The organism is Anoxybacillus flavithermus (assembly GCF_002742685.1).
In the GTDB taxonomy this organism is placed as follows: Bacteria; Bacillota; Bacilli; order Bacillales; family Anoxybacillaceae; genus Anoxybacillus; species Anoxybacillus flavithermus_E.
In genome coordinates this window covers 1-55,863 of the sequence record NZ_PEDM01000007.1, presented here as the reverse complement: position 1 = coordinate 55,863, position 55,863 = coordinate 1, and the positions used below count along the sequence as shown (strand labels likewise).

Here is a 55,863-nt window from a genome sequence, read left to right as displayed (position 1 = left end):
TACGGGCCGCACATTAGCTAGCCTGTAACAACGAAAACACTCCCTGAAAAAGGGGATGGTCATCTTGAACAACGTCGTACTCACAAACGCGTAACTGACTCTACTCGTAAATGAGGTGTTCCCAAAAGACACGTAATCATGAAGCTCCCTCTTCAATGGGCAGGATGCGATGCGCATCCTGCTCTTTCCGTTTTTCGAAACGACAATCGTGTGGTAAAATAAAGACAAAATGGAAAGAAAGGTGGCGTCATCATGAGCGACTGTATTTTTTGCAAAATTATAAGCGGCGACATTCCTTGTGCAAAAGTATTTGAAAATGATCATGTCATTGCCTTTTTAGACATTAGTCAAGTGACGAAAGGGCATACGCTTGTCGTACCAAAAGTACATAAAGAAAATATTTATGAGTTAACACCTGAGCTTGCCCAACGTGTATTTGAAGTTGTTCCTACAATCGCCAATGCGATTCGTGAACAGTTTTCCCCAGAAGGCATCAATATTTTAAGCAATAACGGGGAAATTGCAGGCCAAACGGTTTTTCATTATCATATGCACATCATTCCACGATACGGTAAAGGTGACGGCTTCGGGGCGGTATGGAAATCAAATCAAAGCAACTATACGTTTGATGACTTGCAACATATTGCCACACAAATCAAACAAGCCCTGTAAAAAGAAGGTGTCCGCATGGGACACCTTCTTTCGTCATTATTACTCGCTCTTTAACGCATCTTTTAACGATTTATCTTTAATGTCTACATTTGCTTCTTTCATCAGTTTGTCAAGCTTCGATTGTACTTTCGATGTATCAAGTTTGCTCTTTTTCACTTCGAATTCAATTTCTTCTTTCATTTCATCAAATGACTTTTTCTTTTCTTTATCCGTTACTTTAATGATATGGTATCCAAATTGTGTTTTAACTGGATCACTAATTTCACCGACGTTTAGGGCATACGCTGCCTTTTCAAACTCTTCGACCATTTTCCCTGGTCCAAACCAGCCTAAATCGCCACCATTTTGTGCCGAACCTGTATCTTTCGAATATTCTTTTGCTAATTTCGCAAAGTCTTCACCTTTTTCTAGCTTTCCTTTAATTTCTTTTGCTGTCTTTTCATCGGCGACTAAAATATGACTTGCTTTCACTTTCGGCTTATATTCATTGTAATATTTTCTCAACTCTTCATCTGACACTTTAATATCTTCCATCGCTGCTTTTTGGCGCAACAAATCAAGTTTGACCATGTCTCGAATTGCTTCTTCTCCATTTTGTTGCACCGCTAAATCATATTGCATACCGTACATCTCTTTTAAATTTTCGATTTCCTTATTTAGCTCCTCATCCGTTACTTTAAACTTTTTGCTTAACACTTTCTCATGTACAAGATCGCGTAACACATCTTTGCCGTAACGTTCTTTCATTTCGTTGTACAATTCTTCTTTTGTAATGTTGCCTTCCTTCGTTTCGACGACAACATCCGATCCGTTATTACAAGCCGAAAGCGCAAGCATCGCTGCTGCCGACATGGCAACTGTCCATTTTTTCATGTTCTCACAACTCCTATCTATAAATGTACACAAAACATACTATACCATATTTTTTCCGAAAGCTAAAATAAAGCAAAACTGCGCCCATACCTTTTTGCCCCTTTTGACATACAATACATTGTCAAAGCGTCGCAACGCCTTCATATACGAAAGGAGGTGTCGTCTATGGGTGCAGGAGTAGGATATGCAAATGGATTTGCGTTAATCGTTGTGTTGTTTATTTTATTAATTATCGTCGGAGCTGCTTGGTTATACTAAAAGAAAAAAAGCTGACAGGGACGCTGTCAGCTTTTTTACGCAAACAACACTTCGATGTAGGAAGAAATAAGTAAAATCGTAATAAGGACATTAATTGTACGAAATACTTTTGGCTGTTTCTCTTCTGGAATTTCTTTTTGAATACAAAGAGTATTTGTTAGCTGATTAATCATGAAAAGGACAACTGTCGCAAGGGGTATGAAGTAAAGCGCCAAACCGTTCCCCTCCTGTTTTTATGTATTTACTCCCCTACTTTACAACGATTTTTTTGATAAATCAACAATCGACATTTCATTTATACAACTATTCCTGTAAAATAATACACATAATCACATTAAAGGAGTTTCGAAAGATGAGCATCGAACAACGCATTGAAAAACTCGAGTATTATTTCTCACTCATGTTGGACATGATCGCACCGGAAAAAAAGCCGTTTTACTCACTCGTCATCCGCTATGGCTTGACGAAAGAGGAAGTGGAAAGTATATTACACCTTTGCGAACAATTAAGCGAGCAATATAAACAACAAAAAGAGGAAGGTTTCGTCATCTTCACCTCGCTTTTTACACAGTTTGCGAGTGCGCTTCATCCGAACCTTCCACTTGCCGAGACGATTGACGCGTTAAAACAACAACAGCTATTCGTTCCGCTTATGGCAGAGTTTCAACGTTTATTACATACGCTCAACGAATGAAGCTACTTCTTCTTTTTGCTCATCTTTCTTTTTTAACTTCCCATTTTCTTCAACAAACTCTTGTTCAATGTTTTGAAAAGAACGTTCGAAAATTTCCATGAAATCATCCCCGTACACATTCCGGATCATACACATGATTTCTAACATTTCTGGAAATTTACCGTACAATTCATATAACGGTTGAATTCCTTGAAGAACAGACGTCCGTTTCGGATCATATGACTCCATTAATTTTAATAAAATCTCTTCTCCTTTTTCCGTCAGTTCAATGTACGTATTTCGCTTATCATCTTCTTTTTTCGAAAACGACAACAATCCACGTTCCTCTAATTTTTTTGAGAAATTAAATGCTGTCGATACATGCATAACGCCAAACTTTGCGATTTCAGAAATGGAAGCCCCTTTTAAATGGTAGGCAATCCATAAAATATGATGCTCGTTAATGTTTAAGTCAAACGGTTTAATCCATTGTTGCCAATCTTTTTCGATTGATTTCCACAATGCTTTACTTAATTGGGCAACTCTTTGACTAAATAACATTGCCTCTTTAACAGAATAATGTCGTTCCGTGCTTTTCATCTCTCCACCCACTTTTTCATATTTCCTTCTTTTTTCTTTTATTATGCCAGTAAAACAATAAATAATAAAGTATTAAATATTAGAATTTTTTAATAAATTTAAATATATACTTTTCGAATTAGGAGGAACAAACATGATCATCGCGACGGCGACGATTGGGTTAATTTTTTTATATTTGACGATTGCCACGTTTTCTATGTTGAATAAAGCGCGCATGTATCCACCAAAAAAAATGTTAAAGCAACGCATAAGCGTGTTTGGAAGTCTTGCTATTTTTTTTATCGCTGTAACTCTTTTGCTCATGCGTATGCAGTAAGAAAGATATAAGGAAAACCCGACCATAAACGATCGGGTTTTTTATTATTGTTGCGGAACGGTATATGTTCGTCTCATCAGCGACTGTACGATCGGATAAATGACGATCATCGCAATCGTATTGACAAACGCTGTCGGAATGACAACAGCGACGAACAGTCCGCCAAACGTTGCTCCCCCTGGCAAACCAACAACCGCTAGAGCAACGGCCAAGAACGTCGCACCTGAAATGAACGTACCTACAGCAGTAAGCAATGCCGCTTTCACTGGCGTCGCTTTCGCCTTTAGTAACGTAAACAATCCGAAAAAGAGTGTAGCTGTCACGACTTTATCAACGACGTTCGGGATAAATCCTCCTGGGAAACTCGTTGTCACTCCAGAAATGATGCCTGTAGCAATCGCTAACAAACTAACCGCTGTTTTGTTCGGAAAGAGCATAATGGCTAAAAACATCATCGTCAACATCATATCGGGCTTCATCCCGAAGAAAAACCCCGGAATGACCGCGTGCAACACCGCACCAATACCTACAAAAAGCGACAACAATACTAACGTTCTCGTATTCATTTCTCATCTCTCCTCATCTCATTCTTTTCTCTTCTCAGCTTGTAAACAAGTTTAACAATATTATAGCACTTTAAAGTGTCAAGGTAAAATAAAAATTTTCAAAAAATATTTTTTCGGAACGTTTCCATAAACTGTACAAGCGCTTCACACGCTTCCATATCAACTGCGTTGTAAATAGATGCTCGACAACCGCCAACTGAACGATGTCCTGCTAATCCAATGAATCCTTTTTCTTTTGCTTCCGCTAAAAACTTCTTTGTAACCTCCTCATTCGGCAACGTAAACGTTACATTCATATGCGAACGGCTTTCTTTTTTTGCATGCCCTTTGTAAAATCCTTCACTTTCATCAATACAACGGTACAACATCGCAGCTTTTTCCGCATTTTTCTTTTCGATCGTTTGAACACCGCCTTGTTCCTCTACCCATTCGAGCACGAGCGATAACATATAAATGGCAAACGTCGGTGGGGTGTTATATAACGAACGGCTTTCGCTATATGTGCGATAGTTTAACATTGTCGGCAAATGATCGTCTCCTTTTGCTAACAAATCTTTCCGCATGATGACAACCGTCACGCCTGAAGGACCTAAGTTTTTCTGTGCCCCTGCATAAATAAGAGCAAAACGACTTACATCAATGTCGCGACTTAAAATATCGCTCGACATATCCGCAATTAAATCAACAGATACGTTCGGAAATTCACGCCATTGTGTTCCTGCAATCGTGTTGTTTGATGTAATGTGTAAATACGCGGGACGCTCGGACAATTCGATATTCGTCGGAATATATGTATATTTTTCTTCTTTCGACGAAGCTGCAACGTGCGTTGTTCCTACTTTTTTCGCTTCTTTCATCGCTTTATCCGACCATGAGTCTGTTAACACGTAATTGCCGACTTCCCCTTCTTTCAACAAGTTCATCGGCACCATCGAAAATTGCAAACTTGCTCCTCCTTGTAAAAAAAGCACATCATGCGTATCAGGAATGTTCATTAGTTTGCGCAACAACGTTTCTGCGCGCTCATGTACCGCATCATACTCTTTGCTTCGATGGCTCAGTTCCATGACAGACATACCTGTTTGTTGAAAGTTGAGCAATTCTTTTTGCGCTCGCTCTAACACGGCTAGCGGCAAAGCAGATGGTCCTGCGTTAAAATTGTACGCTCGCTTCACGCTTTTCTCCCCCTCATATGTGTGATTAATAATATATATCCTAACACGAAACACGAAAAAATGAAGCGAAATTTTTATGAATTTTTAAAAAAAGAAAAGACCTTGTTTATTCCAAGGCCTTTTGGCGTTGCTCGCGCGCTTGCCGAATGCGCTCCATATACACTTCTCCTTCTTTTTCTAATAACTTTTCATCTATTTTCTTTTCTTCTCTTGCTGTGCGAATCGCCATATATCCGCTAATAACAATACCTGCAAGAAGCAATGTAATAAGCATGTGCATCCCCCTTTAAGCTTGTCTTACTTTACACATATGCAGACAAGCGAAAAAATAGACGTATAAAAGAAGGAAATGCTTATGAAGGAGCGAATATATGCGAAAGAAAGGGGTTGGGAAGATGAAAACATATACGCTTACTGTTTTTGAAAAGACAGGTGAAAAATTGCTTGATGAAACATTTACTGCCGCAAACGATGACGAAGCAAAACGAATCGGCGAGCAAAAATTAAAAGAAAAACAATTTGAACATAAAACGCATCGCTGTACAACATCGAGCGGCAAATTGATTTTATTCCATCGATAAAGCCCCGATCGTCTCGGGGCTAAAATAATTGTTCCATCATTTTTAATTTTTCGTTTGTGTAATGTTCGTAATTTTCGTTATACGCTTTCGGTTCTTTCGGGTTCGCAAAATGCGTAATTGCTTTTGTTTCTGGATGCACGAATTTGCTCGATGCTCCACATCCTAACCCGATAATTGACTGTTGCTCCTCCATGATCATAATGTTATAAATGCTTTCTTGCCCCGGCAAAGCGTAACCGACGTTTTCTAAATTGCCGAGAATATTTTTTTGACGATATAAATAATATGGCACATAACCTTTTTCCTTCGTCCATCGTTCCGCCCGCTTCATCATTTCATTAATTTCATCACGATCCGCTACTTTATACTTTTCTTTATTTTTCGTCATTTCCGACGCGCGCTTAAACGACAACGTATGCACCGTTAACGACTCCGGCATAAGTTTTTCTGTTTGTGCCAGCGTATAATCAAACTGCTTTACACCTTCTCCCGGCAAACCGATAATTAAATCCATATTAATATTGTTCATCCCTGCCTCGCGAGCAAGATGAAATTTTTCAATCGTCTCTTCAACCGTATGATGACGTCCAATCGCTCGCAACGTTTCTTGAATATATGATTGCGGGTTAATGCTTATACGGTCAATGTTCCATTTTTTCAACACCGCCAGCTTCTCCGGTGTAATCGTATCAGGCCTTCCGGCTTCAACTGTAATTTCACGTACACGTTCAACGTTTGGGAACACGCGATACATGTGCGCATATAGTGCATCCATTTCCTCTGCCGTAATGCTCGTTGGCGTGCCGCCACCGTAATAAATAGTCGTAATCGGAATGTTACGCTCTTTCAGAAACTTTCCAATTCGCTCCATTTCGTAATGCAATCCGAATAAAAACGAATCGACAGACCCTTGTTTCCCTTGAATCGCATAGGCTGGAAACGTACAATACGCACATTTCGTTGGACAAAACGGAATACCAATATAAATGCTCACTTCTTTCGATAAATCGTACAAATCCGGCACAACCGTCAACTGACGATCGACAATTTGTTGCATAAGCTCAATTTTCTCGTCCGTCACTAAATAATCTTCGCGCAATGTGCGATGCGCTTCTTCTTTCGTGAAACCGGAACGTAATTTTTGATGAAGTAACTTTACCGGACGAACGCCTGTTAAAATCCCCCACTGTTGCACAACGCCTGTGTATTGCTGTAATAGTGATAAATATATATACGAAACCGCATGTTTTACTTGCTTCATGCGTCCTTTTTCTTCTTCTGTCTTCCATGATCGTTCATAATAAGCTTCATACGTGCGACCATGTTCATGTTGCAACGTACCACTAACAACGAGCCGATCTCCTTGTTGTACAGCAATCGTCACACGCACATTCGCCTCTTCTGTCGGTACGAAAGAGATCGTTGGCTCCTCAAAAAATAAACCTGTAATCACCTCAAGGGAACGTTGAAAACGATCCATCGGCTCAAGTCCGCAAATATGAATATGCAATGAAATCACCTTTCGCCTCAAAGTATTAAACTCATTTAAGTGTACAGAAGAAGCGAAAAGCTCGTCAAGAAACGGAAATTATTTTTTCTCTATTGTACGAATTTGCCGTAAAAACTGCGGACGATGTTGTTTGCGAAAATGTTCTTTAATCATATACGCGACACCAAGCTGTTCGTTTGAACGTGTCACCCAGTCGGCAACAGCTTTTACCTCTTTTGGAGCATTCCCCATCGCAACGCCAAGACCAGCCGCTTCAATCGCTGGTATATCATCCAAATGGTCACCGATGACGACCATTTCTTTTAACGAAATGCCAAGTTCACTTCCAAGACGAATTAGCCCGTTTAGTTTTGAAACGTTTTTTGGCAGTAATTCAATTTTTCCATCACTAACGCTGAAAGAAACGTCTGGAAATGCATGTGTGATCGTTTCAACAATTTCATCACATTCGTCTTCATTCGAGTAAAACACATCGATTTTCATCACATCCATCGGATCGTCGCGCAACACATCACTTAACGAATCAACAAATTGTGCTGGATAAAAAAACGGATCCCCCAAAATCGTTTTCGCAATCATGTTGTTTTTTATTTTTTTTCGATTTCCGATCGAATACCGTTCGTGAAGCAAGCGAACGTTGCAGTTGAAATGCTCAAGCACGTGTACAATATCAAATGTTTTTTGAGCCGGAATAACCGCCTCATATAACTTTTCTTCTAATGACTTGGCAACGAGCCCACCTTGAAACGTTACTAAATACGAATCTAGCTTCAACGCCTTCGCTACTTTTTTCGCTGATAAAAAGTTTCTTGACGTCATCAAAGTCACATACACATCTTTTTTCTTCACAAAATCGATCGCTTCTTTCGTTTTTTTCTCCAACTTGCCATTCGATTTTAATAATGTTCCGTCAATATTTAGCGCAAGTAATTTATACATAAACGTCCCCCCTCGATGTCGTGGCTTCATTCATACGTATGACAAGGGTATAAAAAAAAGAACACCCATTTTTATGAGTGTCCGTCATATAGCTCGTCAATTGGCCGAATCATCGCAGTCATCGCTTGGGCGAATAACTCGTTTAAACGTTCTTCGGCATGAATGAGCCGTGCAATGTTTTCATTCATCTCTATAACGTGCAAATGTTGCTGGAGCAATTCTATATCTGCATCGCTTACCGGCAATCCGCTCATTTGCTTTTGTTGCATTTGTTTTTGCAACGTGCGAAACCTAGCAAATAATTGGTGCGCAGTCGGATCGCGTTGCACTTGTTCGTAAGCTCGGCGAAGCTCCGCAAACGGCTCACTTGTGCGAATCGCTTCCGAAAGTCCGTGAATGGCTTGAAGGACATCCATGCGACACACTCCTCTCATTTTTCCCTTTCTTTTTACACTATGAGCGAAGCGGCCGCTGTATGTCTACATTTGAACGAAAAACGTGATACAACCTTGAATGAGCCCGATCATCCCACCTAGCAAGGCGCCTAAATACGTAATCATTTTAAATTCACGGCGCGAAATCGTTAAAATCATTTCTTCTAGCCGTTCGACTGAAAACGATGCGACTTCTTCACGAACGATATCTTGCAAATGAAGTCGTTTCATCCATTGCTCGATGCGTTCGGAAGCAAATTGTAAAAGAAAAAGAACGAGCGTCGGTAATGAATGTCGCACATAAGGTGCAACGAGTGCACCAAGCGGTTTTTGGAGCGGCTCTTGTACAATGGATGCGGTGAGACGTTTCACCCATGCGACGATTTTTTCTTGATCGATTATTTGCTCCACCTCATTTATACGCATCTCCTTCACTTTTTCCCATTCGTTTATGAATAGTTGCACGAGCAACAGCTTTGCACCATCGCTTTGTAAAAATTTCACGATTTCCGGGCGAATTTTGTCCGCTAAGCTGACGTTGCCAAGAAACATTTGAATCATATTGCCAAACATGCCGCGGCTTTGTAAAAATTCATTAATCATACGTTCAATTTGACGTTCTCCTTGCTCACTCTCTACATACGTGCGCAAACGGAGCAATAAGCGATCGACAATCGAAGGAATAGCATGATCTATTTTTTGTAATACCTCAATTGGAATGATTTCATGAAGCGGACGTTGACGATATTGCGACATGAACGTTTTATATTTCGTTTCTATCCACATCTCTGCCGTTTGTTTCGGATCTGGCATACCGAATTGCTTCAGCCATTGTTCAACAGTTCGATCTGATTGTAGCCATTTTTCTACTTCTTCTTGCACGTAGTTCGTCATATCTTGAACGAACGATGGATCGTTTAATTTTCGACGCAATCCTTCCGCTGTTAATAAATGTTCTACAACCATACGTCCAAGTTGTTCCGCTAATTCCTCTCTCCGTTTCGGAATAAGTCCAGGTGTAAACGGCAGTCTTTTTCCTGCAATATATATCGGACGATACGGCCGAAAAAGCATTTTAATCGCAAGGGAATTTGTCATCCCTCCAATAAATGCTCCAACCACGATCATAAACAATAAATAAAGAAAAAGCCCCATAATGATCTCCCTTCTGCCAATAAGCTTTTCTAACCATTCATTATAGGGCTTGTCCGTTATGAGTGCAAACGTGTGATAACTGTTTGTGCAACTGTTTTAAACATTTGCATAACAATAGCCGAAACACTTCTCGCTCTGTCGCATGTTCAGATGCGAACCATGCTTCTTTATATATATTCATTTTCTCAAACTGCTCGCGCCATTTCTCTTTTGTTTCTTCCTGTTTTCTCTCCCATTCTTTTCCCATATGCAACACATATAAATAACGAATAAGCGCTTCTTCCTCTTCATCTAAATCGTAATTCGTCAATGCATGTAAAAGCTGAACAATCATCATTTTCACCTCTCGTCATGAATATATGTACGCACAACGTGAATGATGTATACTTTTTTTCCGTTCATACAAAATAATGAATAAGGGGGCATGTATGATGAAAGAACGCGATAATTATGAATGGGACATCGATCGTATGATCAATGAAGGCATGGCGGGAGGCTATGTATATTCATGCCATCGCGCCACAAATATTGAAGAAGCGCGTGATGTACAAACGGAACAACCACCACATGAAGTGAAATAAAGCGGCGAGCATTTTCTCGCCGCTTTTTGTATAATGATCGTGATGGGAGACGAAAGGAATGGACATACATGTTAGAAAAATTACAAGCATATTATCGAGATGCGCTTGTTGAATATGGACAAGTGAATGAACGAGATGCGTACGAGTGGTTTTCTACAGAACATGGTGAGCTTTTCGGTATCAAAAAAGAAATGCTCACACAAAAAGAACGTGCGCTATTAGCCACATTGTTTACACCGTATGAAGCAGTGACTACTTGGATGAACAAACAACAACAAGCATGGTATCGCTTTTTAATTCAAAACGATAAACAAGCATTTGAACAATTACCTTCCTCGACATATACGCGCTTCATTTACTTTTACATACAAAAAGGAACGGTGGACTCACACGATTTTATGGAAGCGATTCAATCGCTTTTTCCTTATGACGTGACGATCATTTCCGAAACAGAACAATGCTTTATCGTCATTGAACAACAAGAAGAAAACGTTGCTTCTACTTTGTCTGAGCTGATCGATACGTTATGTAGCGATTTTTACATTCAATTGCGGACATATATTGGGCAAAAGTGCCCACATACTGTTGAACTTGCGCACATGTTCCTTGCCGAAAAACGATATTTTCAAGTTGCCATAACGCATAAGCCCGAACAACGCGTCTACTGCATCGAAGACGTCTTTCCTCTTTTGCTGATCAACAATGAGGACATCACGTATGCGATGACGTTTTTGCAACCGATTAAGCAAGACCCCGATATAGTTAAAACGATGAAGACGTTTTTTGAATGCAATTTAAACGTTTCTCTTGCGGCAAAAAAGCTTCATATGCACCGCAACAGCTTACAATACCGCATTGATAAACTGATCGAAAAAACAGGGATTGATATAAAGCAGTTTAAAGGAGCACTAACTGTGTATTTAGCGATTTTACTTTATGAAAGGCACTAGGCACATTGCCCGAAAACGTTTTCTTTTTTTGTGCACGATGTCCATTTACCGTTCGTTGATTTTTATATATGCTTAAATCAAATGAAATCGATTACATGAGGAGGCATATACATGGCTGAGCTTCGTTTAGAACACGTGTATAAAATTTATGACAACAACGTAACCGCTGTAAAAGACTTTAACTTACACATTCAAGATAAAGAATTTATCGTATTCGTCGGTCCATCCGGTTGCGGAAAATCAACAACACTTCGCATGATCGCAGGTCTTGAAGAAATCTCAAAAGGTGATTTTTACATTGATGGGAAACGAATGAACGATGTAGCACCAAAAGATCGTGACATCGCGATGGTATTCCAAAACTACGCGCTTTATCCACATATGAGCGTATATGACAACATGGCATTTGGATTAAAATTACGCAAGTTCCCAAAAGATGAAATCGACCGTCGCGTTCGGGAAGCTGCGCGCATTCTCGGTCTTGAGCAATATTTAGATCGTAAGCCGAAAGCATTATCAGGCGGTCAGCGCCAACGCGTGGCATTAGGACGTGCGATTGTGCGCGATGCGAAAGTGTTTTTAATGGACGAGCCGCTTTCAAACTTAGATGCAAAATTGCGTGTACAAATGCGTGCGGAAATCGCAAAACTTCATCAACGTTTAGGCACAACAACCATTTATGTTACACACGATCAAACGGAAGCAATGACGATGGCGACACGCCTTGTCGTTATGAAAGATGGCGTCATCCAACAAGTTGGAACACCAAAAGAAGTATATGAAAAACCAGAAAATATTTTTGTCGGTGGATTTATCGGTTCACCAGCGATGAACTTCTTACGTGGCGTCCTACAAGATGGCGTATTCGTAATCGGCGATGTGAAAATTGCCGTGCCAGAAGGAAAAATGAAGGTGCTTCGCGACCAAGGTTATGTGGGCAAAGAAGTCATTTTAGGTATTCGTCCGGAAGACTTCCATGACGAGCCTGTATTTCTTGAAGCGTCACAAAACACAAAAGTAAGCGCTCATGTGGAAGTCGCAGAATTGCTCGGTGCAGAAATTATGGTATATTCGCAAATTAGCGGCCAAGAGTTTGTCGCACGCGTTGATGCACGCACAGACGTCAAAGCAGGACAAACAATCGACCTTGCGTTAGATATGAATAAAGCACATTTCTTCGACGTCAACACAGAATTACGTATTCGTTCAAATAGTGAAAAATAATAACAGAGCCCGTTCATTTGAGCGGGCTTTTACTCTTGAATAAAACGAACAACATCGTCATCACAATCATCACAATGAAACAAATGAACGCAGACGTGTTGTTTCCTCGTATGTGCATAACCATCAACCATTTTCATCATATCTGCATCCATATACGGACTATAATCGTCAAAATAATCTGTTAATTTTCCTTCATCTTTTAATTTTTCTCCACATTGCTCACAATAAAAAACGATTGCTCGCAAACCGTTGCATAACGGACAAATGTGCATATTCATCCCTCGCTTCGTGATTTTCCATTATCTTTCCCACTACACAAAAAATTACCACATAAAAAAAAGAATAATAAAATGTTTTTTCCCCAAAATAGTAGTACAAACAAGCAAACAACATTCGATGGGTTAAGCCAAGCTTGGCAGCGTGAAAATCATCACGCGTTGCTGGTGCAAATCCAGCTAACCCAACCATAAAAAAATGTAACGAGGAGATGATTGAATATGGCAAACACAAATCAATTATTAGTATACGGTGCACAACAAGCAATTGATCAAATGAAATACGAAATCGCTCAAGAATTTGGTGTAAACCTTGGACCAGATGCAACATCACGCGCAAACGGTTCAGTTGGTGGCGAAATTACAAAACGCCTTGTTGCAATGGCACAACAACAATTAGGCGGATCTTACACAACTAAATAACATGGCTAAAAACCCCCAAGCGATTCGCTTGGGGGTTTTACTAAATACGTTGTAAAAACTGACGCGTTCGTTCATGTGTTGGATTTGTAAAAATTTGCTCCGGATGACCACGCTCAATGATCATCCCTTCATCAAAAAAGATCACTTCATCAGCAACTTCACGAGCAAAGCGCATTTCATGCGTCACAACGACCATCGTCATTTTTTTATCATAAAAAACCATATTAACCTTATATGTTTTTACGATTATTCAGCGTAATGGAAGTTGACATCTTCGTCAACAAAAAAAGGAGCGAATCGCTCCCTTTTTACACATTTTCCACAATCGGTTCACGAATGCGAACGAGCACTTTGCGAATACGGCGGTTTTCCACTTGGCGAACAGTGACTGTTAATGATTCGTATTCAAACGATTCCCCAACGGTCGGAATGCGTTCAAACATTTCAAACACCCACCCTCCAAGCGTATGAGAAGAACTTTCTAATTCATCAATTCCTAAAATGTCACAAAACTCATCAAGCGGTAATTCGGCATTAAATTCATATTCGTAATCATTGATTTTTTGGAACGTTTTCACCGCTTCATCATGTTCATCCCATATTTCTCCGACAATTTGTTCTAAAATATCTTCTAACGTAATCAATCCCGATGTGCCGCCAAACTCATCGATAACGATCGCCATGTGTACTTTACTTTTTTGCAATTCAGGCAGCAACGTAGAGATGCGCATCGACTCAACGACAAATAGTGGCGTGCGCAACAATTGGCGCACGTTTACTTCTTTTCCTTGTACGAGTTGACTGAAAAAGTCGCTTTCCGACAAAATGCCGATGACGTTATCAATATCTCCTTCATATACAGGAACGCGCGAATATCGTTCACGTAAAAAAATGTCGCGAATTTCTTCAACGGGTTGATTCACTTCTACTGCGACCATATCGATACGCGGCGTAAAAATTTCACCAACTAAAATGTCGTTAAAATCGAGCGAACGATGGACGAGTTCTTTCTCTTTATTATCAATTACCCCTTCTTCCTCACTTAAATTGACCATGACTTTAATTTCTTCCTCGGTCACAGAAGGTACATCTGCTTGATGGCCAACGAATTTCGATACAAGTTTTTTTAACATGACGAGCAATGCTGTAACAGGAGTAAATAGTTGAATTAACATATACAGCACATCGGAAATAAGAAGTGAAAACGACTCCGCATGTTCTTTCGCCAATGACTTAGGCAACACTTCGCCAAAGATTAAAATTAAAATCGTCATGCCAACTGTGCTAATGACAAGACCTGTGCTGCCGCCAAACAGATCTGTCGCCACTTTGGCAGAAATGGACGCTGCGGCAATGTTCACGATATTATTCCCAACTAAAATGGTAGAGAGGGCTTCATCGAAGTTTTCTGCAATATATAGTGCTTTTTTACTACCACGTCGCTTTTCATCCACATAGTTTTTCAAGCGAATTTTATTGACGCTCGAAAACGCTGTTTCTGAAGCTGAAAAAAAAGCAGATAACAAAATTAAAGCAATGAGTAAAAAAATTAAACTCAGAGGTAAATCTCCCAATGAACATTCACACTCCTAATCGGATGATTTTATGAAAATATATATTCATCATACCAAATTTACATGAAAAAGAAAACGACCACACATATGTGCAGTCGTTCGTCACGATTCGATTAACGTCGTCCCGATAAAAAAAGTTAATAGTAGCACGTACGTAATGTTTAATGTAATTGAAAGTTCTTCCATCTCGTTCGTCCCTCCAGCAACATATTCCCCATTTCTATTTTAACAATGAGAGGAACGAATATGTTTGTCAATGGTGTGAACATTTTTACTCATAAAGCGCCCAATGGTTTGTCGGACCGTGTCCACTGCCAATGTGTAGCCCTTGTTCGACAGCAGCTTGAATAAATCGTTTTGCGACATCAATCGCTTCATATATCGTTTTTCCTTTCGCCAGTTGCGCGGTGATGGCGGCAGCAAACGTACAACCTGTGCCGTGCGTATGTTTCGTTTCAATCCGCTCGCTTTTCCATTCGTAAAATCGTTCACCGTCGTATAACAAGTCAACTAGTTCGCTTCCTTCGGCGTGCCCACCTTTCATGACGACGTACCGAACGCCCAGATGATGAAGCTTTTTTGCTGCCTCTTTTCGCTCCTCTAACGTTTCAATTCGCATATTCGTTAACACTTCCGCTTCTGGAATGTTTGGCGTTAACACATAAGCAAGCGGCAGCATGTGACGTTTGAGCGCTTCAATCGCTTCTTGCTTTAACAACGGGGCACCACCTTTTGCAACCATGACCGGATCGACGACGATGCGCGTCCATCTGTATTGAGCCGTTTTTTGAGCGACTAATTCAATAATTTCATGGCTGAATAACATTCCCGTTTTTACCGCATCAGGCGACAAATCAACGGCAATCGAATCGATTTGCTTTTCAACCGCTTCAACAGGGAGCGGATATATCCCTTGTACACCGAGCGTGTTTTGCGCAGTAACTGCAGTAATGGCTGACATACCAAACACATGTAATTGATGAAATGTTTTTAAATCCGCCTGAATGCCCGCTCCCCCGCCACTATCTGAACCAGCAATCGTCAACGCTTTATACACCATGTCCCTCACCCCAAATATTGATAATATAAGCGCTTTGCTTCTTGAACATCATTTGTGCCATGAATCAATACACGCCCATCGGAAAAAACAACAAAGCGATGTGAATTGACCGTAAATGAAAATAAATAGTCGTTTTGTTCCACTTGAATTCCACGTTTTGTTAAAAATGAAAGGAGCGTTGTCCACTCTCGCTCTCCTCGATGTGCAGGACGAATTTGTACAGTTTCCCGCCCACACAACACCGCAAATTTCGTTTCATTTTCGTATTGGAGAGCTGGATATGTCCGCTTTGGTCCACACGATGGACAATCGTCTTTTTTTAACTTATGCACATCGATCATGTGATATTGTCCGTGCCATGTATCAAATGAAACAAGTTTCCGATTCACTTGAGCATGTACGCATATTTTTAACGCTTCCGCCGTTTGATGCGCAACAACCATATGAACGACAGGACTAATAATCCCAGCGGTATCGCACGTGGCAACACCAAACGGCACATCTTCAAGCAAGCAACGTAAACACGGTGTTTCATTCGGGATTACCACATAGCTTAATCCATAACTACCTACACATGCCCCATAAATCCACGGCACATCATACTTTTGCGAAACGTCGTTAATGATCATACGCACGTCAAAATTATCGGTACTATCAATGATCACATCGGGACGATGACGCCCAACAATATGTTCAATCAATCGGGCGTCCGCATCCGCGACAATCGGTTCAACAACGACGTCGCTATTGATCGCTCGTAAATGAACAGAAGCCGCAATCGCTTTCGGCAATCGTTTCGCCGCATCTTCTTCCGTATATAGCTGTTGGCGTTGCAAATTGCTCCACTCAACATAATCGCGGTCAACAATCGTTATTTTCCCAATCCCTGCACGTACAAGCGTCTCTGCATTTGCCGCTCCAAGCGCTCCTGCACCAATAAGGAGCACATGTTTTTCACGAATGGATTGCTGCCCTCTTTCTCCGATTGGTGCAAACAATTGTTGGCGTGAATAACGATCCATTAGACGATGCTCATCCCTTCGCTTGGGCTACTCGCTGTTGCATATTTCTTTTTCGGAATGCGTCCCGCTTCGTACCCAAGTCTCCCTGCCTCAACCGCAAGCTTCATCGCTTTCGCCATTTTTACGGGATCTTTCGCAGAAGCAACAGCTGTATTTAACAATACTCCATCTGCACCTAATTCCATTGCCAATGCCACATCAGCTGGACCGCCAATGCCTGCATCAATAATGACGGGAACAGTTGCTTGTTCAATAATGAATTGCATGTTTAACGGATTCATAATACCTTGTCCTGAACCGATCGGTGAGGCGCCGGGCATAATCGCATGGCAACCGAGTTGTTGCAGCCGTTTCGCTAATACGACATCATCTGATGTGTACGGTAAAACAATAAATCCTTCTTCTAATAACATTTCTGTTGCTTTCAACGTCTCGATCGGATCAGGCAACAACGTTTGATCGCATCCAATCACTTCTACTTTCACCATATCACAAAGCCCAGAAGCTTTTGCTAAACGGGCGATGCGCACCGCTTCTTCCGCTGTTTTCGCCCCGGCTGTATTCGGTAGCAGTTTATATTTTGTTATATTTATTTTTTCTAAAAAATTCGGCTGATCGGGTGCAAAAATGTTCATTCGTCGCACCGCAAACGTTAAAATTTCTGCCCCCGACGCTTCAACCGCTTCTTTTTGAATATCGATGTTCGGAAATTTCCCTGTGCCAAGCAATAAACGAGATTGAAATGTATACGGCCCGATTTGTAACATATTATCCTCCCCCTACAAAATGGACGATTTCAATGCGGTCACCGTCCGCAATGGCTGTATGCTCATATTTCTCTTTCATAATAATGTTCGCATTGACTTCAACGATCGCGATCTTTTCATGAATGCGAAAATGTTGTAACAGTTGAGCGACAGTACGAATGTGAGCTGGCAAATCAATCATTTCACCGTTAATGATGCAACGCATGCCCCTCCCCCTTTCTTGTTAGCGAAAACGGTGTTATATCAAATGGAATTTCTTTTCTTTCAATCATATCACTTACAATTCTTCCTGTGATGGCGCTTAACAAAATGCCGTTACGATAATGCCCTGTCACAACGAATACGTTCTCATATTGTGGATGTGCTCCGATATAAGGTGTGCTATCTTTTGTTTGTGGGCGAATGCCTGCCCACGCTTTTTCAAATGTGGAATGAGCGATAGCCGGAACGATTTGCATCGCACGCGCTAGCAAATGCTGTACGCTACATGTTTGCACCGTTTTGGCAAACGAATGCGCGATGGCGCTAGCTCCGATTACAAGTCGATTGTTCGCTTTCGGCACAATATAACAGCCGTTTTTCGCAAATACTGTCGTTTGTAAAAGCGGTGTTTCTGTCGTAACCGAAACACATTCTCCTTTGACCGGATACATATGTAGCGATAACCGCAACTTTTCAGCTAACATTGGCGTCCATGCACCGCACGCGATGACGATATGTTCAGCATATAACGTTCCGCTCGTCGTTTTCACTCCTACAATACGTTCCCGTTCGAAAATAAAATCGTACACTTCCGTATACGGTAAAACACGGGCTCCTTTTGCCATTGCTCCATGAGCAAACGCGACTGATAGTTGTTTCGCGTTCACTTGTTGATCAATCGTGTACATCGCACCATATTCATTTCGTACATTTCGTTCAATGTCCGCCACTTCTTTCGATGTTAACCAGCGGACGTGCTGTGTTTGTATGCGCCTCCAAAATTCATAATGTTCCGTTAATTTTTCGTACTCTTCCATTGTTGTCGCCAGCTTTAACATTCCCGCTTCATTCCATCCGACTTCAATATTTGTTAGCTCTCTCAGTTCGGCAATAACGGTTGGAAATGCCGCTTGGCTCGCCAAAGCAAGCGGGATGAGCGGGTGATCTGCCGAAAACTCGGAATGTGCACCAAGCATCCCAGCTGCTGCCGATGATGCTTCTTGCGCTAACTCTCCCCGTTCAATGACAACGACTGATGCTTCTCTTTTCGCTAACTCAAAAGCGATGCTGCTGCCGATAATGCCTCCCCCAACAATTAAAACGTCCATGTATTGGCCCCCATTTGTTTCCGATATCGTTGAACCATATGTAGCGGATCATCCGCCTCAAACACCGTCGACATGACGGCAATTCCTTTCACTCCCGTCATGAACACATCACGAACATGGAAAGGTTTAATGCCTCCAATGGCAACGACAGGAATGCGTACGTGACTTGTCAACTGACGCAACGATGAAAGCCCGCGCGGCTTCCGTCCTTCTTTACAATTCGTTTCGTATATATGTCCGAAAATGACGTAGTCCGCTCTTTCATTTTCCGCTTGTTTTGCTTCTTCCAACGTATGAACAGATCGACCGACATGCAAAGATGGAAACTTCTCTTTTATTCGTTTGGGAGACAGGCTATGATGAGCGAGCTGAACGCCGCCAACACCATAAACGACAGCGACGTCCACTCGGTCATTGACGATTATTTTTTGTTGTGGAACACTTGCTTCAAGCAACTTTTCCACAATCATACCTATCTCTTTCGCTGAGCGATGCTTTTCACGAATATGAATGTAATCCACATATGAATGGACAAGCGATGAAATATGAACAAACGTTTCAATTGACTGGTTTCCTGTTGAGATGAGATGAAGTTCCCTCATGTTATCGCACATCCTTTATCGCGACATACGGAAACATATCAGCGACATAGTATCCAAGCGCCACGATGGTACATATGACAACCAATAAATACACATCATATTTTCCGAGCGTCACCTCATAATAAAACGTCCGGGGACGCTCATTCGTAAATGCTTTTGCCTCCATCGCCACCGCAATGCGCTGAGCGCGCCGAATGCTTTGCGATAAAAGCGGGATAGCATATCGCTTCACAAGTTCAAGTTTGCCGCGAAATCCGTTCGCTTTGGCGGCTCGTCGTACTTTCAACGCTTGATGTACCGTTTGAAATTCTTCTAACATGATCGGCAATAAACGAATCGCTGCTAAAAAACTATACGCATATTTCGGTTTCAATTTCGCTTGTTGCATGAGTGAATAAAATAAAAGCACCGGCTTTGTCGTGAGCGCAAACATCAGCCCGAAAATCGCAAACAAAAGGGTTCGAAATCCGAGATGGACACCGCGATAAAAACTTTCTTCTGTAATGTGAATGAGCCCCCAACGAAACCACGTCGTCTCTCCCTTTCCGAACAAAATCATCGACGACGACGTAGAAATGAAAATAAACAAAAACGGAACGAAAAATAAAAGCACATGCTTCATCCGGTAACCGCTAAACAACATAAATAACGCGATAAACCCAATCGTCCAATTGATCAGCACGTTCGGATTATGGACAAAAACAATCACAACAAACATCGGTAAAAATAATAACAATTTCGCTGTCGGATTCGTTTGATGCAACCACGTTTCTTTATGTTCAATGCCCCATCTCATCTCATTCCACCTCGCACAAGCATCCGTGGTGCAATTATTTCATCCGCGACAAGCTTTCCGTTTTCAATGCCCCATCTTCTCGTCGCAAATTCCGACACGATGTGCTCATCGTGCGTCACCATGACAATCGTCTTTCCTTGTTGCCGATACGCTTCAAGCCATTCGAGCAACGCAAACGTATTTTTTGCATCTTGCCCAAACGTCGGTTCATCAAGAAGCAATATGCGATGACGCTCCGTTACTGAAGCGGCAACACTTAACCGCCTTTTTTGCCCCATCGACAATTGATACGGATGCAAATGCCGTTGGGCGCTTAAATGAAACCGCCTAAGCAACCTCTCTACTTCCTCTTCTATTTCATATTCCGAGCGTTTTTCAAGACGTAAACAATAAGCTAGCTCATCATCTACACGATTTGTAACAAATTGAAACTCTGGATTTTGAAATACAAAAGCGATGTTGTCGTATAATACCCCATCATTTTTTACTAGCTCTCCTCGCCAATACATATCGCCTTCTGTTCGAATTAACTTCATGAAGCTTTGCAGCAACGTGCTTTTTCCTGCACCATTTTCCCCTGTAATGGCAATCCATTCACCTGCATAAATCGTTAACTCGTCGACCGCTATTTTTTCTTCTTTTTGTCGAAAGCCGCGGAGCGATTGCACATGTAAAAGAACGTCTCCCTCTTCATACGGTTGTTGCGCTGTTTTTGGCTTTTCATACGCCTTCCACACGTCTGGATGCCAAATCCCTTGTTCAGTAATAAACGAACGATACGTTGAAAAAATTTCATTCGTTGATCCGTCAGCGATGATCTCACCATGTTCATTAAATAAAATGATGCGCTCAACAAAATCGAGAATGTGATCAATTTTATGCTCAACGATAACAACTGTTCGGTCGTCCGCTACTTCTTTTAACGTTTCCCATACTGCTTTTGTTCCTTCTTCATCGAGAAGCGCTGTCGGTTCATCTAAAAATAACACATCCGGGTCAAGCGCCAAGACAGAGGCAATCGCTAACCGCTGTTTCATTCCTCCCGATAACGTTTGAATCGGCACATGAACGTGCGGAAGACGAAGGCGTACGCGTTGAAGAACGCGCTCGATTTTTTCTTTCATCTCCGCACGTGGCACACCGAGATTTTCAAGGACAAACGCCATTTCTTCATCGACGTACGGCATGCAAAACTGCGCATCCGGATCTTGAAACACATAGCCGACTTGCTTTGGAATATGAAGCGCTTTTGCTTTCATCGGCACATCGATCGAGCGTGGAATAATGCCCGCCATCACTTGTAATAACGTCGATTTTCCACACCCTGATGGACCTAAAAGCAACACTTTTTCTCCTTTTTTAATCGAAAGCGATACATCGGTAAATAACCGTTTTTCCGCCCCCGGAAACTTTAACCGCAATTGTTCAATGTGTATCAACGATGTCACCTTCTATTTATCAAGCGAGTCGTAATCTTCTTTTGTCGTCGGGCGCAACAGTTGCGTCACACCTGTCGCCTCGAGCGCTTTTACAAGCGAATAAGCAAATACACCAGCAATGATGATCGCCCCAACGAAACGCGCACCGATAAATAACGTTAAATTCCACCATGCTAATTGATCGATATATCCTTTGTAAAAATCAAGCACTAATGAAGCAATTGTTGAACCAACAGCTGCCAGCGACACAACAGCTACATCAAAACGTTTATAACGGAAAGCCGCAAACACAAGTTCAGCTAGCAATCCTTGCACAAAACCGTAAAATAACACTTCAAGTCCCCACTCAGATCCAGCTAAAAATTCTCCTGAAGCAGCGGCAACTTCCGCAAGCAAAGCCACTCCTGGCTTACGAATCAATAAATAGGCGACGGTTGCCGCAATAAACCACATGCCATAAATAAGCTGATCGAGATGAAGTCCAAGCGGTTTTACTGCATAGTAAAGCGGTCCCCACACTTTATACACAATCCCAAACACAATCGCCACCACAACGGTCGTTAATACGTCTGTTAATTTAAGCCCTTTCGTTTGCATAAACATCCTCCTCTTCAATTGGCCAACGTTCTAATTTATACGCCATGTCCCAAAATAAATATTCATACTGGCTGCTGATCCAAAAGTGTTGCTTCATTCGCTCTAAATCTTTTTCGCTAGCTGTTTTTGCGATGTCATTTAAGCGCGCAATTTGTTGTTCGACGAGCTGCCTGAACCAATCGGAGCCGTACGCTTCAATCCATTTTGCATAAATTGGATGATTCGGCTTGCAATGTTTTAACCTCTCACCAATTTCGTAATACAACCAATAGCACGGTAAAATAGCAGCTAATACATCACCAAAGTGTCCTGCAAACGACGCGCGATACATGTGGGACGTGTACGAATACGCCGTTGGGGCAGGAACAAACGACGCCTTTTCTTCTTCTGTAATGCCGAGCTCTTTCATAAACGTTTCATGTAAACGAAGCTCAGCTTCATACGTATTTTGCGCATGATTCGCCATGCTTGCGGTCGTTTGTAAATCGTCAGCCATCGCCCCGCCAAGCGCTTGCACTTTTGCAAAGTGTGTCAAATAATATGAATCTTGTAATACATAATAGCGAAAACAACGTAAATCAAGCGTTCCTTCCCCGAGCTCTTTCACAAACGGATGATGAAAGCTCGCTTCCCAAATCGGATCGACAGCTTTGCGCAACTGTTCTGAAAACAACATTTCCTCTCCCCCTTAAGAAAAATAAAAAACCACTTTCTTTTGCGCAAAGAAAGTGGTTGTAAACGATGGAATTTAATAAAAGACACACTTCGCACCGTTTCCACTTCCCTACGCTGGTATGATCCAGATCAGGTTCTAAGGGTCTCAAAGGCACACTTTGATCTCAGCCTATCTAAAGGCCCCCCTAGTGGAATGCAATGGCATCATTCACTTTGTCATTAATATTAGCATATTTCATTGAATTGTCAAATATTTTTCTCCATTATTTGCGCACATCGTTTTCTTCCTGTATGCTAAAGTAGCGAATATATAGTCAGGAGTGGGATGTATGGCAAATGTATTTTTGAAACGAAAAAGAAAAAAGCGGCTCGAACTTGGACATCCGTGGGTGTTTCAAAGCGAAATCGATTATATTGAAGGAGATTTTGAGCCGGGGGATTTCGTCAACGTATATAACCACCAACGTCACTTTTTAGCAAAAGGATATATTAATCCAAAATCGCAAATGATCGTGCGCGTGCTGACTCAAAATCCAAACGATGAATTAAACGCGCAATTTTTTATGAACCGCATTCGTCAAGCGTGGGCGTATCGCGAGCGTATGATTCCAGGGGTTCGTTCATGCCGCGCCGTTTATGGCGAAGCCGATTTTTTACCTGGGCTAATCGTTGATAAGTACGAAGATGTGCTCGTTGTGCAAATTTTATCGCTCGGCATGGAAAAAAGAAAAGAATGGATTTTACAAGCACTTCTTGACGTCTTTCAACCAAAAGCCATTTATTTGCGCAACGACGTCCACGTGCGCGAATTAGAAGGACTAAAACAAGAAAAAGGATTTTGGTACGGCACGTGCGATACGAACGTACAGATTGAAGAAAACGGCGTCAAATACATTGTCGACATTGAAAACGGGCAAAAAACAGGATTTTTCTTCGATCAACGTCAAAACCGTGCTGCAATCAAACCGCTTATTACAAGCGAATCGACTGTACTCGATTGTTTTACGCATACAGGTTCATTTATGTTAAACGCCTGCTTATACGGAGCAAAACATGTGACCGCTGTCGATATTTCTGAACATGCGATTGAAACAGCGAAACAAAACGCCGAGCTAAACGGATTTACAAATGTGGATTTCGTTGTTGCGAACGCGTTTGACTACTTACGCGAATGTGTACAAGAGGGGAAAAAATGGGATGTCGTCATTATTGATCCTCCAGCGTTTGCAAAATCCGCTCATGCGGTGCCAAAGGCGCTTGCTGGCTATAAAGACATTAATTTAAACGGCTTAAAGCTCGTAAAAGACGGCGGCTTTTTCGTAACGGCAAGCTGCTCGTATCATGTGCATCCGGATATGTTTCAAGCGATGGTTGCGGAAGCAGCGTTTGATGCAAAGAAAATTTTACGTCAAATTCATTGGAGCGGTGCAGGGTATGACCATCCGAAACTGCTTGCCGCTGATGAAGGTGATTATTTGAAGTTTGCCATTTATGAAGTACATTCACGTAAGTAACAGGTTGGCTCATGCCAACCTGTTTAAAAAATAGACAAAATGATTGTGCACACATTGCACAAAAACAGGGTATACTATAATTGAAAACGCTTTCTTTATGAGGTGATGACAATGGCATTAAAAACGATTTGCCCAAAGTGCTTTGGAAAAAAGAAAATGAAAATTTGTTTATCGCTTTATAAAACATGCTCACTATGTAACGGAACAGGGAAAATTCAACAAACACCAACGAAACGAATTAGTTAAAAAGCACTTCGCATCAATCGTTCATGCGAAGTGCTTTTCAATTTACGCCACCGATTTTCGTTGTTTTGCTTTCGCTTGAGCCCGCAAAATTTTCACAGATAAATAAATGCCCGTCCCTGTTAAAATAATAATTGAAATAGCAGCGGCATCGATCATAAGGCGATTCCAAAGACCAAGTTTTCCGACGTGAATAGCACGCACAAATGAGGCAAATTTATTTACTTCTTTTTTCACAACTGTACCGTCTGGTGCAATCGTCACTAACGTCCCATCTTTATCGTTTAACCGTACCATATACATTCCATGATTCATCACGACACCAACTTCATCCATTGAAAACGCACCCGATTCACTCGCTTTTTTCACCGCATCGATCATATTTAACTGCGCATGTTCATGACCTCCATGCGAATGTCCACCCATGCCCATTAACCAACGCTCGGTCAACAACAATCCTGTCACCGCTTCCAAAAGTAAAAATACTGAACAAATGAGTCCAATCCATAAATGCAAATCACGAGTTTTTTTCACAAAGATCCCCCTTTAAAAATATATGCTTGTCATGAATGTACGAAAAAGAAATGAGAAAAGTATGAAATGATTGCAAAAAAAATGTGAAAATCCCCTTTTCCAATATGGAAAAGGGGATTTTATTATTTCACCAAATATACGCGCGCTTCATACGGACGCAATGTAAAGCGCGTCGCATGTTTATGCGGTTTCACATCGTAATTTGCTAACACCAATTGCTCGCTATTTAATTTCAATGAATCGTAACGATACATTGTTTTTCGGTCTGTTAAATTCACGATGACGATCGCTTTTTCATCACCTAACGTGCGCGTATACGCATAAATTGCTTTATGGTTTTCTAATATTAAATCATATGTTCCGTAAACGAATACGTCATGTTGTTTACGGAGTTGAATCATACGTTTATAAAAGTTTAACACAGAGTTCGGATCGTTCAACTGCTTTTTGACATTAATTTGTTTATAATTTTCATTCACACCAATCCAAGGTGTTCCTGTCGTAAATCCGGCGTTTTCCTCATCGGACCATTGCATCGGAGTGCGTGAATTATCACGGCCGTTTTTCCAAATCCATTGCATCACTTCTTCATGTGAACGACCTTTATTACGCTCAATGCGATAATAATTTTTAATAGCGACATCGTCATATTCATCAATCGTTTCAAATCGGACGTTCGTCATGCCAATTTCTTGTCCTTGATAAATAAACGGCGTCCCTTGCATAAGGAAATATAATGCCCCTAACGCTTTGGCGCTTTCAACAAGATATTGTTCATCATTTCCCCATGTCGACACCGAACGCGGTTGATCATGATTTTCAAGGAATAGCGCATTCCAGCCGACGCCTTCTAGTCCTTTTTGCCATTTTGTTAATACACGTTTTAATTTACGAACATCAACACCGCCATCTGTTCCTTTTTGCCAAAGTCCAAGATGTTCAAACTGAAAAATCATATTAAAAATGCCGTTTTCTTCACCAACCCAATCCTCTGCTTCCTCTACCGTTACTCCGTTCGCTTCTCCAACAGTCATAATGTCATAACGCGCAAACGTTTGCGCTTTGAGCTCACGAAGATAGTCCATAATCCCTTCTTGATTCATATGTCCGTCAAATGAAGGGACATAATCAAGCCCTTTTGGATTTGGTAAATCAGGGAGACCTTCTTTTTTCTTAATGTGTGAAATCGCATCGACACGGAAGCCATCAATGCCTTTATCGAGCCACCAGTTAATCATATCATATAACGCGCGACGAACATCTTCATTTTCCCAATTTAAATCAGGTTGCTTTGTCGCAAACACATGCAAATAATATTGATCGGTTCCCTCATCATACTCCCAAGCTGAACCACCAAAAATGCTTTCCCAGTTGTTTGGCTCTTTGCCGTTTTTCCCATCGCGCCAAATATACCAATCGCGTTTCGGGTTGTCTCGCGATGAACGCGACTCAATAAACCACGGATGCTCATCGCTCGTATGGTTAATGACGAGATCTAAAATGACCTTCATGTCGCGCTTATGAATTTCTTCAAGCAGCTGATCGAAATCTCCCATCGTACCAAACTGCTCCATAATGTCTTGATAGTCGCTAATGTCATAGCCATTATCTGCGTTTGGCGATCTATAAATTGGACAAATCCATATGACATCGATTCCAAGGTCTTTCAAATAATCGAGCTTTTGAATGATACCTTGTAAATCACCGATGCCGTCTCCGTTTGAATCCATGAAACTTCTTGGGTATATTTGATATGCAATCGCTTCTTTCCACCAAGCTCTTTTCACGTAAAATCCTCCTCAATCCACTTAAAATAAATCGCTTTCAATCTTTATTACTCTTTCATGTTAATATACAAACGTCTTTGTTTAAAGAGGAAGTTGCACTTTTTCATAAAAAATTTCGTTTTACATGTGCAAACGTTTCACTTTTTTTAACTGAAAAAAGCAAACAACCGCATTAGCGATCGTTTGCTTTTATATTTATTCCATTGGAGCCGTTTTATTCTGCGTACGAGAAATCGTAATACGACCGATAAACATCGCAAAAATAAAACCGATGCCAACAAAGATTAACCCATATAAAAACACATCGCTTAATGCATCCACGAGCGTTTGTTTTAATACAGGCACAAACATTTGTTGCATTTGTTCAGGAATTTTTTTTAACGTATCCGGATTTAAAATGACCGAATATACACTTTGCGGATTCGATTCAACGAGTTGTTTAAACGAATCCATCATCGCATGCGCTTGTGCTGGTAATTTTTCTAACAGCGGGAGAAATTTTGCTTCTAGTAAATCTTTCGAACGATGATTCATAATCGCTCCTAACAACGTCGCCCCAAACGTTCCTCCAATTTGACGGAAAAACTGGCTCGATGATGTCACAATACCGAGCTGCGATTTTGGAAATACTTCTTGTAACGCTAGTGTAATCACCGGATTGACAAACCCTAATCCAAAACCGAGTGTTGCCATAAATGACATCGCCGTCCATTTATTTGTATGGACATCCATCGTTGACAATAAGAAAAAGCCAAGCGCAACAAGCACCATCCCAGCAATGACTTGCGGACGAACGCCAATTTTTTGTACAAGTCGTCCACCAATCATGCTTGCAATAATGAGCGCCAACATCATCGGAAACATCATCGTTCCTGATTCAGATGGACTCATGCCAATAATGCCTTGCATAAAGAGCGGGACAAACATAATCGCTCCAAACATGCCGACAGACATAAAAAAACCGACACTATTGAGCACAACAAACGTTTTATTTTTTAATAAATGAATCGGCATAATCGGTTCTTCTGCTTTTCGCTCAACGAATACAAATAAACTAAAGAAAACGACTGAGCTAGCTAGTAAAGAAATGATTTGCCATGATAACCAATCGTATTTATCGCCACCAAACGTTAAAGCGAGCAACAGCGAAACAACGGCCACAACCATCGTAAACATGCCAGCTAAATCAAGCTTTACTCGCTCAGCCACGCGATGATTATGCAAGCCGATCGAAATGAGCACAATTGCCAATATACCGACAGGAAGGTTAATGTAAAATACCCAACGCCAGTTTAACGAATCAACAATCCATCCACCGACTTGCGGACCGAGAATAGATGCCAATCCAAATACACCACCAAACACACCTTGCCATTTTGCCCGCTCTGCTCCTGTAAACAAATCACCGATAACAATCATCGCCATTGGCATCATAATACCGCCACCAATGCCTTGAATGGCTCGGAAAATAATAAGCTGTGTCATCGTATCCGCCATGCCACATAACGCTGAACCAATAATAAAAATCGCTAATCCTGTAACATAAATCGACTTTCGCCCAAATAAATCAGCAAGCTTCCCTGCAATCGGAACGATCGTTGTCGATGTGAGCATATATGCTGTTGTCAACCAAGCCATCATACTCAATCCACCAAGTTCCCCAACAATGCGTGGCAACGCTGTCCCAACAATCGTGCCATCTAAAGCCCCAAACAACATCGCAACAAGAAGCCCCGTAATTAAAATGCCTCGTTTTTGTTGTATATTTGCAATACTTGTTTGTATCGCTGCTTGTTCTTTCATACATCTCACTTCTCCTCTTTTTCGTTTATCGCAGCAATTTTTTCGATAATATAGACAAACTGTTCAAGTTCATCAAATTGCAATTGGCTTAAATAACGCTCAATAATTTTTCTTCGCTCCGTTCGTGCATGCTGAAGCATTTCTTTCCCCTTTTCAGACAATTGCACATACACGACACGCCGATCCTCTTCATCTCGCTCGCGCAATACAAATCCGCTTTTATACAAGCGGTCAATCATTGTAGTAATGGCGCTCGGTTTGACGAACATCTCTTCTGCCAATTCGCTTACTGTACATTTCCCACGCTTCGACAACAAATTTAAAATAAAAAACTGCGGTTTCGTTAAGCCAATTTCCTCCTTAGCCAAGTCAGCTGCCAATCTGCGAAGGGCTAACGAAAACGCATGCTCTAATCGCTCAACAAGCGCGGTGAACGGCGTTTGCTCCATACACACCCCACCTTTTTAACAACATAAATATTTAACATAGTTAAATATACATAAAAGAAAATATAAAGTCAATGAAACATTCTTGACGTATCAAATGACGCGCTCGTTCATACATTGTCATAAGGAGGGAGTGCGATGAAACGAGATGAACAAAAAGCACTAGAAAAAGCAATTGCGGAAATTACGGAAATTGCCGAAGGGTTTGGGCTTGATTTTTATGAAATGCGCTATGAAATTTGCCCAGCTGATATTATTTATACATTTGGAGCGTACGGCATGCCGACACGTTTTTCTCATTGGAGTTTTGGGAAACAATTTCATAAAATGAAACTTCATTATGATCTCGGATTAAGTAAAATTTACGAGCTTGTCATTAACTCCGATCCGTGCTACGCTTTTTTATTAAACACAAACACCCTTATTCAAAATAAATTAATTGTCGCACACGTCCTTGCTCATAGCGACTTTTTTAAAAATAACATTCGCTTTAGCAATACAAAACGAGACATGGTCGAAAGCATGGCGGCAACGGCCGAACGAATAAAGCATTACGAACATGAATACGGAAAACAAGAAGTCGAAAAGTTTTTAGACGCTGTATTGGCCATTCAAGAACATATCGACCCTTCGCTTCTTCGACCAAAGCTTTCATGGACGATTGCTGATACAGAAGTATACGATGATGATGATGAAACGCCAAAATCGTCGCCATATGACGATTTATGGTCGCTTGATGAAAAGAAAAAAGCGCCACAAACACGGAAAAAAAGAAAAAAATTCCCCCCTCAACCAGAAAAAGATTTGCTTTTGTTTATTGAAGAATATAGCCGTGAACTTGACGAATGGCAACGCGACATTTTAACAATGATGCGTGAAGAAATGCTTTATTTTTGGCCGCAACTCGAAACGAAAATTATGAACGAAGGCTGGGCAACGTACTGGCATCAACGCATTTTACGTGAAATGGATTTAACGAGCGATGAAGCGATTGAATTTGCCAAATTAAATGCAGGCGTTGTCCAACCGTCACGCACCGGCATTAATCCGTATTACTTAGGATTAAAAATTTTTGAAGATATTGAAAAGCGCTGGGACAATCCGACAGAAGAAATGAAAAAGCTCGGTGTCAAACCGGGTTCAGGGCGTGCAAAAATATTTGAAGTACGTGAATTAGAGTCCGATATTTCCTTTTTGCGCAACTATTTAACGAAAGAACTCGTTATGCGTGAAGATATGTATTTATTCCAAAAACAAGGAAAAGACTACAAAATTGTTGATAAACATTGGGAACATATACGCGATCAACTTGTGAACATGCGCATCAACGGTGGCTTCCCATACATTACAGTGAACGATGGCGACTATATGCGCAATGGGGAACTATATTTAAAACATTCGTACGAAGGTATTGAACTTGACGTCAAATATTTAGAAAAAGTGCTTCCTTACATTTATCAACTTTGGGGCCGAACGGTTCATATCGAAACGATCATTGAAAACAAACCGACGCTATTCACATACGACGGACGAAACGTACAACGAAAATATATATGAGCTACTGAGTGAACAATTAACAAAAAGTTTACATTTTATGTAAACTTTTTGTTCTTTTTCTCATTAATTACATAAAGCTTGTGTCACAGCATTTATTTAATTAAAATCTTACCTGTGTTCTTAAAACGTTCTATAATGACAAATAGTCGAGAATAGCAATCTTGAATAGTTTTTTCATTCCGAATATTATTATAAAGACCCATACCAAAGTACGTATCTTTATAAAATCCTACTACATAGTCCCCTGATTTTATAATGTGAGCATCCTCATAACTTAATTGGTCATCAAGAAACGCTAAGTAGACCTTTTCAGAATCAATAAAGACAAATGGAATAGGGGATTCCCAATAAATTTTAGCGTACTGTGGCTCAGCCGCCTCTTTGAGATGTTTCTTAGTAATAAACACACTATCCAAGTTTGTGAATTTTTTTTGCAAAACGTCTTCCATCGACATTTGAATGAAAGACACATTTTTTTCCCTAATCTTAGGAATATCTCCAACAATCCCGATTTTTAGTTCATTTCCTGAATAAACTGGAGAATGAAAATTTGCTCCCTCATTTGTTTTGTGGATCAAGTACGTAACAAAGAGTATTAATATCATCATTGTGAATAGTTTTCTCATGGTTCCCTCCCAAATGAATAATAATCAAAACAATTATATTACATCAAAAACCATAATTATAAAAAATAGTTTTTTTGGATTATGTTTGTTAGTATTATATTAGTTGCTATCCAAATGATAGCTTAAAAACTTAATTTTTTATATTGAGGTAAATAATGAAAAATATCCTGTTATCAATTTTTTTATTATTCATTTTGTCAAATTTAGCCCCAATCAACAACCAAGTTTATGCAGAAGAAAATAATGATATTAGAAAATTTGTTGAATTAAAGGAGAGCGATGTATTCACTCCTATGACTGATGAAGAATTAGATAAGATTAGGGATTCTGATGAAGACTATCATGTCGAGTTAACATATGAACAAGCTGTTGAGAGAACAGCAGAAATAACTGGAAAATCAGTTGAACAGGTATCTATTAAATACAAGGCGACTTGTGGTTGTGTTTTAGATGCCATTATTTGCTCCTCTTGTCATCGTGTCAGTTTTTCTGGTGATTAAGAACAAGGCATAGGGATCAGAAATCTTTATTCCGACCTATAGGCTAACCTAAAGTTTTAGGTTAGCCTTATTTTAATGGCAATGATAAATCAATGTACTCTTCTCAAATATTTTTTGAAACAGTCGGAATTCACCGAAACAATCAGTATCTTTTTTATTGAAACTTTTTTCTTTTTTTTCCGTACATACATATAAATAACAAGAAAGGTGGGTTTATATGGAGAAACGTTCAGTTACAGGAATCATCATCGGCACAGTGGCAGGTCTTTTTCTTCTTGTCGCTGCATTAACGTCATGGTACACCGTTGATGAGTCGGAACAAGCGATTATTTTAACATTTGGAAAAATCGACGAAGAAGTGACAACACCCGGACTACATTTTAAACTTCCTTGGCCCATTCAAACGGTAGAAACGTTATCGCGCGAAACATTTAGTTTACAGTTCGGCTACAAAGAAGAAAACGGAAAAGTTGTCGCATCGAACCAAGGGGATACGAAAATGATTACGGGCGATGAAAATATTGTGCTCGCCGATATGGTCGTACAATGGAAGATTACCGATCCTGCGAAATTTCTTTACCGCTCATACGAACCGGAACAAATTTTATACAATGCGACATCTGCTTCTTTGCGCAGCGTCATCGGTAGCTCAAAAATTGATGATGCATTAACGTCCGGCAAAGCAAAAATTGAAGCGGATGTGCGGGAGTCGCTCACCGCATTAATGAAAAAATACGATATCGGCATTTCGATTTTAGCTGTGAAGTTACAAGATGTTGATTTGCCAAATGACGAAGTGCGCAAAGCATTTACAAACGTCACTGATGCACGTGAGACGATGAATACAAAAATTAACGAAGCGAATAAATATCGCAACAAACGAACGAAAGAAGCCGAAGGAGAAAAAGACGCATTAATTTCCCAAGCGGAAGCTGATAAAGTAGCACGCATTGAAAAAGCGTATGGAGATGTCGCTAAATTTAATGCCTTATACGAAGAATATAAAAATGCAAAAGACATTACAAAACAACGGCTAATGATTGAAACACTTGAACAGGTGCTTCCATACACGCGCATTTACATTATGAACGACGATGGCAATACGCTAAAATATTTGCCAATTCAACCGATCGAAAAACAAACAACAGAGAAAAAGAAAGAGCAAGGGAGTGGTAACGAATGACAAACTTCCAAGACGATCAAAACATCATTCACTTTAAAGATAAACTGCCAACGAAATGGTTTCGTTTTATCATCGGTGGCGTCATCGGACTTGTTTTACTTGTTATCGCTTTAACAAACGTCTACATTGTTCATGAAAATGAATATAAAGTCGTACGTCAATTTGGAGAGATTGTTCGCATCGATCAAACGCCGGGATTACGTTTTAAAATTCCTTTTATTCAAAGCGTGACATCATTGCCAAAAGCACAAATTTTTTATGATGTCGCCGAGGCAGAAATTAATACAAAAGATAAAAAGCGTATTCTCGTCAATCATTACGCCATTTGGGAAATTACAAACCCAAAAGAAATGATTCAAAATGCTCGTACATTGGAAAATGCAGAATCAAAAATGGATGAATTTATTTTCTCCATTGTCCGTACCGAGCTTGGACGGTTAAATTACGATGAAATTATTAACGATGAAAAGTCATCGCGCGGCAGTTTAAACGATGAAGTAACAGCGAAAGTGAACGAACTGTTACAACAAGACCGTTACGGCATTCGCGTCGTTGATGTGCGCATGAAGCGCATTGACTTACCGGAAGAAAATGAACAGTCTGTTTATAAACGCATGATTTCCGAGCGTGAATCGAAAGCACAAGAATATTTATCGATGGGAGATGCCCAAAAACAGCGTATTATTGCGCAAACAGATCGCGAAGTAAAAGAAATGCTCGCCAAGGCGCAAGCGGATGCTGAGCGCATTCGTGCAGCGGGTGAACAAGAAGCAGCACGCATTTATAACGAAACATTTGCAAAAGACCCTGAGTTTTATTCTTTTTACCGTACGCTCGAATCGTATAAAACGACAATTGGCGAAGATACGGTCGTCATTTTACCAGCAAACTCTCCTTATGCGAAATGGCTATTGGGGCAAACGCGCTGAGCTTTCAGCGCGTTTCATGCGCAAGTAGCCATTTTTTTCTTTCTATTCCCCACGCATATCCGCCAAGTTGGCCGCCGATACGCACGACGCGATGACAAGGAATAACGATGGTGATCGGATTGCTACCGACAGCATTCCCAACGGCTCGCACCGCTTTCGGCTGGCCAATTTGTTTTGCAATATGAGCATACGAAACCGTTTCTCCATAAGGAATCGTTTGTAGCACTTCCCATACCCGCATTTGAAACGGAGTACCAACGAGCTTTAACGGCATCGAAAATGATGTCCGTTTCTTGTGAAAGTACTGTTCAAGCTCTTCTATACATTGACAAACGCAAATCGGGACGTTTCTGTTATTTTCCTCGCCTCGTTCAACAACATCGATCCGTTCAATTCCTTCATTCGTTCCAATGATTTGTAACCAACCGATCGGTGATTCATAATACACAACGTGTTTCTCCATCGCCAACTCTCCTCTGCCAAATCGCACAACATTTACAGCGAAAAAAACGACCATTTTTTCATAAACTACATATAGCTCCTCACAATAAGGAGGGTTTGCGTTGCATACAGCTGATTACGATAAAGCGCTTTATTATACGTACCGATCGGAATGGGATCATTTACTCATTCTTATGGTGCGCACAAAAGACGATTTACTTTCAAAAAAAATTGAACAGTTTCTTCATGCATATAATTTCGAAAAAGATTACACTGTCGTCCAAAAGCGGCTAAATGCATTGTTACGTTACATCGATCACGCGTTAGACGTGTATGAACAAGAGCCAACACTGACGATGCAATATGATTATTAAAGCGGAAGGAACTCCTTTCGCTTTTTTTATACGATCGGATACGTTTGAATGAGTGGATGCAGCACAATTTCATCCACTAACATATGCTTTGGTGCACTCGCCATATAAACGACAGCTTCTGCAACGTCTTCTGCCTTTAACCATTCTGCTTTTTCAGGTAATCCTTGCGTGGAGTTAGCGAAATATGTATCGACCATCCCCGGATTAATTGTACCGACGCGAATGCCATATGAGCGCACTTCTTGAGCGACGCTTCCCGAAAATCCTTGAACAGCATATTTCGTCGCTGTATATGCAGAACCGTTTGCAATCGTATACCGACCAACGTCCGATGAAATCGTAATAATCGTCCCCGATCGTTGTTTTTTCATTTGTGGAAGAACCGCTTTTGTTCCAATAAATACCCCTTGCACATTTACTTCAAACAATCGTTTCCATTCTTCAACTGTTGTTTCCTCTACAGGTTTAAATACGCCAATACCAGCATTATTCACAAGTAAATCAATGCGACCGAATGTAGCGATGGTTGCTTCCACCACTTCATTCATCTGTTGTTCGTTTGACACGTCCGCTTGAAACGTTTTCACATCCTTTAATTGCTCGCTTACGCGGTGAATATCCGAAGAACTACCAATTAATACAAGCTTCATTCGTTGCTCTGCCAACTTATGTGCAATCGCTAAACCGATGCCACGCGATGCGCCTGTCACAATAGCCACTTGTCCTTGTAACAAATGAAAATCACCCTTTCTACTTTGTCGCTTCTATGTTACTTGTTCCTCATTTAAAAAACAACTGATAAGGCATTACACCTTATCAGCTGTTAACGTATATACTCGCTCCATGACCGCTGTTTCTAATTGCTCTAATTGTTGCTTTGCTTCTGCAAGTGTCCGCCCTTTTACACCAAAATAAAATTTCATTTTTGGCTCTGTGCCAGACGGACGCGCACAAAACCATGATCCATCTTCTAGCACATATTTTAATACATTCGACTTCGGCAAATGGATCGTTTCTTTTTTACCTGTATTCGTATATACTCGTTCCCCCACCTTATAGTCTTCACGAATATCGACACGCTGATTGGCGACAACGGCTGGCGGTTCATTTCGGAACGTTGCCAATAATGCTTCGATTCGCTCGGCTCCTTCTTTTCCTTTTAGTGTGAGTGAACGCAACCCTTCTTGATAGTATCCATATTGTTCAAACAATTGCATAAGTGCCTCGTATAAAGATAAGCCTTGCTTTTTATAAAACGCGCACACTTCAACAGCTAAAACAGCTGCTTGAATGGCGTCTTTATCACGGGCAAAATCACCAATTAAGTAACCGTAGCTTTCTTCGTAACCAAACTGGAATACGTACTCTCCTGTTTGCTCGTATTGTTTAATTTTTTCACCAATAAATTTGAAGCCTGTCAATGTATCCATCGTGTCGATCCCAAATGACTTGGCAATCGCACGTCCAAATTCAGATGTAACGATCGTTTTAAATACAATCCCATTTGACGGCAATATCCCTTTTTCTTTCTTTTGTGAAAGAATGTAATGAAGCAACAAGCCACCTGTTTGATTCCCTGTTAAAACGATATATTCTCCTTGTTCATTTTTTACCGCAATGCCTAAACGATCGGCATCGGGATCTGTTGCAATTAGTACATCAGCATCGACTTGTTTACCAAGTTGAATCGCTAGTTCAAACGCGGCATGTTCTTCTGGATTTGGCGATTTCACTGTCGAAAAGTTTGGATCCGGTTGTTCTTGCTCTTTCACAACAAATACGTTTTCGTAGCCAAATTCTTTCAATCCGCGTTGCACAAGTTTATTTGCTGTGCCGTGAAGCGGAGTAAATACGATTTTCACATCGACTTCATGGGAAAGTTCTGGGCGAAGCGAGATCGTTTTTAACTTTTGTATGTATGCATCATCAATCTCTGCACCGATGATTTGAATCAACCCTTTTTCTTTTAATACATCTTCTCGTTCAACCGCAAGCTCCCATTCATTTTCAATCGCATTGACATATGCAATGACAACATCGGCAATGTGTGGCGGCATTTGCGCCCCGTCTTCTCCGTACACTTTATAACCGTTATACTCCGGTGGATTGTGGCTAGCGGTAATGACAATGCCTGAAAAAGCATTTAGATGACGAACAGCAAACGAAAGCTCTGGAGTCGGGCGAAGCTCATCAAACACATACGTTTGAATGCCATGAGTCGCCAGCGTTTTTGCTGCCTCCATGGCAAATTGTTGCGATTTATGGCGCGAATCGTATGCGATCACAACCCCCCGTCTCTTCGCCTCTGCTCCAAAAGACTCGATATATCGCGCTAACCCTGCCGATGCTTTTCGCACCGTATATATGTTCATCCGGTTCGTTCCCGGGCCGATTTCGCCACGCATGCCTCCTGTACCAAACTCTAACGTTTTATAAAAACAATCTTCCAACAATTTTTCATCTTGTTCGAGTTGTTGCAAGTGCATGCGCAATTCTTCATCTAATTGCGCCTGTTTCCAGCGTTCGTACACCATTTTCCAAGTCATATTTATCCCTCCATATCGTTGCTCATTGTAACTTATTCTCGCTTTTTTATGCAAATTCCTTTTTTGAATAAAAAGGAGCTTCTTGTAAAGAAGCCCCTTTCTTTCTTGTTTAATGATATGAAGGTTCAGAAATCTCGGATAACGCTTGTTCTGCTGCTTCATCATAAGCTTGGTTTGTGGCGATATCACCTAGAGCAACAATACCACAAAGGGCATTATTTTGCACGATCGGCAAGCGACGAATTTGATTTTTCGCCATCACTTTCGCTGCTTCATCCACACTCATATTCGGTGTACCTGTCACGACATTGCTTGTCATAACTTGTGAAACAGGCGTTGAAGGGGTTAACCCTTGCGCAGTCGTACGAAGGGTAATATCACGGTCAGTGATCATCCCTTTCACTTTTCCGTTTTCAACAACGGGAATCGCTCCGACGTTATGCTCGTTCATTAGTTGTGCTGCCTCTTGAACAGATTGATCTGGTGTAACCGTTGCCACTTGGCGCGTCATAATTGATTCAACTGTATGATTCAATATCATCCTCCCCTTTCGCTTTTTATTGTGTACGTTCAACTGTTCATTATGTAAGTAAAATGTAGTCGCAATTTACATCATTTCTTTCCATGTACTATAATGAACAGAGAGTAAAAAATAAGAAGGTGGAATGATGGCTCGAAAAGAAAATTACTTACTAGTCGCTTGGGTTGTTGCGCTAATCGCTACACTTGGTAGCCTTTATTTTTCTGAAGTATTAAAATTTACCCCATGTGAACTTTGTTGGTATCAGCGTATTTTTATGTATCCGCAAGTATTTTTACTTGGTATGGCTTTTGTGCGTAAGGATTTTAAAATCGCCCATTATACACTAATGTTATCTGTTATCGGTGGGACAATTTCTTCTTATCATTATCTCATTCAAAAAATAACATTTTTCCGTGATACAGCTCCATCGTGCGGCATTGTACCATGTACAGGACAGTACATCAACTGGTTCGGATTTATTACCATTCCGTTTTTAGCACTTATTGCTTTTATTTTCATTAGCATCATAAGCTATCGTCTTATAAAAATGGAGAAAGAAGGGAAAGACGAATGAAAAAATTGCTTATTTTCGGTGGGATCATTATCATTTTATTTGGGGCACTCGCTTGGATTACGTCCTATACGCAAAAACAAAAAGCAGAAGGAAATCCATTCGGGAAAGAAGAGTTGCACCCAGCGACGATCGATCTTCTTGATGATCCGAACTATCAAAACGTTATTTTACCAGATGAATTAAAAGAAGCATTAAACAAAAAAGAAACGATAACCGTTTACTTTTACAGTTCAACATGCGAATTTTGTAAAAAGACAACACCGATCGTTGCTCCACTCGCGCAGAAGATGGGCATTGACTTAAAACAATTTAACTTACTTGAATTTGAAGAAGGCTGGGACGAGTATCATATCGAGGCAACACCGACAATTGTTCACTTTAAAAATGGCAAAGAAGTCGCACGTATAGAAGGATATTATGAAGAAGACGTATTTCGAAAATGGTTTGAACAAATTAAATAAAAAGCCTTCGTTGTGAAGGCTTTTTTACATCACCCAAGCGTGAACAGGCTTCATATACATGCTTACATATTCATCTTTTTGATGTAAAAAATGTTCGAGAGTGAGTGGAAAACTAATGCCATGCTGTTCTAGCTGTTCAATATTGCGCTGAAACAGCTGTTCATAATGAACTGAACGATGATGGGACGAAACAAACTCGATGATGGCTTGTAATGATTGTAATGCAGAAATAATCGCAAATGCCTCTTTCAACGTTCCGTCATATGTGGGAGCTTCAAACTGTAATACACCGAGCGATTGAAACGTTTCAATTTCATCGTCTGTAAAATATTTTGGAAAAATACATGTATAAAACTGTTCAATAAGCGAATGAATATATTGTTTTTGTTCTTCCGTAGCAACATAAACGGTTTTCAATTGCCTCACCTTTTTTCCATTTCATTTCCTAATGTATAACGAAATTGTAACACATCACCCCTCTTTTTTGTGTTGGTAATTTATTGTATAGAAAGAGTGAGACGAATGAATGTGCAAAAGAAAGGAAATTGGCTTCTGTTTGAAGCGCCAAAATCATGGAGCGGTTTATCGCTCGAACAAGCATTCCAAACGAAATGGTTCGTTCCTAAAAAAATGTTACACGAATGGCGAATGACAAAAGGTGTAGCCATCAACGACAACATCGTTCCTTTTCATACAATCATTTCACCGAACGATCGCATTCGTGTTCGTATAAAAGAAGAACAAATCGAACCCGTTCCAACATACGTACCGCTTCATGTTGTATTTGAGGACGATCATATGCTTGTCGTTAACAAACCAGCGCATATAGATGTCCATCCAACTCAACCGAATCAAACAAATACATTAGCAAACGCCGTAGCATTCTATTTTCAATGTGAAGGAATAAACAGTAAAGTTCGTCATGTACATCGACTCGATCGCGATACAAGCGGTGTCATTTTATTTGCCAAACACGCACTTGTCGGGGCTATCCTTGATAAATATTTAGCCGAACGATCCATTCGTCGAACGTATATTGCGCTTGTTCATGGATATGTCAAACAAAAAAAGGGAACGATCGAAGCACCGATCGGCCGTGATCGCCATCATCCAACAAGACGACGCGTATCAAAAACAGGAGATACAGCTATCACACACTATGAACGTCTCCAATATGACAAACAAAAAGATGTGTCGCTCGTTCGCCTCACTCTTGATACAGGACGAACACACCAAATTCGTGTTCATATGGGCTATATCGGCCATCCGTTAGTTGGCGACACATTATATGGAGGAAAGCCATGGATCGATCGGCAAGCGTTACATGCGATCTCCTTATCATTTCCCCACCCATTTACAAAAGAGATTATCACATGCTCTGCATTACCTGATGAAACGATTTTCGGCCATATAAAAAGAGGCGCGTTATTATAACGCAGCCTCTTCGTTCATTTTAGCTACTACATCTACGTTGTGTGGAAGACGTGTCACTTCAATTTTTTTTACATGGTGACCATCCAATTGCATCACTTTAAAGACGTAGTTACCAAACTCAATTTGCTCCCCAGGACGAATGTTATAGCGCTCCGTTAACATCCATCCACCAATTGTGTCGACGTCTGTATCGTCAATTTCTAAGCCGAATAAATCGTTAATTTCACTAATGAGCACTTTCCCATCGACGATCGCACGGTTGTCATCGATCATTTGAATGAGCGGAGCTTCATCTATGTCAAATTCATCTCGAATTTCTCCAACAATTTCTTCTAAAATATCTTCGACTGTCACTAAACCGGATGTGCCCCCATATTCATCAACTAAAATGGCCATATGAATGCGCTCCTTTTGCATTTTCACAAGCAAATCTTGAATGGGGAGCGTTTCAATCACTTGAATAATCGGACGAATATAGTCACGTAACTGTTTTCGCTCTTGGCAGTTCACAACAAGATCAGTAAATAACTCTTTTACGTTTACTAATCCGAGAATATGATCTTTATCGCCATCAATGACAGGATAACGTGTATACTTTTCTTCTCGAATGGTTCGCAACACGTGATCCATGGAATCGTTGATATCTAATGCAACAATTTCTTTGCGCGGAACCATAATTTCTTTTGCGACACGATCGTCAAAACGAAAAATGTTATTGACGTATTTATATTCTGTATGGTTAATCTCTCCATTTTTATAACTAGCTGATAAAAGAAGACGCAATTCTTCTTCGGAATGAGCCAGTTCTTGCTCGTTAGATAGCTGAAAGCCAAACAAACGAACAGCAAAACGTGCAGATACGTTTAATAACCAAATAAACGGGTACATGACACGATAAAACAACATGAGCGGACGCGCTGTCCACAATGTGATAGCTTCCGCCTTTTGAATGGCAATCGTCTTTGGAGCCAATTCACCAACAACGACATGAATAAACGTAATCGTTGCAAACGCGACAATAAATGAAGCACCATGAGCGAATGATGGAGATACGTTAAACTGATCAAAAAGCGGACGAAGCGCCCGTTCCACCGTCGGTTCCCCGAGCCAACCAAGCCCGAGCGATGTCATTGTAATCCCAAGTTGATTTGCAGATAAATACTCATCTAAATGGGTGATGACATGTTTTGCTGCTACTGCTTTTTTGTTCCCTTCCTCAATTAGTTGATCAATACGCGATGGGCGCACTTTTACAATCGCAAATTCTGAAGCGACAAAAAAACCAGTCAAGGCAATAAGAAAAACAATCATCCATAAACTAAATATGTCCAACGAACGTCCGCACGCATGAATGCGTGCGGATGTCACCTCCTATTGATTAATCTTCATTGTTTCCTTGTACAAAAATAAGCACATACTTAATTAATTCTAACACCGAAATAAGTGCTGCAGCAACATATGTTAACGCCGCGGCATTTAACACTTTATTTACCCCGCGTTCTTCTTCATTGCGGATAATGCCTTCTGCGATCATAAAATCTTTTGCACGTGAACTTGCATTAAACTCAACTGGTAATGTAATGACTTGGAATGCAACGGCAAACGAGAATAAAATGATCCCTAAACCAATTAATGAAAATTGTTGTAATAAAAAGCCACCAAGAAGAAGAAACGGTGCAACGCCAGATGTAAAATTCACGAGCGGAAACATACGATGTCTTAAAACGAGCGCACCATACGCTTGTTGATGTTGCACGGCGTGTCCCACTTCATGAGCTGCCACCGATACGGCTGCAATTGAACGACCATAATACACTGGTTCTGATAAACGAACAGCTCGAGCAATTGGATCGTAATGATCTGTCAATGTGCCCGGAACAAGCTCAACTGGCACATCATATAATCCGTTGCGATCTAAAATGAGACGCGCCACTTCTGCACCTGTCAAACCAGATGAAGCAGGTACATCTGACCATTTGCTAAAGTTTCCTTTTACTTTAAATTGCGCCCAAATCGATACCGCAAAGGCGATTAAAATAAGAAAATCCATTGGGTGGAAAAACATACAATCATCCCTCCATCGCTTTATATTTTAATGAAAAATGATCAAAAATAAAAGAGAATACCTTTACATATACTATATACGACTATTGTGTCCAAAAAGTTTCACAACATCGAAAAAAACCTCGCGAATCGCGAGGTTGAATAAAATTCCTTTTTTAGTGTGTATGGTGAACAGCACAACGGTTTGGACCGATTTCAAGTTCTTGTTGTTGTTCTGATGTAGCATCTTTTACACCGCGGTTAATGGCGATAATGTCTTCAAAGTTTGGCGGTGTTTCAGAAGATGCAGATTGCGCCACATGTTCCACAAATTCTTCTTCTGTTTTCCCTTGCATGATTTCATTCATTTGACGAATGTTTCCTAACGTATTTCCAATATATCCTTGTTCATTCACTTCCTGATCGAAGTTTGCATAGTGTGCAGGAAGGACAATGACATCATCTGCAATTTGTGCGACTTTATTATATACTGTGTCGTATAAATCTTTTGCCCATTCACGCGCTTTTCCGCCAAGGTCTGGTCGACCAAGACCGCTGACGAAAATCGTATCCCCCGAGAACAACAATTTATTATTTACGAAAAATGATACACTACCTGGTGTATGACCTGGTGTTTTAATTGCTAATACTTCTAAGCTCACTTTTTCGAATTCAATGCGATCATGATTTTCTAGCGGCTCAAATTCAAATACTGCACCTTCACTCTTCATTAAGTAATACGTCGCACCTGTTTGTTTTGCTAATTCGTATCCCCCAGAAATATGGTCAGCGTGTAAATGTGAATCAACGATATGTGTAATCGCTACGTTTTCTTTTTGCGCCACTTCTTTATATACATCAATAAATCGAGATGGATCGACGATTAGCGCTTCTTTTCCTGATACGACCATGTAAGAAAGACAACCTTTACCGACGCGAATAAATTGATATACTTTTATATCATTATCTTGATATACAACGACAGGATATAAATATTCGCTCCACGCTTTCATGCCGCCTTTTAAATAGAACACTTCTAATCCTTTTCCAGCAAGCATGTCAGCAACCATCATCGAAGACCCTTCTTTAGCACAAACGACAACGATTTTTTTGTCTTTCGGTAAACGTTCTAACACAGGCTCAACGCCATCAATGAGTTCAAAATAAGGAACATTTAAATATTCAATGTGTTCTCCTTCGATTTTCCAATCAGCAAAATCAGATTCATTACGAACATCAAATAAGAAAAATGGTTCTTTATTTACAATCATCTCATTGATTTGTTGTGCCGTTAATGCATATACTGCCATTTGTTTTCCACCTCTCCTTTATACCTTATAGGGTATTTTTATAGATAAAAAAATTATTGTTGTAACAATTGCATAATGCGTTGTGGATCAAATCCAATCACCCAACGCCCATTAATTTCTGTTTGCGGCACACCCATTTGTCCTGTTGAACGAACAACATAATCAACAGCCTCAGGATGTTGATGTAAATTTACTTCTCTAAATGGGATGCCACGTTCAGATAAAAAGTTTTTTAATAATGTGCAATATGGACATGTTGTTGTCGTATATACCGTTATCATATAGTTATTCCTCCTTTATGTTTCGGTATTTTATATACCCCTATAAGTATTATAACATAAAGGATGAACTTTTCAACAGTTTTTACAAAATATCCAACCAAATTTTTATCGCTGTTGCCACAATAAGTGCGGCTAAGATAAGCTGTAATACTTTTGTGTTTACTCTTTTTCCGACATTCGCTCCAATCGGAGAAGCAATTAAACTGGCAACAACCATAATAAACGCAGTCCAAAAATCAAATTGACCTGTTGTGATTTTCCCTACAGTTGCTCCAATGGATGAAATAAACGTAATTGCTAATGATGTAGCGATCGTCATACGCGTTGGAATTTTTAATACAACAAGCATAATTGGTACAAGAATAAATGCCCCTGCGGCACCAACAATACCAGCGCTCACCCCGACAATGAATGCTAACGCTGCTGCAAGCCATTTATTGAATGTAACTTGATCGAGTGGAATATTATCAATTCCTTTTTTTGGAACAAACATCATCACCGCAGCAATCGTCGCTAACACCGCATAAACGATGTTAATGCCACCTTCGCTCATTAATTTCGAACCATAACCACCAATGAAACTACCGATTAAAATACTTGTTCCCATGTAAATAATTAACGTTTTATTTAAATATCCACCTTTACGGTACGCCCAAACGCCTCCAATCGTCGCAAACAATACTTGAATGGCGCTAATCCCTGATACTTCATGGGCGCTAAACGCGGCGTAACCTAGCAATGGTGGGATGTAAAGCAACATCGGATATTTAATAATCGATCCACCAATTCCAACCATTCCTGAAATAAACGAACCGATAAATCCAATTAAAAAAATTGTAATAATAAAACCGATGGCCATGCTTATTCACTCCTTATATGAAGCATCGGGACATATGCCCGATGCTTGTTACGCTTTACGAATCCAAAATTTTAGTACGGCTCCTTCTTCGACCATATCGATCATTTCATGACCAGCTGACTTTGCCCATGCGGACAAATCGTTTTTAGCTCCTTTATCTGTTACATGAATTTCTAAGACTTGACCAGATTGTAATGTGTCCATTCCTTTTTTCGTACGAACGATTGGCATTGGACACGCAAGTCCTTTTGCATCAACGAGAAGATCCGCTTTCATGTTCTTCCTCCTTAGAATGTTAACGTGATGTCAGCATCTTTCGCAAAATCAAGGAATGTCACTGCCCCACCTACATCAATGCCGTCGACAAAGTGTTCTTTTGTTAATCCCATAACATCCATTGTCATTTGACAAGCGATAAATTTCACACCCATTTCTTGCGCCATGCTTACAAGTTCTGGGATCGACGGAACATTGGCTTGAGCAAATCCTTGTTGAATTTGTTCTTTTCCTTCTGGAAGTGGCAATTGTTTATACGCTTCTTTATGAATTAAATTTAATCCTTCGAATGTAAAGAAAATGGCTACCTCTGCTTCTGTTGCTGCTGCTGCTGTTGCAATGTTAAATACCTTATATGCGTCAAATAAACCACCATTTGCTGCAATAATAGCTACACGTTTTTTCATTGTTCATTTCCTCCTTTAGTAATTGTTCCTTTCCATTGTGTCATACCTGGAATAACGTTAAATACACGTGTAAATCCTTTTTCAGCGAGTTGTTGCGCAGCCAAATCACTGCGATTACCTGTTCGGCAAACGACGTAAATTGTTTCATCTTTATTTAATTCATTGAATCGCTCTTCTAATTGTCCGAGCGGGATATGATATGCTCCTGGAATATGACCAAATACATACTCAGCTTCCTCGCGCACATCTAAAATAAATACTTGCTCATTGTTTTCTACTTTTTTTTGCAACTCCTCTAAAGAAACGACGTGAGGATATTTTGTTTCTTCTTTTACTTCTGTAGGATTTGCTTTACGAAGATAATGTTTCAGTACATCACCTTCCTCAATCGTGCCGATATATTGATGCCCTGTATTTTTTGCCCAACCTTGAATATCAGCAAGTGACCCTTTATCTGTCGCTTGCACTTCAAGCACTTGACCAGGCTGTAGCTGTTCCATCGCCTTTTTCGTGCGAACAATCGGCATCGGACACGTGAGCCCCTTTGCATCAACAACAAGATCGACGTGAATCGTCATTCTATTCCCCCCTATCGTTCAATTTCACCTGTCCATTCAAGCATACCGCCTGTCATATTTACAACGCGGTATCCGTAGCTTTCTAACAACTGACAAGCCATACCGCTTCGATTTCCTGAACGGCAAACAAGAATATGCTCTTCGTTTTTATCAATTTCATTCATCCGCTCAAGCAGTTGGCCAAGCGGGATGTGACGAGCACCTGGAATTTTACCTTGAGCTACTTCCTCATCTTCGCGCACATCAATAATACTTAGTGCACGACCTTCTTTTAATTGTTGCTCCACTTCCTGTGGTAATATATGTTTCATCTTTTTCACCTCTCTATACTCATAAGGGTATATTAGACTGTAAAAAAATAATTTATTACCATTACCTCTATGAGTATATTACAAAACCCCCACCCGTTTGTCAACTGTTTTTTCACAAAAAAAAAAAAACCTTGTATGACACAAGGGGTTAAACAAATGTTTTCTGTTCTTCTTTTCGGAAAAAGTTTCTCATCGCCTGTAATACATCTGACTTTTGTTTCAAAATGTAATAGCGAAATTTTTCATCTTTAATGTGTTTGTATGCTGACATAAGGGTCGAGTGGCGATTGTACTGGTTTACTTCCCCGTATCCAAACATATTTGAAACTTTCATTAATTCTTGCACTAGCTTGACGCAACGAGCATTATCGGACGTTAAATTATCACCATCGGAAAAATGGAACGGATAAATATTATATTTTGTCGGTGAATATTTGGTTTCGATCACTTCGAGCGCCTTTCGATACGCTGATGAACAAATGGTTCCGCCGCTTTCTCCTTTTGTAAAAAATTCTTCTTCTGTTACGATTTTTGCTTCGGTATGATGAGCGATAAAAACAATATCGACTGTTTCATATTTCGTGCGCAAAAATCGGGTCATCCAAAAGAAGAAGCTTCTAGCCATGTATTTTTCCCATACACCCATTGATCCGCTCGTATCCATCATTGCGATGACAACCGCTTTCGAATCTGGCTTAATCACTTCATTCCATGTTTTAAATTTTAAATCTTCGGGATAAATGGGATAAAAACTCGGATTGCCACTTAATGCATTTCGTTTAAACGCGGCCATCATTGTTTTTTTCTTATCGATGTTTCCCATTAATCCCGTTCGACGAATATCATTAAATTCGATATGTTGAACAACGTGATCTGCGTGTTGCTTTTTCTTTAAATCGGGAAGCTCCAATTGACTAAAGAGAGCCTCTTCAAGCTCCATTAAAGACACTTCTGCCTCATAATAATCTTGCCCTGCAAGATCACCTGCTCCTTGCCCTTTTCCCGGTACTTTTTGACCGTCACCAGAACCGTCGCGCGCAATGACATCACCAACTTGACTGTCCCCATCGCCTTGGCCGACATGTTTATTTTTGTCATAATTATAACGAATTTTATATTCATCTAACGAACGAATCGGTATTTTAATGACGTCACGACCGTTGGACATAATGATGCTTTCTTCTGTAATTAAATCACCGAGGTTATTTTTAATTGCTTCCTTTACCTTTTCCTCGTGCCGTTTTTGATCATCTTGGCCTTTTCGATGGAGGGACCAATCTTCCTTTGACACAATGAAGTTTCTACTCATTTTTTCCCCTCCTGCAATGTAAAATAATGATGCACATTTTCCTTTTTCATCGCATACACTATGTTGGCTTTTAAAAATAATAAATGAATGGTTGGTTACTTTATCCTATGCAATGATCGAAAAAAATTGACAAATGATTTCGAAAATTGCTCAAATCCCTTTCTCAAGGACAAGCCTGTTTTATACGATGATAAAACAAAGCATGCCAGGCGCGGCATGCTTTATCGGTTTAACAAACTTCCGACATAACGAAGCAACTCATTTGCTGAAGTAGAGTTATAACCATACTCATCAATTAATCGGGCAACTACTTCATTAATTTTCTTGAGCTGTTGTTCATCTGGTGTTTTTGTAGACGTCGTAATTTTGACGATATCTTTTAAGTCTGCAAACAATTTTTTCTGGATCGCTTCACGCAACCGTTCGTGTGAATTATAATCAAAACGCTGACCTTTGCGCGCGTATGCCGAAATACGAATTAAAATTTCTTCACGAAATGCTTTTTTCGCATTTTCCGAAATGCCAATTTGCTCTTCAATCGAACGCATGAGTTTTTCATCTGGATTCATTTCTTCTCCTGTTAGCGGATCGCGAATTTTCGCTTTATTGCAATATGCCTCTACATTATCTAAATAATTGTCCATTAACGTTTTCGCTGACTCTTCATACGAGTAAACGAACGCTTTTTGTACTTCGCGTTTTGCAATTTCATCGTATTCTTTTCGTGCAATCGAAATGAAATTTAAATAACGTTCCCGATCCTCTTTTGAAATAGACGGGTGATGCTCTAATCCTTCCTTCAATGCTCGTAATACATCTAACGCATTAATGGACGGTACTTCTTTGCGAATGATACAAGACGAAATACGATTAATGACATAGCGTGGATCAATACCGCTCATTCCTTCGTCTGGATGTTCTTTTTTCAATTCCTCTACATCGACTTCATTAAATCCTTCGACAAGCTCACCATCATACAAGCGCATTTTTTTCACAAGGTCAATATCGCCACGTTTCGGCTCTTTCAAACGCGTTAAAATCGTAAACATTGCGGCTACTCGTAACGTATGTGGGGCAATATGCACGTCGGCCACATCGCTTTCACGAATCATTTTTTCATAAATGCGTTCTTCTTCTGACACTTTTAAGTTATATGGAATTGGCATAACGATAATACGTGAATGAAGCGCCTCGTTCTTTTTATTCGCAATAAACGAGCGATACTCTGTTTCGTTCGTATGAGCAACGATTAATTCATCAGCACTAATAAGTGCAAAACGTCCTGCCTTAAAGTTTCCTTCTTGTGTCAAAGAAAGCAAATGCCATAAAAACTTTTCATCGCACTTTAACATTTCTTGAAATTCCATAATACCGCGGTTTGCTTTGTTTAACTCCCCATCAAAGCGATATGCACGTGGATCCGATTCTGACCCATATTGAGCAATCGTAGAAAAATCAATGCTTCCTGTCAAATCAGCAATATCTTGCGACTTCGGATCGGACGGGCTGAACGTCCCGATGCCGACACGCTTATCTTCGGAGAAAAAGATGCGTTCGACCATCACATCTTCAATGCGTCCACCGTATTCTTTTTCAAGTCGCATCATGTTTAACGGAGATAAGTTTCCTTCGATACGAATGCCGTACTCTTGATAAAACTCGTCGCGCAAATGATGCGGAATTAAATGGAGCGGGTCTTCATGCATCGGACATCCTTTAATGGCATATACGGCACCACGATCGGTATATGAGTACGCTTCAAGCCCCCGCTTTAACATCGTCACAAGCGTCGATTTTCCGCCGCTTACCGGTCCCATCAACAACAAAATACGCTTTCGAACATCTAGTCGTTTGGCAGCTGGGTGAAAATATTCTTCTACAAGTCGCTCTAGCGCTTCTTCGAGTCCAAATAACTGACCGCTAAAAAAGTTGTATTTTTTCTTGCCGTCTATTTCTTCTATGCCAGCATCTTTAATCATATTGTAAACGCGAGAGTGAGCAGACTGAGCCACCCAAGGCTTTTCTTTTACGATTTCTAAATACTCCGCAAATGTCCCTTCCCACTTTAATTTTTGCTCTTCTTCTCTATATTTTTGTATTTTTTTCAAAATGTCCATACACGGACCTCCTCCACCTTTGATGTCTAGCGTCATGATTAATACCATATGTATGCAAGGATGTCCGTAATCATTCGTAAAAGTATACCTTTCATCTCGCTATACAATTAAGCTATAATGAAAACGTGGTCATTTTCTTGTCATTTCATAAAGGAGGAGATTTTATATGAAAACACTGCTCGTACTTGGCGTTATTTTCGCCTTCTTAGCTGCCATTTTTACAGCGGGATATAACGATAAGCCAGAAGTAAAAAATTAAGCGACTTTCATTTGAAAGTCGCTTAAAATACATTTGGGAAGTTTTGTTGTCTTAACGCTTCGTATACAAGAATAGCTGCTGTATTCGATAAGTTGAGCGAACGAACATATTCGTTCATCGGAATACGCAAACAACGTTCCATATTGTTTTCAATTAAGTCTTTTGGCAATCCGCTCGTCTCGCGACCGAAAACAAAAAAGTAATCTTTCGTTTGATCCCTATAATCAAATGAAGTGTAATATGTTTTTCCGAACTTTGTGATAAAGAAAAATTCACCTTCTTTATATTTGTCGAAAAGCTCTTGTAATGAATCGTAATAATGTACATCGACGTATTCCCAATAATCTAATCCGGCACGCTTTAACATTTTGTCATCCGTGGAAAATCCGAGTGGACGAATTAAATGTAACGATGTGCCTGTTGCCGCGCAAGTACGCGCAATATTGCCTGTATTCGCTGGAATTTCTGGTTGATATAAAACGACATGTAAAGCCACATTCTTCACTCCTATATACGATCAATAATATGAAAAAACTTATATTGGATATTTGGTGTATATGCCGTTGAATCCTCATATGACCAATAACGCATACGGCTATTGGACGTATGGGCGTTTACAAGCGGCATCCCTTGTTTATCTTTCGCGACAACGATCGTTGTATGATCGAATCGCCCGTCCCCTTGAAAATCATAACAAATGACATCGCCAAGAGACAACTGTTCCGGTGATTTTTTTTCGACTGCTTGAATGCCTGTTTTTGACCCGCTCAAATACCACCGAAACGCGTTTGCCACCGTCCACGTATAACTCCATTCGTTTTTTCGCATCCACCACCCCTTCGTTTTATTTGGATACCCCATCATCGGAATGCCGCCCGCATGCAAACATTGTGAAATAAAATTTGTACAATCGACAGGGAATTTTTGAAACGCCGGATTATAATCATTCCACCATATTTCAGCATATCGTACTGCGGCTAATCGATCATACGTATAACGAACGCGCTCATCATCTTCACGTTCTTGTCTTTTTTCTATTTGTCCTGTCTCAACATGTGGCAAAACGAGACGATCGTCTACAAGTTCACTTTTCTCAAATATTGCTTCACGCATCTCTTGGTGTTCCTCTACATACAACCACTCATTTTGCGAAATAACAAAACGAAAATGAACGATATAGCGCACAAATGTATAAGGACCGAGCCGTTTTTTTTCGATGACTGTGCCCTTCCCTTCACATTTCATAAGTTTCGCGTTCCGTTTCTCCAACATCTTTCGTTTCCGTTCGGCTTCTTCATCCGTCACATCGCTAACAAAAAAATGACGAATGCGTTCATCGAGAAGATCGTGTAGTCGTTTTCTCATCCCGTTCACCACTTTTTCGTTTTTTAATACGTTATGTCGGAGACGAAAGAAAAACAACTACACATTTTCAAGCATCGCTAACGCTTTTTCAATTTCACGAATGACATCTTCATCTTGTTCACGCTCTTTTGCTTGTTGTAACATCGGCATCACTTTACGATTTCCGATTTTTCCAAGCGCCCACGCTGCAGTGCCACGAATGACGGGACGTGAATCTTTTTGAACTAATATCAATAAATCATCGATGGCACTTTCATCTTTATAATGAGCTAATGCAATAATAGCATTTCGTTGAATCGGTTTTTTGCCACGCCATGCTCCAGACAGATGACCAAACGTTTCTTTAAATTGGCGATTCGTCATATGAAGAAGCGGTTTTAATAAAGGTTTCACCACTTCTGGATCTGGCTCCATCTCTGGATGAAGGTGAAAGTCCTTTCCTTTATTTTTCGGACAAACAAGTTGACACGTATCACATCCATACAATCGGTTTCCGATTTTATCGCGGAATTCATCAGGGATAAACGTTTTCGTTTGCGTTAAAAAGGCAATACAACGCTTCGCATTCAACTGTCCCCCTTGCACAAGGGCACCCGTTGGACAAGCATCAATGCAGCGCGTGCACGTCCCACATTCGTCTTCAATTGGCGTGTCTGGAGGAAATGGGATATTCGTGATCATTTCACCTAAATAAACATATGAACCAAATTCATGTGTAATAATCGAGCAATTTTTTCCACTCCATCCGATCCCCGCTCGTTCGGCTACCGCCCGATCCGCCAATTCCCCTGTATCAACCATTGATTTCACTTTTGCATCTGGTACGCGTTCTAAAATAAATTGCTCTAATTTTTGCAAGCGATCGCGTAAAACAACATGATAATCTTGTCCCCAAGATGCTCGACAAAAAATGCCCCTTCGTTCTGTTTTCGTGCTTCGTGGTGCGTTTTTTAACTTCGACGGATATGCGAGCGCAATCGCAATAATGGAACGTGCTTCTGACAGCAATAAAGACGGGATTGTCCGCTTTTCAATATCAGGCTCTTCAAATCCTGATTGATAGCCAAGTTGTTGCTGCTGACGTAACCTTTCTTTTAATTCAAAAAACGGATCAGCACTTGCAAAACCGATTTTATCAATGCCGATCGTTCGGCTATATTGAATGATTTCTTCCTTTAGCGCTTCAACGTCCATCTCCCATCCCTCCTTCCCACTTTGTTTATGTTACAATGTAAAGAAAAAGGAGTGAACGATATGTTAACCATTTGTGACACGGTAAAACAGCGCATATCTCATTTTAAAATCGGCGTCCTTACATACGATCAAATCGTTGTCGGTCCATCCCCTAACATGTTAAAAGGGAAGCTTCGCCAATTTCAAGAGCTGTTATATTTTGATATGGAGCAAACTCCATTAGCTGAATGGCCGGAAGTAAAAGAATGGCGGTCTGTCTTTAAACAAATGGGTACAGATCCGAGCCGATATCGTCCTTCGTCAGAAAGTTTACTTCGTCGTGTACAAAAGCAAAACTTTATTCCATCCATTCATTCAGCAGCTGATGTCAATAACTTTTTTTCCTTATATTATAAACTACCAATCGGTATTTATGACCGAGATCATCTCATAGGAGATATCGTGATCACGATCGGTACACAAGCAGACGAATATATCGGCATCAATGATCGCACAACGAATTTTGAACAAAAACTCGTCACAAAAGACGCCCAAGGTGCATTCGGTAGCCCAATCGTCGACTCAAAACGAACGATGGTTACAGAACAAACAACAAATGCTCTTCAAGTTGTATATTTTCTTCCATCATTTACAGAAACACAATGTGAACAAATCTTGCAAGCGATGAAAGAGATGTTTATCCAAGTTCATGGCGGTTCGGCACATACACAACTCATCATATAACATATACGGGGCAAGCGGAATAAAAAAACGCAATGCCCCGTTCATCTTCGAAACGAAACACTGCGTTGTCCCCGTATGTATGGAGCGGGTGATGGGAATCGAACCCACGACATCAGCTTGGAAGGCTGAGGTTTTACCACTAAACTACACCCGCGCATTTAAATTGACTATGTCTATCATCATTCAGCACGCCCTGTCATGCCTCTTCCTCTTCTCGCCTACTCGATGATGATCGATGCGTCGAGGCAACTCGTCGATTATTCGACGATGCGTCGCTCGTGGCTGAGGTTTTACCACTAAACTACACCCGCGCATTTAAATTGACTATGTCTATCATCATTCAGCACGCCCTGTCATGCCTCTTCCTCTTCTCGCCTACTCGATGATGATCGATGCGTCGAGGCAACTCGTCGATTATTCGACGATGCGTCGCTCGTGGCTGAGGTTTTACCACTAAACTACACCCGCGCATTTAAATTGACTATGTCTATCATCATTCAGCACGCCCTGTCATGCCTCTTCCTCTTCTCGCCTACTCGATGATGATCGATGCGTCGAGGCAACTCGTCGATTATTCGACGATGCGTCGCTCGTGGCTGAGGTTTTACCACTAAACTACACCCGCATGCAGAAAAAGTAGAAATTTGTCGAATCAGATGCAAAAATAAAAACAGGAATCCCTGTTTCGTAATTACGTTTTACATTATATCGACTCCCCTAGGACAAGTCAATACTCTGTTCAAAACTTTTTCAAAAACATCATTTATTTTCCCGATAAAATTTATGCATATGGTTCTGTTTTTTCATTCAATCGTAAAAATATATTAAAAATTTTGATAAAATATATTTGAGATCCCACTTCTTTTGTGATTATCTTTACATCTTATTGCATGGCTCTCTGATGAACATGTATAGTAAAAGAGAAAGCGAGGTGAACAACGATCATGATGGCGAATCGAGTGGAAAGGCATATGATTTGCGCCACTCATCCGTATTATCCGATGCTCGACGAGTATTGTTTTCTGTCAAAAAACTTGTACAACTTCGCCAACTATCAAGTCAGGCAAACGTTTTTTCAACACGGCACGTATCTTTCTTACAACAAACTAGACAAGCTGCTGAAAACAGAAGGGATGGATGCAGACTATCGAGCGATTCCAATGGCTCAATGTGCCCAACAAACGTTAAGAATGTTGCATCAAAATTGGCAATCATTTTTTAAATCGATGAAAGATTGGACAAAAAACAAAGACAAATATACAGGCAGACCGAAACCGCCCAAATATCTCAAAAAAGACGGACGATATGTACTTGTGCTAACGAATCAATCATGCAAAGTCGTCGATGAACACATCACGTTTCCTGCCTGTTTTCAAGGGTTTCGGTTAAAAACAAACATGAAAGGGAAGCTACAACAAGTCCGATTTATTCCAAAACACCGCCATATCATCGTCGAAGTCGTTTACAACATTCCTATCCCAGCGCAAAAACAAGATCACAACAGATACATCAGTATTGATTTAGGATTAGATAACTTCGCAACCATTGTGAACAACGTGGGCAAACAACCGATCGTCATCAATGGTAAAGGTCTAAAATCCGCCAATCAATACTACAACAAACAAATGAGCCACTATCGCAAAGTCGCGAAACAGATGAATGGACTCGATTGGACAAAACGAACGAGCAAAATGACAGAAAAACGAAACCGCATCGTAGAAAACTTTATGCACCAAGCGAGTGCCTTTGTCATCAAACATGCGTTGGCTTTAGACTGCGATACGATTGTGGTGGGGATGAATAAAGATTGGAAGCGTGAAGTCAATCTCGGAAAGCGTACGAATCAAGCATTCGTTCACATTCCGTATCAAACGTTTCTTCATCAGTTGCAGTACAAAGCCGAACAGCATGGGATTCGCGTCATCGTGACAGAAGAAAGCTATACATCGAAATGCAGTTTTTTAGACATGGAAGAAATCAAAAAGCAAAAACAATACAAAGGAAAACGAAGCAAGCGTGGGCTGTTTCAATCTGAAAACGGAACGCTCATCCACGCAGATGTCAATGGAGCATATAACATGATGAGAAAAGTATTCCCAAAGGCGTTCGCCAATGGGATAGCGGGTGTGGGGTTACACCCCATCCGAGTACATGTCGCTTAAACGACGTGGACGGATAAACAATTTGTAACTATTCAGCCACATCATAAAGTGAGCTGAATATTTTTTGCTTTTCCTGTCTATGATGTGAATATTGATAGACAAGGAGGTGAATCGCATGTTGACGGTACAACAAGCTGTATTTACAGT

Annotated in this window: 68 protein-coding genes, 1 tRNA gene, 1 pseudogene and 1 riboswitch; of the genes and pseudogenes, 21 read left to right on the top strand and 49 right to left on the bottom strand. The window is 40.5% G+C overall.

Annotation, left to right across the window (positions count from 1 at the left end; genetic code table 11):
* Positions 1-252: 252 nt before the first annotated feature.
* The gene (locus CS060_RS05450; protein ID WP_035050541.1) at positions 253-672 is read left to right on the top strand and encodes an HIT family protein; all 420 of its coding nucleotides are present in this window, start codon (positions 253-255) and stop codon (positions 670-672) included.
* A 39-nt stretch (positions 673-711) separates the two neighbouring features.
* Here CS060_RS05450 and CS060_RS05445 read toward each other — a convergent pair whose 3' ends face one another.
* Positions 712-1,545 (bottom strand): peptidylprolyl isomerase, encoded by an 834-nt coding sequence (locus CS060_RS05445; protein ID WP_035050543.1) that lies wholly within the window; start codon positions 1,543-1,545, stop codon positions 712-714.
* 165 nt (positions 1,546-1,710) lie between these two features.
* Here CS060_RS05445 and CS060_RS05440 point away from each other — a divergent pair, with 165 nt between their 5' ends.
* Complete coding sequence (locus CS060_RS05440) at positions 1,711-1,803, top strand: YjcZ family sporulation protein (protein WP_009362001.1); 93 nt, start codon at positions 1,711-1,713, stop codon at positions 1,801-1,803.
* Positions 1,804-1,838: 35 nt separating this feature from the next.
* On the opposite strand, the gene CS060_RS05435 is transcribed toward CS060_RS05440, so the two are convergent.
* Positions 1,839-2,018: a hypothetical protein gene (locus tag CS060_RS05435; protein ID WP_035050545.1), complete on the bottom strand. Its 180-nt coding sequence runs from the start codon at positions 2,016-2,018 to the stop codon at positions 1,839-1,841.
* Positions 2,019-2,155: 137 nt separating this feature from the next.
* On the opposite strand from CS060_RS05435, the gene CS060_RS05430 reads away from it, so the two are divergent.
* Positions 2,156-2,497 (top strand): YhaI family protein, encoded by a 342-nt coding sequence (locus CS060_RS05430; protein WP_035049868.1) that lies wholly within the window; start codon positions 2,156-2,158, stop codon positions 2,495-2,497.
* On the opposite strand, the gene CS060_RS05425 is transcribed toward CS060_RS05430, so the two are convergent.
* Positions 2,477-3,076: an HTH-type transcriptional regulator Hpr gene (locus CS060_RS05425; protein WP_180271060.1), complete on the bottom strand. Its 600-nt coding sequence runs from the start codon at positions 3,074-3,076 to the stop codon at positions 2,477-2,479. The two genes, CS060_RS05430 and CS060_RS05425, sit on opposite strands and share 21 nt — an antisense overlap.
* A 133-nt stretch (positions 3,077-3,209) precedes the next feature.
* On the opposite strand from CS060_RS05425, the gene yhzF reads away from it, so the two are divergent.
* The gene (gene yhzF / locus CS060_RS05420) at positions 3,210-3,392 is read left to right on the top strand and encodes a membrane protein YhzF (protein ID WP_099668754.1); all 183 of its coding nucleotides are present in this window, start codon (positions 3,210-3,212) and stop codon (positions 3,390-3,392) included.
* 44 nt (positions 3,393-3,436) lie between these two features.
* Here the strand turns inward: yhzF and CS060_RS05415 are convergent, their stop codons facing one another.
* From CS060_RS05415 to CS060_RS05405, 3 genes are all read right to left on the bottom strand, one after another.
* Complete coding sequence (locus CS060_RS05415; RefSeq protein WP_035049863.1) at positions 3,437-3,958, bottom strand: tryptophan transporter; 522 nt, start codon at positions 3,956-3,958, stop codon at positions 3,437-3,439.
* Between the two features lie 98 nt (positions 3,959-4,056).
* Positions 4,057-5,133 (bottom strand): 3-phosphoserine/phosphohydroxythreonine transaminase, encoded by a 1,077-nt coding sequence (gene serC, locus CS060_RS05410; RefSeq protein ID WP_035048754.1) that lies wholly within the window; start codon positions 5,131-5,133, stop codon positions 4,057-4,059.
* Between the two features lie 106 nt (positions 5,134-5,239).
* Entirely contained in the window at positions 5,240-5,407 is a 168-nt protein-coding gene (locus tag CS060_RS05405; protein ID WP_035048753.1) for a sporulation YhaL family protein, read from the bottom strand.
* Positions 5,408-5,528: 121 nt separating this feature from the next.
* Here CS060_RS05405 and CS060_RS05400 point away from each other — a divergent pair, with 121 nt between their 5' ends.
* Positions 5,529-5,714 carry a YhzD family protein gene (locus tag CS060_RS05400; RefSeq protein ID WP_012575827.1) on the top strand — a complete coding sequence of 62 codons (186 nt, stop codon included), beginning with the start codon at positions 5,529-5,531 and terminating at the stop codon, positions 5,712-5,714.
* Positions 5,715-5,733: 19 nt separating this feature from the next.
* Here CS060_RS05400 and CS060_RS05395 read toward each other — a convergent pair whose 3' ends face one another.
* From CS060_RS05395 to CS060_RS05375, 5 genes are all read right to left on the bottom strand, one after another.
* Positions 5,734-7,194 (bottom strand): coproporphyrinogen III oxidase, encoded by a 1,461-nt coding sequence (locus CS060_RS05395; protein WP_231563630.1) that lies wholly within the window; start codon positions 7,192-7,194, stop codon positions 5,734-5,736.
* Positions 7,195-7,302: 108 nt separating this feature from the next.
* Positions 7,303-8,163: a Cof-type HAD-IIB family hydrolase gene (locus CS060_RS05390; RefSeq protein WP_035048752.1), complete on the bottom strand. Its 861-nt coding sequence runs from the start codon at positions 8,161-8,163 to the stop codon at positions 7,303-7,305.
* 71 nt (positions 8,164-8,234) lie between these two features.
* Complete coding sequence (locus tag CS060_RS05385) at positions 8,235-8,579, bottom strand: YlbF/YmcA family competence regulator (RefSeq protein ID WP_035048751.1); 345 nt, start codon at positions 8,577-8,579, stop codon at positions 8,235-8,237.
* Positions 8,580-8,642: 63 nt separating this feature from the next.
* Positions 8,643-9,752 (bottom strand): DUF445 domain-containing protein, encoded by a 1,110-nt coding sequence (locus tag CS060_RS05380; RefSeq protein ID WP_035048750.1) that lies wholly within the window; start codon positions 9,750-9,752, stop codon positions 8,643-8,645.
* A 40-nt stretch (positions 9,753-9,792) separates the two neighbouring features.
* Entirely contained in the window at positions 9,793-10,086 is a 294-nt protein-coding gene (locus CS060_RS05375; RefSeq protein WP_257211121.1) for a hypothetical protein, read from the bottom strand.
* Between the two features lie 97 nt (positions 10,087-10,183).
* Here CS060_RS05375 and CS060_RS14110 point away from each other — a divergent pair, with 97 nt between their 5' ends.
* From CS060_RS14110 to CS060_RS05365, 3 genes are all read left to right on the top strand, one after another.
* Positions 10,184-10,333, top strand: coding sequence for a hypothetical protein (locus tag CS060_RS14110; RefSeq protein WP_162471116.1), 150 nt, complete (start codon positions 10,184-10,186; stop codon positions 10,331-10,333).
* Positions 10,334-10,401: 68 nt separating this feature from the next.
* Positions 10,402-11,283: a PucR family transcriptional regulator gene (locus tag CS060_RS05370; protein ID WP_035048739.1), complete on the top strand. Its 882-nt coding sequence runs from the start codon at positions 10,402-10,404 to the stop codon at positions 11,281-11,283.
* A 111-nt stretch (positions 11,284-11,394) separates the two neighbouring features.
* Positions 11,395-12,507 carry an ABC transporter ATP-binding protein gene (locus CS060_RS05365; protein WP_035048736.1) on the top strand — a complete coding sequence of 371 codons (1,113 nt, stop codon included), beginning with the start codon at positions 11,395-11,397 and terminating at the stop codon, positions 12,505-12,507.
* 29 nt (positions 12,508-12,536) lie between these two features.
* Here CS060_RS05365 and CS060_RS05360 read toward each other — a convergent pair whose 3' ends face one another.
* On the bottom strand, positions 12,537-12,779 hold the full coding sequence (locus CS060_RS05360; RefSeq protein WP_099668753.1) for a hypothetical protein: 243 nt from the start codon (positions 12,777-12,779) through the stop codon (positions 12,537-12,539).
* A gap of 225 nt (positions 12,780-13,004) precedes the next feature.
* Here CS060_RS05360 and CS060_RS05355 point away from each other — a divergent pair, with 225 nt between their 5' ends.
* Positions 13,005-13,205 carry an alpha/beta-type small acid-soluble spore protein gene (locus CS060_RS05355; protein ID WP_003395655.1) on the top strand — a complete coding sequence of 67 codons (201 nt, stop codon included), beginning with the start codon at positions 13,005-13,007 and terminating at the stop codon, positions 13,203-13,205.
* A gap of 40 nt (positions 13,206-13,245) precedes the next feature.
* On the opposite strand, the pseudogene CS060_RS05350 reads toward CS060_RS05355, so the two are convergent.
* From CS060_RS05350 to tenA, 12 genes and pseudogenes are all read right to left on the bottom strand, one after another.
* Positions 13,246-13,410: pseudogene (locus tag CS060_RS05350) on the bottom strand (ectoine/hydroxyectoine ABC transporter ATP-binding protein EhuA); the annotation flags it as partial.
* 103 nt (positions 13,411-13,513) lie between these two features.
* Positions 13,514-14,779: a hemolysin family protein gene (locus CS060_RS05345; RefSeq protein WP_099668752.1), complete on the bottom strand. Its 1,266-nt coding sequence runs from the start codon at positions 14,777-14,779 to the stop codon at positions 13,514-13,516.
* 271 nt (positions 14,780-15,050) lie between these two features.
* Positions 15,051-15,839 (bottom strand): bifunctional hydroxymethylpyrimidine kinase/phosphomethylpyrimidine kinase, encoded by a 789-nt coding sequence (thiD, locus tag CS060_RS05340; protein WP_035048731.1) that lies wholly within the window; start codon positions 15,837-15,839, stop codon positions 15,051-15,053.
* 5 nt (positions 15,840-15,844) lie between these two features.
* Positions 15,845-16,861 carry a MoeB/ThiF family adenylyltransferase gene (locus CS060_RS05335; RefSeq protein WP_035048730.1) on the bottom strand — a complete coding sequence of 339 codons (1,017 nt, stop codon included), beginning with the start codon at positions 16,859-16,861 and terminating at the stop codon, positions 15,845-15,847.
* The gene (locus tag CS060_RS05330) at positions 16,861-17,628 is read right to left on the bottom strand and encodes a thiazole synthase (protein WP_035048728.1); all 768 of its coding nucleotides are present in this window, start codon (positions 17,626-17,628) and stop codon (positions 16,861-16,863) included. Before CS060_RS05330 ends, CS060_RS05335 begins: the two co-directional genes overlap by 1 nt.
* A gap of 1 nt (position 17,629) precedes the next feature.
* Entirely contained in the window at positions 17,630-17,833 is a 204-nt protein-coding gene (gene thiS / locus CS060_RS05325; RefSeq protein ID WP_035048727.1) for a sulfur carrier protein ThiS, read from the bottom strand.
* Positions 17,817-18,938 (bottom strand): glycine oxidase ThiO, encoded by a 1,122-nt coding sequence (gene thiO / locus CS060_RS05320; RefSeq protein WP_035048726.1) that lies wholly within the window; start codon positions 18,936-18,938, stop codon positions 17,817-17,819. The genes thiS and thiO overlap by 17 nt, the downstream gene beginning before the upstream one ends.
* The gene (gene tenI, locus CS060_RS05315; protein ID WP_035048725.1) at positions 18,926-19,540 is read right to left on the bottom strand and encodes a thiazole tautomerase TenI; all 615 of its coding nucleotides are present in this window, start codon (positions 19,538-19,540) and stop codon (positions 18,926-18,928) included. Before tenI ends, thiO begins: the two co-directional genes overlap by 13 nt.
* Before the next feature lies 1 nt (position 19,541).
* Positions 19,542-20,336 carry an energy-coupling factor transporter transmembrane component T family protein gene (locus CS060_RS05310; RefSeq protein WP_035048724.1) on the bottom strand — a complete coding sequence of 265 codons (795 nt, stop codon included), beginning with the start codon at positions 20,334-20,336 and terminating at the stop codon, positions 19,542-19,544.
* Positions 20,333-21,784, bottom strand: a complete 1,452-nt coding sequence (locus CS060_RS05305; protein ID WP_035048723.1) for an ABC transporter ATP-binding protein — start codon at positions 21,782-21,784, stop codon at positions 20,333-20,335. Before CS060_RS05305 ends, CS060_RS05310 begins: the two co-directional genes overlap by 4 nt.
* A gap of 3 nt (positions 21,785-21,787) precedes the next feature.
* Positions 21,788-22,378, bottom strand: a complete 591-nt coding sequence (locus CS060_RS05300; RefSeq protein WP_032100903.1) for an ECF transporter S component — start codon at positions 22,376-22,378, stop codon at positions 21,788-21,790.
* A complete protein-coding gene (gene tenA, locus CS060_RS05295; RefSeq protein WP_035048722.1) occupies positions 22,353-23,048 on the bottom strand; it encodes a thiaminase II in 696 nt (231 codons plus the stop codon). Before tenA ends, CS060_RS05300 begins: the two co-directional genes overlap by 26 nt.
* A gap of 88 nt (positions 23,049-23,136) precedes the next feature.
* Positions 23,137-23,244: riboswitch (TPP riboswitch) on the bottom strand.
* 132 nt (positions 23,245-23,376) lie between these two features.
* On the opposite strand from tenA, the gene CS060_RS05290 reads away from it, so the two are divergent.
* Both CS060_RS05290 and CS060_RS14295 read left to right on the top strand, forming a co-directional pair.
* Positions 23,377-24,561 (top strand): class I SAM-dependent rRNA methyltransferase, encoded by a 1,185-nt coding sequence (locus tag CS060_RS05290; RefSeq protein ID WP_035048721.1) that lies wholly within the window; start codon positions 23,377-23,379, stop codon positions 24,559-24,561.
* A 111-nt stretch (positions 24,562-24,672) separates the two neighbouring features.
* Complete coding sequence (locus tag CS060_RS14295) at positions 24,673-24,807, top strand: hypothetical protein (protein ID WP_255350573.1); 135 nt, start codon at positions 24,673-24,675, stop codon at positions 24,805-24,807.
* A 42-nt stretch (positions 24,808-24,849) separates the two neighbouring features.
* On the opposite strand, the gene CS060_RS05285 is transcribed toward CS060_RS14295, so the two are convergent.
* The 4 genes from CS060_RS05285 to CS060_RS05270 form a co-directional block, all read right to left on the bottom strand.
* Positions 24,850-25,338 (bottom strand): PepSY domain-containing protein, encoded by a 489-nt coding sequence (locus CS060_RS05285; protein ID WP_035048042.1) that lies wholly within the window; start codon positions 25,336-25,338, stop codon positions 24,850-24,852.
* A 122-nt stretch (positions 25,339-25,460) separates the two neighbouring features.
* Entirely contained in the window at positions 25,461-27,125 is a 1,665-nt protein-coding gene (locus CS060_RS05280) for a glycoside hydrolase family 13 protein (RefSeq protein ID WP_035048043.1), read from the bottom strand.
* A gap of 195 nt (positions 27,126-27,320) precedes the next feature.
* Positions 27,321-28,928: an MDR family MFS transporter gene (locus CS060_RS05275; RefSeq protein ID WP_035048045.1), complete on the bottom strand. Its 1,608-nt coding sequence runs from the start codon at positions 28,926-28,928 to the stop codon at positions 27,321-27,323.
* A 5-nt stretch (positions 28,929-28,933) separates the two neighbouring features.
* Positions 28,934-29,377, bottom strand: coding sequence for a MarR family winged helix-turn-helix transcriptional regulator (locus tag CS060_RS05270; RefSeq protein ID WP_035048047.1), 444 nt, complete (start codon positions 29,375-29,377; stop codon positions 28,934-28,936).
* A 135-nt stretch (positions 29,378-29,512) separates the two neighbouring features.
* On the opposite strand from CS060_RS05270, the gene CS060_RS05265 reads away from it, so the two are divergent.
* The gene (locus CS060_RS05265) at positions 29,513-30,931 is read left to right on the top strand and encodes a SpoVR family protein (protein WP_099668751.1); all 1,419 of its coding nucleotides are present in this window, start codon (positions 29,513-29,515) and stop codon (positions 30,929-30,931) included.
* 92 nt (positions 30,932-31,023) lie between these two features.
* On the opposite strand, the gene CS060_RS05260 is transcribed toward CS060_RS05265, so the two are convergent.
* A complete protein-coding gene (locus CS060_RS05260) occupies positions 31,024-31,557 on the bottom strand; it encodes a hypothetical protein (RefSeq protein WP_099668750.1) in 534 nt (177 codons plus the stop codon).
* A gap of 155 nt (positions 31,558-31,712) precedes the next feature.
* Between CS060_RS05260 and CS060_RS05255 the strand changes: the two genes are divergently transcribed.
* The 3 genes from CS060_RS05255 to hflC all read left to right on the top strand — a co-directional run bounded on the left by CS060_RS05255 (position 31,713) and on the right by hflC (position 34,169).
* Entirely contained in the window at positions 31,713-32,057 is a 345-nt protein-coding gene (locus tag CS060_RS05255) for a hypothetical protein (protein ID WP_035048050.1), read from the top strand.
* 217 nt (positions 32,058-32,274) lie between these two features.
* Entirely contained in the window at positions 32,275-33,240 is a 966-nt protein-coding gene (hflK, locus tag CS060_RS05250) for an FtsH protease activity modulator HflK (protein ID WP_035048052.1), read from the top strand.
* Positions 33,237-34,169, top strand: coding sequence for a protease modulator HflC (hflC, locus tag CS060_RS05245; RefSeq protein ID WP_035048054.1), 933 nt, complete (start codon positions 33,237-33,239; stop codon positions 34,167-34,169). Before hflK ends, hflC begins: the two co-directional genes overlap by 4 nt.
* A 4-nt stretch (positions 34,170-34,173) precedes the next feature.
* Here the strand turns inward: hflC and CS060_RS05240 are convergent, their stop codons facing one another.
* On the bottom strand, positions 34,174-34,632 hold the full coding sequence (locus CS060_RS05240) for a methylated-DNA--[protein]-cysteine S-methyltransferase (protein WP_035048100.1): 459 nt from the start codon (positions 34,630-34,632) through the stop codon (positions 34,174-34,176).
* A 100-nt stretch (positions 34,633-34,732) separates the two neighbouring features.
* Between CS060_RS05240 and CS060_RS05235 the strand changes: the two genes are divergently transcribed.
* On the top strand, positions 34,733-34,984 hold the full coding sequence (locus tag CS060_RS05235) for a YhdB family protein (protein ID WP_004892205.1): 252 nt from the start codon (positions 34,733-34,735) through the stop codon (positions 34,982-34,984).
* Between the two features lie 26 nt (positions 34,985-35,010).
* Here CS060_RS05235 and CS060_RS05230 read toward each other — a convergent pair whose 3' ends face one another.
* The 3 genes from CS060_RS05230 to CS060_RS05220 form a co-directional block, all read right to left on the bottom strand.
* Positions 35,011-35,718: an SDR family oxidoreductase gene (locus CS060_RS05230; protein WP_035048056.1), complete on the bottom strand. Its 708-nt coding sequence runs from the start codon at positions 35,716-35,718 to the stop codon at positions 35,011-35,013.
* Positions 35,719-35,790: 72 nt separating this feature from the next.
* Entirely contained in the window at positions 35,791-37,530 is a 1,740-nt protein-coding gene (locus CS060_RS05225) for a phospho-sugar mutase (protein WP_035048058.1), read from the bottom strand.
* A 109-nt stretch (positions 37,531-37,639) separates the two neighbouring features.
* On the bottom strand, positions 37,640-38,071 hold the full coding sequence (locus CS060_RS05220; protein WP_035048061.1) for a CBS domain-containing protein: 432 nt from the start codon (positions 38,069-38,071) through the stop codon (positions 37,640-37,642).
* Positions 38,072-38,198: 127 nt separating this feature from the next.
* On the opposite strand from CS060_RS05220, the gene CS060_RS05215 reads away from it, so the two are divergent.
* A complete protein-coding gene (locus CS060_RS05215; RefSeq protein WP_035048065.1) occupies positions 38,199-38,627 on the top strand; it encodes a disulfide oxidoreductase in 429 nt (142 codons plus the stop codon).
* Positions 38,624-39,088 (top strand): thioredoxin family protein, encoded by a 465-nt coding sequence (locus CS060_RS05210; RefSeq protein ID WP_035048069.1) that lies wholly within the window; start codon positions 38,624-38,626, stop codon positions 39,086-39,088. The genes CS060_RS05215 and CS060_RS05210 overlap by 4 nt, the downstream gene beginning before the upstream one ends.
* Before the next feature lie 24 nt (positions 39,089-39,112).
* On the opposite strand, the gene CS060_RS05205 is transcribed toward CS060_RS05210, so the two are convergent.
* Entirely contained in the window at positions 39,113-39,514 is a 402-nt protein-coding gene (locus tag CS060_RS05205; RefSeq protein ID WP_231563597.1) for a YhcU family protein, read from the bottom strand.
* Positions 39,515-39,610: 96 nt separating this feature from the next.
* On the opposite strand from CS060_RS05205, the gene CS060_RS05200 reads away from it, so the two are divergent.
* A complete protein-coding gene (locus CS060_RS05200; RefSeq protein ID WP_035048075.1) occupies positions 39,611-40,522 on the top strand; it encodes an RluA family pseudouridine synthase in 912 nt (303 codons plus the stop codon).
* Here the strand turns inward: CS060_RS05200 and CS060_RS05195 are convergent.
* From CS060_RS05195 to queG, 14 genes are all read right to left on the bottom strand, one after another.
* The gene (locus tag CS060_RS05195; RefSeq protein WP_035048102.1) at positions 40,517-41,854 is read right to left on the bottom strand and encodes a hemolysin family protein; all 1,338 of its coding nucleotides are present in this window, start codon (positions 41,852-41,854) and stop codon (positions 40,517-40,519) included. The two genes, CS060_RS05200 and CS060_RS05195, sit on opposite strands and share 6 nt — an antisense overlap.
* A 46-nt stretch (positions 41,855-41,900) precedes the next feature.
* The gene (locus CS060_RS05190) at positions 41,901-42,587 is read right to left on the bottom strand and encodes a zinc metallopeptidase (protein WP_035048079.1); all 687 of its coding nucleotides are present in this window, start codon (positions 42,585-42,587) and stop codon (positions 41,901-41,903) included.
* 154 nt (positions 42,588-42,741) lie between these two features.
* Positions 42,742-43,875 (bottom strand): MBL fold metallo-hydrolase, encoded by a 1,134-nt coding sequence (locus CS060_RS05185; RefSeq protein ID WP_035048081.1) that lies wholly within the window; start codon positions 43,873-43,875, stop codon positions 42,742-42,744.
* Positions 43,876-43,928: 53 nt separating this feature from the next.
* The gene (locus CS060_RS05180) at positions 43,929-44,156 is read right to left on the bottom strand and encodes a glutaredoxin family protein (protein WP_099668749.1); all 228 of its coding nucleotides are present in this window, start codon (positions 44,154-44,156) and stop codon (positions 43,929-43,931) included.
* Positions 44,157-44,238: 82 nt separating this feature from the next.
* On the bottom strand, positions 44,239-45,015 hold the full coding sequence (locus CS060_RS05175; RefSeq protein WP_035048084.1) for a sulfite exporter TauE/SafE family protein: 777 nt from the start codon (positions 45,013-45,015) through the stop codon (positions 44,239-44,241).
* A 48-nt stretch (positions 45,016-45,063) separates the two neighbouring features.
* A complete protein-coding gene (locus CS060_RS05170) occupies positions 45,064-45,291 on the bottom strand; it encodes a sulfurtransferase TusA family protein (protein ID WP_035048088.1) in 228 nt (75 codons plus the stop codon).
* 11 nt (positions 45,292-45,302) lie between these two features.
* Complete coding sequence (locus tag CS060_RS05165; RefSeq protein WP_006319188.1) at positions 45,303-45,698, bottom strand: DsrE/DsrF/DrsH-like family protein; 396 nt, start codon at positions 45,696-45,698, stop codon at positions 45,303-45,305.
* Positions 45,695-46,276 carry a sulfurtransferase TusA family protein gene (locus CS060_RS05160; protein WP_035048090.1) on the bottom strand — a complete coding sequence of 194 codons (582 nt, stop codon included), beginning with the start codon at positions 46,274-46,276 and terminating at the stop codon, positions 45,695-45,697. Before CS060_RS05160 ends, CS060_RS05165 begins: the two co-directional genes overlap by 4 nt.
* An 11-nt stretch (positions 46,277-46,287) precedes the next feature.
* A complete protein-coding gene (locus CS060_RS05155) occupies positions 46,288-46,587 on the bottom strand; it encodes a rhodanese-like domain-containing protein (protein ID WP_035048092.1) in 300 nt (99 codons plus the stop codon).
* Positions 46,588-46,735: 148 nt separating this feature from the next.
* Positions 46,736-47,896 carry a sporulation protein YhbH gene (yhbH, locus tag CS060_RS05150; protein ID WP_035048093.1) on the bottom strand — a complete coding sequence of 387 codons (1,161 nt, stop codon included), beginning with the start codon at positions 47,894-47,896 and terminating at the stop codon, positions 46,736-46,738.
* A 221-nt stretch (positions 47,897-48,117) separates the two neighbouring features.
* Positions 48,118-50,013, bottom strand: coding sequence for a PrkA family serine protein kinase (locus tag CS060_RS05145; RefSeq protein WP_035048095.1), 1,896 nt, complete (start codon positions 50,011-50,013; stop codon positions 48,118-48,120).
* A 281-nt stretch (positions 50,014-50,294) separates the two neighbouring features.
* On the bottom strand, positions 50,295-50,768 hold the full coding sequence (gene trmL, locus CS060_RS05140; RefSeq protein WP_035048098.1) for a tRNA (uridine(34)/cytosine(34)/5-carboxymethylaminomethyluridine(34)-2'-O)-methyltransferase TrmL: 474 nt from the start codon (positions 50,766-50,768) through the stop codon (positions 50,295-50,297).
* Between the two features lie 11 nt (positions 50,769-50,779).
* The gene (locus CS060_RS05135) at positions 50,780-51,637 is read right to left on the bottom strand and encodes an amidase domain-containing protein (RefSeq protein WP_035048103.1); all 858 of its coding nucleotides are present in this window, start codon (positions 51,635-51,637) and stop codon (positions 50,780-50,782) included.
* A 57-nt stretch (positions 51,638-51,694) separates the two neighbouring features.
* The gene (queG, locus tag CS060_RS05130) at positions 51,695-52,831 is read right to left on the bottom strand and encodes a tRNA epoxyqueuosine(34) reductase QueG (RefSeq protein ID WP_035047257.1); all 1,137 of its coding nucleotides are present in this window, start codon (positions 52,829-52,831) and stop codon (positions 51,695-51,697) included.
* Between the two features lie 60 nt (positions 52,832-52,891).
* Here queG and CS060_RS05125 point away from each other — a divergent pair, with 60 nt between their 5' ends.
* Positions 52,892-53,554: a B3/B4 domain-containing protein gene (locus tag CS060_RS05125; protein ID WP_035047259.1), complete on the top strand. Its 663-nt coding sequence runs from the start codon at positions 52,892-52,894 to the stop codon at positions 53,552-53,554.
* 80 nt (positions 53,555-53,634) lie between these two features.
* Here CS060_RS05125 and CS060_RS05120 read toward each other — a convergent pair.
* Positions 53,635-53,708 (bottom strand) — tRNA-Gly (locus CS060_RS05120).
* Positions 53,709-54,498: 790 nt separating this feature from the next.
* Here CS060_RS05120 and CS060_RS05115 point away from each other — a divergent pair.
* Positions 54,499-55,716: an RNA-guided endonuclease InsQ/TnpB family protein gene (locus tag CS060_RS05115; RefSeq protein ID WP_035047261.1), complete on the top strand. Its 1,218-nt coding sequence runs from the start codon at positions 54,499-54,501 to the stop codon at positions 55,714-55,716.
* Positions 55,717-55,863 lie beyond the last annotated feature (147 nt).

What these genes read in the sequence shown, in the direction of transcription:
- CS060_RS05425 (WP_180271060.1), bottom strand. Translation starts at nt 3,076, where the DNA reads ATGAAAAGCACGGAACGACATTATTCTGTTAAAGAGGCAATGTTATTT.
- CS060_RS05145 (WP_035048095.1), bottom strand. Translation starts at nt 50,013, where the DNA reads ATGGACATTTTGAAAAAAATACAAAAATATAGAGAAGAAGAGCAAAAA.
- tenA (WP_035048722.1), bottom strand. Translation starts at nt 23,048, where the DNA reads ATGTTGTTTTCAGAACAGTTGCGCAAAGCTGTCGATCCGATTTGGGAA.
- CS060_RS05440 (WP_009362001.1), top strand. Translation starts at nt 1,711, where the DNA reads ATGGGTGCAGGAGTAGGATATGCAAATGGATTTGCGTTAATCGTTGTG.
- CS060_RS05200 (WP_035048075.1), top strand. Translation starts at nt 39,611, where the DNA reads ATGAATGTGCAAAAGAAAGGAAATTGGCTTCTGTTTGAAGCGCCAAAA.
- CS060_RS05135 (WP_035048103.1), bottom strand. Translation starts at nt 51,637, where the DNA reads ATGAGAAAACGACTACACGATCTTCTCGATGAACGCATTCGTCATTTT.
- CS060_RS05375 (WP_257211121.1), bottom strand. Translation starts at nt 10,086, where the DNA reads ATGATTGTTCAGCTTTTACATGCATTGACGAATTACGATTTAGATGAA.
- CS060_RS05115 (WP_035047261.1), top strand. Translation starts at nt 54,499, where the DNA reads ATGATGGCGAATCGAGTGGAAAGGCATATGATTTGCGCCACTCATCCG.
- thiD (WP_035048731.1), bottom strand. Translation starts at nt 15,839, where the DNA reads ATGGTGTATAAAGCGTTGACGATTGCTGGTTCAGATAGTGGCGGGGGA.
- CS060_RS05225 (WP_035048058.1), bottom strand. Translation starts at nt 37,530, where the DNA reads ATGACTTGGAAAATGGTGTACGAACGCTGGAAACAGGCGCAATTAGAT.
- CS060_RS05385 (WP_035048751.1), bottom strand. Translation starts at nt 8,579, where the DNA reads ATGGATGTCCTTCAAGCCATTCACGGACTTTCGGAAGCGATTCGCACA.
- CS060_RS05355 (WP_003395655.1), top strand. Translation starts at nt 13,005, where the DNA reads ATGGCAAACACAAATCAATTATTAGTATACGGTGCACAACAAGCAATT.
- CS060_RS05180 (WP_099668749.1), bottom strand. Translation starts at nt 44,156, where the DNA reads ATGATAACGGTATATACGACAACAACATGTCCATATTGCACATTATTA.
- CS060_RS05430 (WP_035049868.1), top strand. Translation starts at nt 2,156, where the DNA reads ATGAGCATCGAACAACGCATTGAAAAACTCGAGTATTATTTCTCACTC.
- CS060_RS05370 (WP_035048739.1), top strand. Translation starts at nt 10,402, where the DNA reads ATGTTAGAAAAATTACAAGCATATTATCGAGATGCGCTTGTTGAATAT.
- queG (WP_035047257.1), bottom strand. Translation starts at nt 52,831, where the DNA reads ATGGACGTTGAAGCGCTAAAGGAAGAAATCATTCAATATAGCCGAACG.
- CS060_RS05330 (WP_035048728.1), bottom strand. Translation starts at nt 17,628, where the DNA reads ATGTTACAAATCGGGCCGTATACATTTCAATCTCGTTTATTGCTTGGC.
- CS060_RS05255 (WP_035048050.1), top strand. Translation starts at nt 31,713, where the DNA reads ATGAAAAATATCCTGTTATCAATTTTTTTATTATTCATTTTGTCAAAT.
- CS060_RS05175 (WP_035048084.1), bottom strand. Translation starts at nt 45,015, where the DNA reads ATGGCCATCGGTTTTATTATTACAATTTTTTTAATTGGATTTATCGGT.
- CS060_RS05190 (WP_035048079.1), bottom strand. Translation starts at nt 42,587, where the DNA reads ATGTTTTTCCACCCAATGGATTTTCTTATTTTAATCGCCTTTGCGGTA.
- tenI (WP_035048725.1), bottom strand. Translation starts at nt 19,540, where the DNA reads ATGAGGGAACTTCATCTCATCTCAACAGGAAACCAGTCAATTGAAACG.
- CS060_RS14110 (WP_162471116.1), top strand. Translation starts at nt 10,184, where the DNA reads ATGAAAGAACGCGATAATTATGAATGGGACATCGATCGTATGATCAAT.
- CS060_RS05400 (WP_012575827.1), top strand. Translation starts at nt 5,529, where the DNA reads ATGAAAACATATACGCTTACTGTTTTTGAAAAGACAGGTGAAAAATTG.
- yhbH (WP_035048093.1), bottom strand. Translation starts at nt 47,896, where the DNA reads ATGAGTAGAAACTTCATTGTGTCAAAGGAAGATTGGTCCCTCCATCGA.
- hflK (WP_035048052.1), top strand. Translation starts at nt 32,275, where the DNA reads ATGGAGAAACGTTCAGTTACAGGAATCATCATCGGCACAGTGGCAGGT.
- CS060_RS05365 (WP_035048736.1), top strand. Translation starts at nt 11,395, where the DNA reads ATGGCTGAGCTTCGTTTAGAACACGTGTATAAAATTTATGACAACAAC.
- CS060_RS05165 (WP_006319188.1), bottom strand. Translation starts at nt 45,698, where the DNA reads ATGAAAAAACGTGTAGCTATTATTGCAGCAAATGGTGGTTTATTTGAC.
- CS060_RS05155 (WP_035048092.1), bottom strand. Translation starts at nt 46,587, where the DNA reads ATGAAACATATATTACCACAGGAAGTGGAGCAACAATTAAAAGAAGGT.
- CS060_RS05405 (WP_035048753.1), bottom strand. Translation starts at nt 5,407, where the DNA reads ATGCTTATTACATTGCTTCTTGCAGGTATTGTTATTAGCGGATATATG.
- CS060_RS05160 (WP_035048090.1), bottom strand. Translation starts at nt 46,276, where the DNA reads ATGACGATTCACGTCGATCTTGTTGTTGATGCAAAGGGGCTCACGTGT.
- CS060_RS05185 (WP_035048081.1), bottom strand. Translation starts at nt 43,875, where the DNA reads ATGGCAGTATATGCATTAACGGCACAACAAATCAATGAGATGATTGTA.
- yhzF (WP_099668754.1), top strand. Translation starts at nt 3,210, where the DNA reads ATGATCATCGCGACGGCGACGATTGGGTTAATTTTTTTATATTTGACG.
- CS060_RS05270 (WP_035048047.1), bottom strand. Translation starts at nt 29,377, where the DNA reads ATGGAGCAAACGCCGTTCACCGCGCTTGTTGAGCGATTAGAGCATGCG.
- CS060_RS05310 (WP_035048724.1), bottom strand. Translation starts at nt 20,336, where the DNA reads ATGAGATGGGGCATTGAACATAAAGAAACGTGGTTGCATCAAACGAAT.
- CS060_RS05210 (WP_035048069.1), top strand. Translation starts at nt 38,624, where the DNA reads ATGAAAAAATTGCTTATTTTCGGTGGGATCATTATCATTTTATTTGGG.
- CS060_RS05300 (WP_032100903.1), bottom strand. Translation starts at nt 22,378, where the DNA reads ATGTTTATGCAAACGAAAGGGCTTAAATTAACAGACGTATTAACGACC.
- CS060_RS05415 (WP_035049863.1), bottom strand. Translation starts at nt 3,958, where the DNA reads ATGAATACGAGAACGTTAGTATTGTTGTCGCTTTTTGTAGGTATTGGT.
- CS060_RS05290 (WP_035048721.1), top strand. Translation starts at nt 23,377, where the DNA reads ATGGCAAATGTATTTTTGAAACGAAAAAGAAAAAAGCGGCTCGAACTT.
- CS060_RS05215 (WP_035048065.1), top strand. Translation starts at nt 38,199, where the DNA reads ATGGCTCGAAAAGAAAATTACTTACTAGTCGCTTGGGTTGTTGCGCTA.
- CS060_RS05445 (WP_035050543.1), bottom strand. Translation starts at nt 1,545, where the DNA reads ATGAAAAAATGGACAGTTGCCATGTCGGCAGCAGCGATGCTTGCGCTT.
- CS060_RS05240 (WP_035048100.1), bottom strand. Translation starts at nt 34,632, where the DNA reads ATGGAGAAACACGTTGTGTATTATGAATCACCGATCGGTTGGTTACAA.
- CS060_RS05395 (WP_231563630.1), bottom strand. Translation starts at nt 7,194, where the DNA reads ATGGATCGTTTTCAACGTTCCCTTGAGGTGATTACAGGTTTATTTTTT.
- CS060_RS05360 (WP_099668753.1), bottom strand. Translation starts at nt 12,779, where the DNA reads ATGCACATTTGTCCGTTATGCAACGGTTTGCGAGCAATCGTTTTTTAT.
- CS060_RS05220 (WP_035048061.1), bottom strand. Translation starts at nt 38,071, where the DNA reads ATGATATTGAATCATACAGTTGAATCAATTATGACGCGCCAAGTGGCA.
- CS060_RS14295 (WP_255350573.1), top strand. Translation starts at nt 24,673, where the DNA reads ATGGCATTAAAAACGATTTGCCCAAAGTGCTTTGGAAAAAAGAAAATG.
- CS060_RS05275 (WP_035048045.1), bottom strand. Translation starts at nt 28,928, where the DNA reads ATGAAAGAACAAGCAGCGATACAAACAAGTATTGCAAATATACAACAA.
- CS060_RS05260 (WP_099668750.1), bottom strand. Translation starts at nt 31,557, where the DNA reads ATGAGAAAACTATTCACAATGATGATATTAATACTCTTTGTTACGTAC.
- CS060_RS05170 (WP_035048088.1), bottom strand. Translation starts at nt 45,291, where the DNA reads ATGAAAGCGGATCTTCTCGTTGATGCAAAAGGACTTGCGTGTCCAATG.
- CS060_RS05265 (WP_099668751.1), top strand. Translation starts at nt 29,513, where the DNA reads ATGAAACGAGATGAACAAAAAGCACTAGAAAAAGCAATTGCGGAAATT.
- thiO (WP_035048726.1), bottom strand. Translation starts at nt 18,938, where the DNA reads ATGGACGTTTTAATTGTTGGGGGAGGCATTATCGGCAGCAGCATCGCT.
- CS060_RS05125 (WP_035047259.1), top strand. Translation starts at nt 52,892, where the DNA reads ATGTTAACCATTTGTGACACGGTAAAACAGCGCATATCTCATTTTAAA.
- CS060_RS05380 (WP_035048750.1), bottom strand. Translation starts at nt 9,752, where the DNA reads ATGGGGCTTTTTCTTTATTTATTGTTTATGATCGTGGTTGGAGCATTT.
- CS060_RS05390 (WP_035048752.1), bottom strand. Translation starts at nt 8,163, where the DNA reads ATGTATAAATTACTTGCGCTAAATATTGACGGAACATTATTAAAATCG.
- hflC (WP_035048054.1), top strand. Translation starts at nt 33,237, where the DNA reads ATGACAAACTTCCAAGACGATCAAAACATCATTCACTTTAAAGATAAA.
- thiS (WP_035048727.1), bottom strand. Translation starts at nt 17,833, where the DNA reads ATGCGTTGCATCATTAACGGTGAAATGATTGATTTGCCAGCTCACATT.
- CS060_RS05450 (WP_035050541.1), top strand. Translation starts at nt 253, where the DNA reads ATGAGCGACTGTATTTTTTGCAAAATTATAAGCGGCGACATTCCTTGT.
- CS060_RS05335 (WP_035048730.1), bottom strand. Translation starts at nt 16,861, where the DNA reads ATGGATCGTTATTCACGCCAACAATTGTTTGCACCAATCGGAGAAAGA.